The following is a 57,671-nucleotide window of genomic DNA, read 5'->3' on the forward strand; positions in this document are numbered from 1 at the left end:
ATCAATTTAACAAGCCCCAGCAAAAAGCCGGGGCTAATACTTCAATTATTTTAGGACATTTTCAAAAACGCTTGACACTTAAAATTCACATATTTTACTGAATCAAACTATCATCATCAAAATAATTAATTTTCATAGAAGCCTTTACATCCCTCAGAGTCTCAGCTGCCTTTGCCTCAGCCACCTTACTGCCCTCTCTTAAAATATCATAGACATCCGGAATACGCTGCTCCCACATTTTACGGCGCTCTCGAATCGGGCCAAGCTCAGCCTGAAGAACGTTGTTCAGGAACTTCTTAACCTTAACATCTCCAAGTCCGCCTCTCTTATAATGGTCTTTCAGCTCGTCCAGGTTCTGATAATCCGGAAGAAATTCCGGGAAGTATTCTGGTTTGCAGAAAGCATCCAGATAAATAAATACCGGATTGCCATCAACATTTCCCGGATCCTGAACACGAAGATGATTCGGATCCGTGAACATGGACATAACCTTCTTCTTAACCTCATCTGCCTCATCGGAAAGATAAATGCAGTTTCCAAGAGATTTACTCATTTTTGCCTTACCGTCAATACCTGGCAGACGCAGGCACGCCTTGTTGGAAGGAAGTACGATCTCCGGCTCTGTAAGTGTCTCACCATATACTGTGTTAAACTTGTGTACGATCTCTTTGCACTGCTCCAGCATAGGAAGCTGATCCTCTCCAACCGGAACTGCTGTTGCACGGAAGGCTGTAATATCAGCAGCCTGGCTGATCGGATAGCAGAAGAATCCAACCGGAATGCTGGCTTCGAAATTACGCATCTGGATCTCAGATTTCACAGTAGGGTTACGCTGAACACGGGCTACTGTAACCAGATTCATATAATAGAAAGTAAGCTCTGTAAGCTCCGGAACCATAGACTGGATGAAAATTGTGGATTTCTCCGGATCAATCCCACAAGCCAGATAATCAAGTGCTACCTGGATAATATTCTGACGAACCTTCTCCGGGTGCTCTGCGTTATCAGTAAGCGCCTGGGCATCCGCGATCATAATATAAATCTCGTCATAATTTCCGGAATTCTGAAGCTTTACACGCTCAGATAAAGAGCCTACATAATGTCCCACATGAAGACGGCCTGTAGGGCGGTCTCCTGTTAAAATTACTTTTTTCATAGTTTGCTACTCCTTATATTCACCGCCATGCCGATCCTTTTTTTAACCAACACAGTTGTACTTATTTATAATCATTTCAGCAAACACTCCCCATTTTTTACATGAATATGCAAAACGCCCAAAGCACATAGACTAACTTTAGTTACTGTTCACTGGTAACATTCCGCGAGGTGTTTTTTGTGAACGGAGTGAACAGTAACTAACTTTATTCATACCAAACTTTATTCATACCATTTGTAATGTTGCTTCAGTTATTAACTGCAAGGCGGGGAAATGCTTCTATTTTTCAATTACAGACTTGCGCGAATTACTTTCGGTCTGCATCCGGCAGTCTCCAGCGCTTTCACGATCTGATTCTTATGGTCTGTACCAAACGCCTCCAGAGTGATCTTCAGTTCTACAGCTGCATTACGGTTTGTGCTTACAAACTGGTTATGATCCAGCTTGATAACATTTCCCTGATTCTCTGCAATAATAGAAGCCACACGTACCAGTTCACCAGGCTTATCCGGGATAAGAACAGATACGGTAAAGATTCTGTCACGCTGGATCAAGCCATGCTGTACTACAGAAGACATGGTAATCACATCCATATTTCCACCACTTAAAATGGACACAACCTTTTTATTCTTGAAATCAAGATGACGAAGCGCAGCCACTGTCAGAAGTCCTGAATTCTCAACGATCATCTTGTGATTCTCTACCATATCCAGGAATGCAACGATCAGCTCATCATCCTCAACCGTGATGATTTCATCCAGATTCTCCTGGATATATGGGAAAATATGAGAGCCCGGAGTCTGAACTGCAGTACCATCTGCAATGGTGTTTACATGGGGCAGTGTAACAACCTCCCCTTTCTCAAGAGAAGCCTTCATACAGGCTGCACCTGCTGGCTCTACACCGATTACTTTAATATGAGGATTAAGAAGCTTGGCAAGTGTGGATACACCTGTTGCAAGTCCGCCTCCACCGATTGGCACCAGAATATAATCTACAAGAGGAAGCTCCTGAATGATCTCCATAGCAATGGTTCCCTGGCCGGTAGCAACTGCAGGATCATCAAAAGGATGAATAAAGGTATAGCCCTTTTCTTCAGCAAGCTCCAGAGCATATGCACAGGCCTCATCATAAACATCACCATGAAGAATAACCTCTGCGCCATACCCTTTTGTACGCTCTACTTTAATAAGCGGTGTAGTGGTCGGCATTACGATCACGGCCTTCACACCGTATTTGTGTGCCGCATATGCCACACCCTGTGCATGATTTCCAGCGGAAGCTGTGATCAGGCCTTTGCCCCTCTCCTCGTCGGAAAGAGTACTGATCTTATAATAAGCTCCACGCACCTTATATGCACCTGTTCTCTGCATGTTCTCTGGTTTGAAGAAGACCTTGTTTCCAGTGAGTTCAGAGAAATAACTGCTCTTCACCAGCTTGGTCTCCTGGGTTACCTGCTTAACTATTTCTGCCGCTTCTTCAAAACTCTCTAATGTAAGCATTTTTATTTTTCCTCCTGTAGTCTGTGGGGTTAGTTTTCATCCGGATGAATGTCAAACAACGCATCCACAAAAGAATTTGCATCGAATTTCTGTAAATCGTCAATGCTCTCACCAACGCCGATATATTTCACCGGAATATCAAGCTCAGACTGGATTGCCACCGCAATACCACCCTTGGCTGTACCATCAAGCTTGGTAAGAATGATACCGGTTACATTTGCCACCTCTGCAAACTGTCTTGCCTGCACAAGTGCGTTCTGTCCTGTCGTTCCATCCAGAACCACCAGAGTTTCCAGATACGCTTCCGGATATTCCTTCTCCAGAATGCGGTAAATCTTGCGAAGCTCTTCCATAAGATTCTTCTTATTATGAAGTCTTCCTGCGGTATCACAGATCAGAACGTCTGCATTGCGGGCCTTGGCTGCTGCCACTGCATCATAGACAACTGATGCCGGGTCTGCTCCATCCTGACCGCCAATGATCTCCACTCCTGCCCGGTTCGCCCACTGGGTCAGCTGTTCCCCTGCCGCTGCACGGAAAGTATCCGCAGCACCAAGAATAACCTTTTTGCCCTGGTCCTTCAGCTTGCCGGCAAGTTTTCCAACGGAAGTTGTTTTTCCAACACCATTGACACCGATCACAAGAATAACGGATTTACGGTTTTCAAACTCGTACTCTGTGCTGTCCACCGTCATCTGCTCCTTGATGGTATCAATAAGAAGCTGCTTGCACTCCTTGGGATCCCTGATATTCCGGATCTCCACCTGGTCTTTTAATTTGTCCAGAATGGCTGTGGTAGCATTGATTCCAATGTCACCCATGATTAGGATTTCTTCCAGTTCCTCATAAAAATCATCATCTATTGTTGAATAGCCGGTGAAAAGAGAATCGAATCCTGCCACAATGTTGTCTCTTGTTTTTGTCAGGCCACTGACAAGTCTTTTAAAAAAGCCCTTCTTTTCCTCTGCCATTTCCTCTCCTCCTTTTACTGCGTAAGCTGGTTTTCCACAAGATCAACGGAAACCAGCGTGGAGACGCCTTTCTCCTGCATGGTAATACCATAAAGTCTGTCTGCGGCATTCATAGTACCACGCCTGTGTGTTATTATAATAAATTGCGTGTTCTTCGTCAACTTCTGAAGATAGCCTGCGAAACGACCTACATTCGAATCGTCAAGTGCCGCCTCGATCTCATCAAGAAGACAGAATGGCGACGGCTTCAGATTCTGGATTGCAAACAAAAGTGCGATTGCAGTAAGTGCCTTCTCACCACCGGAAAGCTGCATCATATTCTGAAGCTTTTTGCCTGGCGGCTGGGAAATAATACGAATTCCTGCTTCCAGAATGTCCACGTCTTCCTCAAGCTCCAGAGTGCCCTTACCGCCTCCAAACAATTCCTTGAAAGCCTTGTCAAACTCTCTCTGGATATCCTGGAATTTCTCCGTAAACTGTTTACGCATTCCCTCATCCAGTTCCTGGATAATGTTCTCCAGCTGTGCTTCTGCGGTTTTCAGATCCTCATACTGTCCGGAAAGGAAAGCATGACGCTCTGAAATCTCCTTATATTCCTCAATTGCATTTACATTAACGTTACCAAGCTTACGGATTTCATCCTTCACCTGGGCAATTTCTTTCTTCATGGCTTTCAGATCGTTCAGCTCTTCTTTTTTGTACTGAAGGGCATTGTTCGGGGTGATCTCATACTCATTCCACATATAGGAAATCTGAGATTCCCTGTGCTCTTCCAGCTTCTCGATCTGGCTTTTCAGACGGTAACACTCTTTGTCCAGAAGTGAAATCCTGCCGGACAGCTGATCCCGCTTCTCAAAAAATGCCTTGTGGCTGGCATTTTTTTCATCCTTCACACTCTGCCAGCTCTCCATCTGAGCCTTCGCCTTGGTTTCATCCTCTTCCAAAGTCCGGATCACTGCCTCCAGGTTCTCTACAGACTGGCGCTTTCTCTCATTCTCTTCGCCGCCAAGCTCCAGCGTTTCATAAATATCTGCTTCCTCCTGGCGAAGAGCTTCCATCTCATGGGTCAGACGGCCCAGAGTCTCTGCTGCGAAGCTTTCTTTCTGCTGGGCTGTACTTGCTTCCAGGCGAAGAGCCTCCAGTTTCCTGGAAACCTCCTGCTCCTCAGCCCTCCAGTTCTCTAATTCTTCCTGTTTATTCTGGATAAAAGTCTCCAGTTCTTTCTCATCCTGCTCAGAAGCCTTCAATTCTTCGGCAATCTTGCTGTGATCAGCCTCTGCCTCCTCGATCTGACGGCGGATTTCCATCTGCTCTCTCTGAATCTCTCCGTAGCCAGCCTGGATTTCCTTTGTCTTGGCCTCTACCTGGTTAATGTTCATCTTCGCCGTGTTCTGGGCAACATACTGCTGACGCAGTTTTTCCTGCAGATCTGCAATGGTGTCACGCATAACATTACGCTTGCTTCGATTATCATTAATAGCAGTCTGCATGTCATCCATATCTTTTCGAAGAGCCTTCACACTGGATTCCAGTTCATCGATCTCACGGCGGCGGCCAAGAAGGTTGCTGTTATTCTTAAAAGAACCACCTGACATAGAACCGCCCGGGCTGAAGGATTCCCCCTCCACAGTTACCATACGAAGACTGTGCCGGTACTTTCGCGCAATGGCAATGGCATTGTCAATGTGATCCACCACAAGCACACGACCCAGAAGATAAGTAGCAAGTCCGGCATACTCCGGACCTGTAGTTACCAGTTCACTGGCAAGCCCGATCACTCCCGGCTCCTGCAGCGCATCCCTCTGGGTAAAACCACTTCTGGTATTGATACTGTTAAGTGGAAGGAACGTAGCACGGCCGAAACGGTTTTTCTTCAGAAATTCGATCATATGCTTGGCAGTCTGTTCATTGTCTGTGACAATGTTCTGAATACTTCCGCCAAGAGCCGTCTCAATGGCGATCTCATACTCCTTATTTACCTGGATCAGATCTGCTACAACACCCTTAATTCCCGGTACTCGGTCCTTCTGTTCCATTACACGGCGGATACTGTTTCCGTATCCGTCATAGCGCTCTGTAATATTTTTCAAAGATTCCAGCCTGGAAGCCTCACGGTGATATGCGCTCTGGCCAATTTCCATCTGGCCGTTCTGTTTCTTTAATTCATCTGTAATTTTATGTACTTCATTATCCAGGCGCTGACACTCTGCATTCATGTCCTGGATAAGTGTGGTAATTCCCTGAAACTTCTCCTTTGCCCTCTCCAGCTCACTCTGCTGCTGGGCTTCCTCTGTTTTCAAATGAAGCTGTCTCTGACTGATTCCCGCTTTACGGATATCGATCTGCTCCATCATGGTATCGAAACGCTGGGCTTTTCCTTTGGTAGTGGCACGGGTATTGAGAAGCTCGATAATCTCGTTCTTGCCATTCTCCACTGCCTGGGAGCACTCTTCGATCTGTGCCTGAATATTGGAAATCCGGTCCTCTTCTGCCTCCTGGCGCTTCCTTGCTTCCAGAAGAGCTGCATGGAGCTGGGATTTCTCCGTTTCCTGCCTCTCCAGAGATTCCTGACGTTCCTTCAGATCCGCCTCAATGGTCTGCAGACGGCTCTTGTAATGCTCTTCGCTCTGCACTCCGGACAAAATCTGTTCCCGAAGTACCTTGGTCTCGCCATCCAGCTGCTGCCTGCGGATTGCCTTATTCTGCGTCTCTTCACGCAGCTGATCCATCTGGGAATTCAACTGTTCCAGTTCCTCTTCCAGACGGTCATATTCCACTTTCGTCTGCTCGTAGGCCTTCTGATTCTCCTCCAGCTCCTCAGCAGCCCTGGTATTCTTGGTATCCAGCTCTTTTAATTCACGGCTAGTCTCCTCGTTTTCCAGAAGGAAACTGTTCACATCCAGTTCCCGCAAAGTGTCTCTTTTGGCAAGATAAATTCTGGCTGTCTCGGACTGGCGCTCCAAAGGGCCCAATTGTCTGGTAAGCTCACTTAAAATATCGGTAACACGCACCAGGTTCGCCTGCTCGTCCTGCAGCTTCTTAATGGTAGTTGCCTTTCTTCGCTTAAACTTTACGATTCCGGCAGCTTCGTCAAAAAGCTCACGGCGCTCTTCCGGCTTACCACTTAAGATCTTATCGATCTGTCCCTGCCCGATGATGGAATAGCCCTCTTTACCAATACCGGTATCGTAAAACATCTCATTAATATCCTTCAGACGACAGGCACTTCCATTAATAAGATATTCACTTTCACCGGAGCGGTAAAGTCTTCGGGTAACCGTAACCTCATTAAAATCAACCGGAAGCTTGTGATCGCTGTTATCCAGAGTAATGGCAACAGAAGCAAAGCTAAGGGGCTTTCTGGTCTCCGTGCCGGAAAAAATAACATCCTGCATGTTTCCGCCTCGAAGCTGCTTGGCGCTCTGTTCTCCAAGGACCCAGCGGACCGCATCACCTACGTTGCTTTTTCCACTGCCGTTGGGGCCAACGATTCCCGTAATTCCATTATGAAATTCGAAATTGATTTTCTGTGCAAAGGACTTAAACCCGTGCACTTCAATATTTTTTAAATACATATATTCGAACCCTTGTTATTATTTTCTCATCTTCCGGATTGCCTGGTAAGCAGCTTCCTGTTCGGCAGCTTTCTTGGTATGTCCTACTCCGGTACCCATCACATGACCGCTGACAAGCACATCCACGGTAAAGCTTTTATTGTGATCCGGGCCTTCTTCTTTTATCAGATGGTACTCCACAAGATGGGTTCCCTTCTCCTGTACGATTTCCTGCAGGATGGTCTTGCTATCATAAAAGAGCTGTTTGTTCTCAAGATCGTTCAGAATGAATTTCAGAACAAACTCCTTTGCGCTAGCAAAACCACCGTCCAGATAGATAGCTCCAAGCAGAGCCTCTGTTGCATCAGAAACAATAGAGTCACGGTTTCTTCCACCGGTCATGTCCTCACCTTTTCCAAGGAGCAGATACTGCGGCAGTCCGAAATCTCTTGCACAATAAGCAAGACTGGGCTCGCAAACCAGGCTGGCTCTCTTCTTGGTCAATTCGCCCTCTGGAATCTGGGTGAATTTCTTATAAAGAAAATCACTGCTGATCAGCTCCAGAACTGCATCTCCAAGAAACTCCAGGCGCTCGTTGCAGCCTGCCTTACCAAGCTTCTTCTCGTTGGCATAAGAACTATGTGTCAGTGCAAGGATCAGAAGGTTTCTGTTCCTGAACTCATAACCGATCCGGTTCTCCAATGCTTTTAACTTTTTTTCCATGATAAACTTCCTTCCCTCTGACTAGCTGGCAGACCCCCGGCAGGTCTTTGCCGAAGAGTCTGCTGCAATGCATGGATGATCATGCTTTTTCTGGTGTCTCTTCCACCATATGGGCAGCGATTTTCTCATTGATCTTCTGCTGTCTGAACTGAACACACTGAAAAATAGCGTGGCGGATCTCAACCGCCCTGGCACTGCCGTGTGTCTTCACAACCAGTCCCTTAAGACCCAGAAGAGGAGCTCCGCCGTACTCACTTGCATCAAATGCCTTCATGGTTTCTTTGACGGCCGGTTTCACCAGAAGAGCTCCAACCTTGCTGCGGGTGTCTTTCATAAGGCCGGTTTTAAGCATCTTCATAAAGGTACTTCCAAGTCCTTCATAAAGCTTCAGGATCACGTTCCCGACAAAAGCCTCGCAGACAATCACATCTGCATAACCAGCCGGAATATCCCTTGCTTCAATACTTCCAATAAAATTGATCCCCGGGCATTCCTTCAAAAGAGGGAACGTCTCCTTCACAAGGGCATTTCCCTTCTCCTCCTCTGCACCAATGTTTACAATGGCAACACGAGGGTTCTTGATTCCAACCACGTCTTCCATATAGATGGAACCCATCTTCGCAAACTGTACCAGATGCTCTGGTCTGGCATCTACGTTCGCACCGCAGTCAATAAGAAGTGACACACCATTCTGGGTAGGAATCAAGGGTGCCAGCGGCGGACGCTGTACTCCTTTGCTTCTTCCTACGATCACCTGACCACCTACTAAAATGGCGCCTGAGCTTCCAGAGGAAACAAATGCTTCTGCTTCCTGCTTCTTCACAAGATTCAGTCCTACCACAATGGAAGAATCTTTCTTCTTACGGATTGCCAGAACCGGAGGCTCTGCTGTCTCGATCACCTCTGTGGTATTCACGATCCGGATTCTTTCCTTGGGGTAATTCTGAAATTTACTCAGCTCATTCTCAATTACATCCTGCCTGCCGGTAAGGATCACATCAATGTCTTCCCTCTCTGTAACAGCCTCTACGGCTGCTTTCACTGGTTCTGCCGGAGCGTTGTCTCCGCCCATGGCATCTACTACAACTCTAACTGTCTCTGCCATATTTTTCTCCTCTTCGGATATTCTTCAATACTGTAATCTGGTAATGTGAAAACATCCATTATAAACGGGATACGCAAAACACAGCCCTGTTCAATAGCTCTGCCATACCAGAGCATGTTTGAAAAAGGCTACAAGGTACACTATCCCGAATAATACTATTCTACTTTATCTGCCCCCTCTTAGTCAATAGGGAATCAAAGAAAGGTTTCGGACCCAAAGACTGTGGTTGACGAAACTTCCAATCTCCGCTATACTCTCACTGGGAGCAGATAGGTGCCGGTGTGCCTCCTGGTCTTCAAAACCAGTGTGGGGCGCTAATCCCGTCCCGGATGGGTTCGATTCCCATATGTTCCCGCCAAAAAAGCATACCCAGCTTTCCATTCTTACTCTTCTCATGGAGACTACGTTTTCGAAATAACCATACCACTCACTTGTCTGTGAATCCGATTGCGCAGGTCTAAAAGCCTCGACGCAGCCGATCTGCCTGCTGCAAGTTTCGTTTTAACACTCTTCCTCCATTTTCCATAACTGTAATCCGCTCTCTGTCAAACCTCTCCAGCAGTATGATCGCACATTTACGGGATATTCCCAGACGGTCACGAAATTCTCCAGTCTGGATCATACCCTTTTCTTCATATAACAGATACGCCATATCCAGAGCTTTCTGCCGCATTTCCCAGTGCATATAATGCTTCTCGTCAAACCGTACAAGAACACCGTCCCGCACCATGGCAAAGAACACTTCTGAAAAATCCCGCTCACCGGAAAATACTTTCTTCACTTCATCTGTCAGCGGAGGCATAAAGCCCGATTTCAGATATAATTCCTGCAGCTGCAAAAAGACAGAATTCCCACATATTTCTTCTGTTATTTTTCCTGAAGCATGTGCTTTTTTTCTTTCCTTTCCGGTACATGCACAATGAACAACAGCATCTGCATTCTGTCTTTTTTTCCTTTTTACCCCATTGGGATTCAGCACAACTCCACCGCCGATGGTTTCTACTGGCGAATAAAATCTTATAACAAAATGATCCCCTGCTTTCATTGCCGTCATCTGCTCCATCCGAAGCTGGACTACGGCCTCTTCACCGGGCTTCAGCACTACTCTGTCAAACAGAATTATTTTACACACCAGTTCTGCTGCCCCATGATAAAGATGAACACGGGTACCGCTTTTTAAAGTACGCTGTCCTGACTTCAACAGCTGCAGCCGTACATCTGCTATCATGGTACCTTCCATACTTCCTGCTGCTGCCAGAATTTCTCCCCGGGAGATCTGCTCTTTTCCAATCCCCGGAAGGTTCACTGCCACCCGCTGTCCCGGAACAGCTTCGGATACTTCCTGACCATGCACCTGAATCCCTCGAATTTTTACCCTTTCAGTTCTGGGATAAAGCATGGCGTCATAATTCAAGCCTAAACTGCCATCAAGCAGCGTCCCGGTCACTACAGTTCCAAAACCCTTTAGAGAAAACACACGATCTATGGGCAGGCGAAACGCAGATGCTTTTGTCCCCATTCTGCCTGTGCAGCTGTCACCTTCTTTTTGGGAAGGCTTCTGATTTCCCGTGTTTTTTCCGGCTGTGCACAGTTTCCACAACACCCTGCGCAGTTCCTCAATCCCACGCCCATCCACAGCACTGGTCACTACCACATCCGCATTTTCCAGAAACGTTCCCTCTGCAAATTCCCTGATTTCCTGGTCAAGTCCCTTTTTCCATTCCAGGTCACCTTTGGTGAGCACAAGCACACCCTTTTGAATACCAAGCAGGGAAAGTATTGCCAGATGTTCCCTGGTCTGAGGCATAACTCCCTCATCTACTGCGATCACTACCATGGCAATATCAATTCCGCCAGCTCCAGCCAGCATATTCTTTATAAACCTTTCATGGCCTGGCACGTCAATAATCCCAGCTTCCCTGCCATCCGGAAATTTCAGAAACGCAAAACCATTTTCAATTGTAATCCCCCGCCTTTTTTCCTCTGCCAGGCGATCCGTATCCGTGCCTGTCAGCGCCTTGACCAGCCAGGTTTTACCATGATCAATATGTCCGGCAGTACCTATGATCCTGTGCCTTTTTTCTTCCATATCTTTTTCACGCCCCATTTTGTTCGAACACTCCCACTATTTCATTTCCAAATAAACAGCGCGAAGAAGCCACTTCTCCGCGCCATGTTTATGTTTATAACAATATTGTCTTTTTTCTGTTGTTTAGAAATATAATTCAGCTATTTAATAACATTATTCTACAGTAACAGATTTCGCCAGGTTTCTCGGCTTGTCCACATCCAGGCCCTTCGCTACGCTGACATAATATCCCATCAACTGCAGCGGAACAATTGCAAGGCTGGTTGTGAAATACTTCTCCGTCTTGGGAACATATACGGAGAAATCAGCGGTATCCTCAATACTGTAATTGCCATAGCTGGTCAGTCCCATCAGATAAGCACCACGGCTCTTTACCTCAACCATATTGCTCAGTGTCTTCTCAAAAAGATCCTTCTGGGTCATCACACCGATCACCAGAGTACCATCCTCTACAAGGCTGATTGTTCCGTGCTTCAGCTCCCCTGCTGCGTAAGCCTCAGAATGAATGTAACTGATCTCCTTCATCTTCAGGCTTCCTTCCATGCTGATAGCATAGTCAATTCCGCGTCCGATGAAGAAAATATCATGGGCATTTGCATACTTGCTTGCAAACCACTGGATACGCTCTTTATCATCCAGAACACGGCTGATCTTGTCCGGCAGGGTCTCCATCTCAGCAAGCAGACGGGTCACTTTTCCCTCCTCAAGCTTTCCCTGGACAAAAGCACTCTGGATAGCCAGCAGATACATGGCGATCAGCTGGGTGCTGTAAGCCTTGGTGGTGGCAACAGAAATCTCAGGTCCTGCATAAGTATATAACGTATAATCGCTCTCTCTTGCAATGCTGGAGCCTACAACATTGACTACACTAAGTACCGGAACATTTCTATCCTTGGCAAGACGAAGGGCAGCCAGGCTGTCTGCAGTCTCTCCAGACTGGGAAATAATAACCACCATGGAATCCTCCACAAGGATCGGATCACGGTAACGGAACTCAGAAGCCACATCCACCTCAACCGGGATCTTCGCCATGGATTCGATCACATATTTGCCAACCATACCAACATGGTAAGCAGAACCGCAGGCGATGATATAGATTCTCTTAAGAGAAGCCAGCTTCTCATCTGTAAGCCCTGTCTCAGAAAAATCAATGTGTCCCTCTTTTACATAAGCGCCAATGGTGTCCTGAACAGCCTTCGGCTGCTCATGGATCTCTTTCAGCATAAAGTGCTCATAGCCGCCCTTCTCAGCAGCAGCTGCATCCCACTGGATCTCCACAACGTCTTTCTCAATCTCTTCACGGTCGATATTGTAGAAATGGATCTCATCACGGGAAAGCTCCGCAATTTCAAGATTGCCGATATAATAAACTCTTCTGGTCTGATCCAGGATCGCAGGAACATCAGAAGCGATAAGGCTTCCGTTCTCGCTCTTTCCAATGATCAGCGGACTGTCCTTGCGGGCTGCAAACAGTTTGCCCGGATAGTCCTTGAAAATAACACCAAATGCATAAGAACCGCGGATACGGAGCATTGCTCTGGAGATTGCTTCCAACGGGGTTCCGGTTTTCTTATAGTAGTAATCTACCAGCTTCACAGCCACTTCTGTATCTGTCTGTGAATAGAACGTATAACCGGAACGAAGAAGCTTCGCCTTCAGCTCCTGATAATTCTCGATAATTCCATTATGAACAAGTACTACGGACTTATCATCTGTACAATGAGGATGGGCATTTGTCTCAGAAGGCTCTCCATGAGTCGCCCAGCGGGTATGACCGATACCGCAGGTACCCGGTACGGCTGAACCGCCGTCTGTCTTCTCGATCAAAGTTTTCAAACGCCCTTTCGCCTTTACGATTGCGATCTTATCAGTTGCCTCGTTTCGAACTGCGATACCTGCTGAATCATAGCCTCTGTATTCCAGCTTGGAAAGGCCTGTCAGCAAAATCGGTGCCGCCTGTTCATCTCCTACATAACCAACAATTCCACACATAAAATTTCCTCCTCAGTCTCAGTCTTAATCATTCTCCTCGTTTTTCTCCTGGCCAGCTGTCTTCTGCCATGCCTCAACCCCTTCTGTATTTTCCTTCTGGAAAAGGATTTTGAAGGTAAGCATCAAAAGCTTCAGATCCAGCTTCAGAGAATAGGTCTCAATATAGGTGAGATCCAGTTTCAGCTTATCATAAGGTGTCGTGTTGTATTTACCATAAACCTGGGCATAACCGGTAAGTCCGGCCTTCACTTTCAGGCGGTAATCAAATTCAGGGATCCTCTCGCTATACAGTGCAGCAATTTCCGGCCGCTCCGGTCTTGGGCCTACCAGAGACATATCACCTTTCAGGATATTAAAAATCTGTGGCAGCTCATCGAAATGGATCCGGCGGATAAGCTTCCCGACCGGTGTGATCCTGTCATCCTCTTTCTTCGCCAGCTGGGCACCCTTCACTTCAGAGTCCATTTTCATGCTTCTGAATTTCAGGATCATAAAGATCTGCTTATCCTTCGTAAGACGCGGCTGCTTATAAAAAACAGGACCGCCATCATAAAGCTTAATAGCAAGTGCGATCAGAATCATAAACGGAGATGCGATCACCAGCCCTGCCAGGGAAAATATAATATCCACAATTCTTTTGAAAAACAGCTGCTCTGCTGTCAGACGCAGGTTTCTGGAAAGAAGAAGCGTGGTATCAAATAAATGAATATCGTCTGCATTCCGGAGCATAATATCAGAAAGCTTCGGAATAGAATAACAGCGGATATCCTTCTCAAAGCAGTATTTCAGGAGAAGATTTCGTTCGTGGGACGGGATATCCCCGATCACAACTGCTTTATATCCGTTGATCTTCTCCTTGATCACGTCAAGGCCAAGGGAAAGGGATGCCATCTCTTTAATGGCATATTTATCCTCTCTGGTCTCAAACTTATTCCTTAAATCTCCCGGATTACGTCCGCCATAAATCATCAGCATCTGTCTGGGCGGATACAGTCTGGTGTACACATAACGCATACCAACCACCCATATGACAACGATCACCAGGTCAATCCCCATCATAGCCAGCATAGGTGTCAGATGCTCTCCCAGACGCCAGCGGCCGATCAGGCACAACTGTAAATAGGTAATAAAATTCACGCAGCACACAGACAGGATCTGGGAATAGATTACTTCAAATACCCGCAGATAACCCACCTTAAAACCACCGTAAATTTTATAAAAGAAGTATATCATCAGCACATACAGGCCAATGACTACCTGATTGCCTCTGTCAAAGCGTCTGCCGATGACCTCCTTGTGGGCATAAAATTTATACCAGATATAGGCGAAAAGCAATGTTTCAATAGCTATGATCACCGCAGACGCCAAAAACATGATCAGTCTCTTATATCGTTCGCGATTTTCCATTTTTTCCTCCAGTAAATTTCCTCTGAAATCTATACGTTGTATAAGTATAGCACAAAAAATCCCAGAGGAAAACGATTTTTTTCGTCACCTTATTTTGCCCAAAAATGACAGAGCAGGTTGATATCCAGACCAAACCGTGATAAAATCAGTACATATTGTGGTAAAGCAATATAGTATTTATACAATATGATATTTTATAATGTGAAGTAAATAACAGATTCTGAGTTTTGTCAATATGTAATTTTCAGAGTGATGGTTTACAGGTACTGTTCACTGGTAATGTTCTGCAAGATATTTTGGGGAGCATTACCAGTGAACAGCTGCGAAGTATACCTCGGTCTGCAGAAAGGAATCAATGCGTCATAATCAAATTTCCAGACAGAATAAAAATAAAAAAATAAAATATCTCGCCATAGGACTTGCCGCCGGCGTTCTTGGCATAGGCTCAGCTGCAGGTGTTCTCACTTCTGCCAACAGCCATGCTGTGACCCGGAGCGCATCCTCTTCCACACAGGATACTGACCAGATTACTTATAAAGGTGTTACCTATGTTCCGAAAGGGAATCTTGAGACTTACCTTTTCGCCGGAATTGATTCTCCGGATAAGGTAACCGAGATCAAGGAATACGACGGCACCGGTCAGTGTGATGTGCTGCTTGTGCTTGTCCGCGACAGAAGCACAGACACCTGCAAGTTTCTCACCATCGACCGGAACACCATGACTCCGGTGAAGAGCCTTGCAGATGACGGCTCTTACATAGATACCACAGAATGCCAGATTTCCCTGGCACACGCCATGAGCCTGGATCATGAGACCCGTGCAGAGAATACTGTGGATGCAGTTTCCACGCTCCTTGGCGGTCACAAGATTGACGGCTTTGCAATGGTAAACATGAGCGCCATTGAAGTGGTAAATGATATGGTTGGCGGTGTCACCGTCACCATCGAGGATGATTTCCCGGACAGTGACACACTGATCAAGGGACAGACCGTAACTCTGCACGGTAAGGACGCTGAGCGCTTCATCCGTGAGCGCAAGACCGTTGCCGACGGACTGAACGAGAACCGGATGAGCCGTCAGGCCCAGTACGAGGAAGCTTTCAAGCCTGTTTTCCAGGCGAAATGCAGTGAAGATAAGACGTTCCCGCTGGATCTTTATCATGCACTTGAGGACTACATGACTACCAACATCAGTGCCAAGAAGTTTTCCCGTCTTGCCCTTCTTCTTTCCGATGAGAAAGAGGAGGAGAAAGTATCCATAGAAGGAACTGCCGACTTCGACGAGGATGGCTGGCAGACTTTCACTCCTGATCCGAACAGCCTTCAGGAAGCGATCCTTTCGCTTTTTTATAAGGAAAAGAAATAATTTTCCTGTTAGAAAATAAATCGTAGAAGAGAAGATTCTAAACAGCTACAATAAACAAAATTAAGGAGACCCGACATGAACGAAGAACTCACAAACGACGAGGTGGAAATCGACCTTGTGGATCTAGGCAACGTCTTGTTAGACAAATGGCGTTATCTGCTGATCAGTCTTATTGCAGGCGCTGTACTTCTGGGTGCGTATTCCCTTTTCTTTATCGCACCTACCTATGAATCCACAGCCAAGCTTTACGTAGTATCTGCCTCAGACGATTCTGTAGTCAATTTAAGTGACCTGAATCTTGGTACTTCCCTGACTGCAGACTATGAACAGCTGATGCTCAGCTATCCGGTACTAAACCGTGTTATTGACCGTCTGAATCTGGATTCTACATCCGATGAACTGGCTAAAGCTTTTTCACTGAACAACCCAAGCGATACCCGTATTCTGGAGATCACCGCTACTTCTACCGATCCGCAGATGGCTATGGATCTGGCTGAAACTATGGCTGAGGAAGCCATTGATTATCTCCCGGATACCATGAGCACACTTGCTCCGAATCTGGCACAGCCTGCCAAACTTCCTGAGAGTAAAGTGGCTCCAAGCTATACCAAGTTCACCATAATCGGTGCCCTGCTTGGACTTCTCATCTGTGCAGCATTCTTTATTGTAAAATATCTGATGGATGACACCATTCATACTGCAGATGATATGGAAAAATATTTTGGGCTGGTACCTCTTACCACTATCCCTGACAGCGATCAGGTAATCGATCTGGATGAGGAGCAGCACCGCAGACGCGGCAGAAAGAGAGGTCGTACGAAATAATGAACCAGCTTAATGTAAACCTTCCGGAGCTGCCCTATGCAGTTTCCGAAGCGATGAACCGACTTCGTATTAATATTAAATTCTGCGGTAAAAATACCCGCAAGATCCTTTTGACCAGCTGCCAGCCTAATGAAGGTAAGAGTACCATTTCCTCCTACCTGTGGAAAATGCTTGCAGAAGCAGGATTTCCTACTGTTCTGGTAGACGTTGACCTTCGTAAATCCGTTATGAAAACACGTTTTCAGATGGACTACGACGATGACACTACTATGGGACTGAACCACTATCTTTCCGGTATGGCAGAATATGAGGACGTTATATACAGTACCAATATTCCAAACGGCTATATGGTTCCGTGTACACAGCTCCTTGAGAATCCTTCCGCTCTTCTGGAAGATGTTCGTTTCAAAGAGCTTCTGAATACCCTTTCAGAGAATTATCGTTTTGTTATTATAGATTCCCCGCCGCTTGGCAGTGTATCAGATGGAGCGCTTATCGCTTCTCTGTGCGACGGCGCAGTTCTGGTTGTACGTGCTGGTACCACACCGCGTACTCTGATCAAGCAGTCTCTTTATGAGATCCAGCAGTCTGGCTGCAAGCTCCTCGGTACAGTTCTGAACCGTGCCGATGTAAAGGGACGTGCTTATGGCAAGTATGGCTATGGAAAATACGGTTATGGTTATGGATACGGCTATGGTTATGAGCCTAAGGATAAAAAAAACAGCTCTGACTCCGCTGCTGCAGATAAGAATTCTACCGGAAAATAACCGTTTGTACTATTTTTACCGGCTGTGAACTTTATTCACAGTAATCCAACTTCCGGATAAACGGGTCTGCGTGGGGAGACCGTTTATTAAATACATTAAATTAAGAAATAGAGGGTGTTACCAATGAAATCATTCAAAAAAGTAGCTGTGACTATCCTGGCTGCAGTAATGATGCTTCTCATCAGCACTACTGTTTTTGCAGCAGATTCACCTGTAAAAACATCTTTCAATGCTTCTCTTACCAAGAAAACTGTAACTTACACTGGTAAGAAACAGCAGCCAAAGGTTGTAGTTAAGAATGAAGCTGGAAAAACAATCAAAGCTAAATACTACACAGTAAAAGTTAAAACATGTAAGAATGCCGGAACATACAAAGTTACCATCATCGGTAAAGGAAAATATGCCGGATATACACAGACTCTTACTTACAAGATCAAAGCTAAAACTCAGAAGGTAACCTTAAAGTCTGCTGATAAATATACTGTAAAGGCTTCTGCAGTTAAGAAGAGCAGCAAGACTCTTAAGAAAGCTATCAAAGTAACTAAGAAAACTGGTAAAGTTTCTTACACAACAAACAACTCCAAGATCAAAGTTAACAAAAACGGTAAGATCGTAGTTGCTAAGGGAACCAAGAAAGGTACCTATCAGGTAAAAGTTACTGTTAAAGCTAAAAACTACAAGACAGTAAACAAATACATCACCGTTACAGTTAAATAATTCTGGTGTATAATAAAAAACAGCTCTCTGACCACGCAGGGAGCTGTTTTTTTATTGTTACTGATTTTCGCCTCACATATTATTCTCAGCTCAGGCGGCTGACCTTCTGGCGATACTCTTCCAGGTTGTCTTCGTCAATATAGCCGATACTCAACAAATATAAATTAAGCGCTTGTGTAAAATCCACCGCAGTTTCGGCACCGTTTAAAGCAAAATCCAGATCTATAATCTTCTTCTCCTCTTCCTCCGTGCAGTCTACAATCTGAAATTGAACAGAGCATTGCTCTATGTCATAATTCATCGCAAGCAATATTTCCTTATCACCCTTGCAAACAGACAATTCAATTTCACGTTCCACCACCTGTTTCAAATCCAGTCCATAATTTAATATACCGCTATTTTTTACATATTTGATATCATCGGCCTGTAAAATCAGCTGAAGTACGTCCTGTATTGTTTCCATCATTTTCTCTCACATCTTTTCTTTATTTCCACAGCTGTTTGCTGCTTCAAATTTCTATTCTCATAATAGCACGGAAACAGGAGCTTCACAAGTTTTATCTGTCTGTTTTTATCTAAAAATTTCGAGATTTTTTGCTCTGTATTTGTCACATTCCAGATATACTGTGCAGGTACTGCATGCAACTATACATTTCAACTCCATGGATTGGTGTAATTACCCTGTCCTTAAAGCGCTTCGGAATAGAAAAACGAAACTCGCCCACAAGAGCCGGGCAGTGGTAATTTTACCAAATCATACTCCCCGCCAGGGATATTTTCTGCCCACGCATCGCTACAAATAAGCAGCCGCTTCCAAATAAAGTCCAGTATAAATAGAAAAAAAACAAAATTCTCTATATACGCCACTACCGCCCAACGAGTACTGGGCGGTAGCAAAGTAATTAATTGATTTCGTACTCTTCGAAGTTTTTTGATGAAAGGCAAAATCGTCAAGAGCGCACTTTAGGTCGTCGATATGGCTCAATTTCTCCATATCTTTGGAATACTTGTGAGGTATATAGTAATGAATCCGTTACAACAACCATAGCTGGCGACCACCCTATGTCTACAGTATCATCAATAACTATATCGTCAGAAATATCCTTATATTCCGCCAGTATAAGATCAATTGCATTTTGTTCATCGTTTTCTTTCTTTACCTGAACATTCATGTATTTCAAGAGTGTTATTATTAGTTTCAAATCATCTTTCTTTATAACCGGAGCTCCTATTTTACATTGCAACAGATCTTTTTCAAACATATTCATGTTACCAGAAACATGCTTTTCATTTCCGTTACCATACTTTCGGGGACAATTAAATTGAAAAGTTCTTTTATTCCTTCTCCGAGATAAGTTTATAAGCGGTCTCTTACTACTTAAAAACTCTGGAATTGTATATAGAAAATCCACATTGCCAATTGCATTCTCTAAAAAAAATATTCCGTACGCACTTATACTTTTATAAGCAAAATTAAAATTAAGTATATTAGAAGGAACAGGATATTTTTTAGAAATAGCCTGTACGAGAGGTCTATCTTTTAATAATTCCCATTGAAATACATTTAATACAATACTCGGATGATGTCGAAAAATATTCTTTTCATATTTAGCCTGCAATGTGCAAATTCTTAATTCTTTTTTACTTCTATCATATGTAAAAATTTGTAAATCCCCTAATTCAACTCTTTTAGACTGTCCATGTAAAATATTTGAATTATAACTCACATAATATTGAGCATGAATCTGTTTCACAAATGTGCACTTTATCGCCGTCTGATTGAGATACCTTGCCATTAATCTGAAAAGATATATTTCATTCACTTTTTGACCTTTGGGTCTATTTTTCAGCATAGCATTAAATGTATTTTTCATCATAGTTTCTCCTCGCTATGTTTACTTGAAATCCTCTAACTCCGATAATGATAAAATACTGTAAATCCAGGAATTTTAATATTTCTGAAATTTCTCAATCACACACTCATGCAGTTTCGTCTTCTTATCGTAATTAATACCTGCCAGCAGCAAATCCCCATGATAATCTTTTAGCACCTCACTATACTGCTGTCTCTTAATCTGGGCAATTGCTCCGGAAGCATTTTTATTCCATTTAAGTTCAATTATGGCTGCAGGTTTGTCCAGATGAAGCTTTCTGGGAAGAAAGCAAATATCTGCAAACCCTTTCCCGCTTGGCAGTTCTCGAATAACTGTATAGTACTCTCTTGCAAAATAAAATGCCAGATTGATCGTACAGCTCAAAGAATTCTCATCATTATACTGTAAGATAGATACTTCCTGATGCACTTTATCGATTCCCTTTGCCACTGTATCACTGTCCATTCTCCACAAAGCTTCCAGCAGCTTTCTAGAATTTTCTACAGAGTCAATAACCTCAGGCCACTCCATAGTGCTGATTGCATTTATATATTCCTGAGATACTTCTTTATTGGGAATATAGACAGTTTTATCCGGCCAATGATAGCTCAAATAGCCAAGGTGGACCAGAAGGGTCAATACATCATCTTTTCCCTGAAAAGTCGCCATATCATTCGAAAAAGTTCCCGTGTTAATCTGTACCTTATCGCCTCCAAGCATTTTTATGACAGAATCTTTTAGGCCATCATAATTCAATCTAATATAAGTTTTAAGTGCTTCATAGGTTTCTGTCTGATTCCAGTAATTATCAAACACCCCACTGAGCATTGCATCCACTACAGATTTCGGGCTATACATGGAATAAATCTTTTTCTGATTCTCTTCTACTGTTATCAGTTCGTAGCCATCATACCAGGCCTTTGTTTCCTCAAAGCTTCTCTTGTACCGGGCACACAACATTTTTACTTCATCTTCTGTAAAACCAAAGAATTCAGCCATCTCACGGGGATTTGTCATAGAATACTCTGTGAACATATTCAAAGCGGAATGAGAACCATATTTTTTTATGGGCAAAATTCCTGTCATATATGCCAGCGCAACATAATCCTGATCCTTCAGCCACACTCTCAAAAAATCAAGATACTTCTTCTGTGCCTCTCTATCCTTCTTGTATTCCCGGAAAAGACAATCCCACTCATCGATCAAAATCACAAAAGGGCATTTTGTTTTTGCAAAAATATCCTTCATCACCTGTATCAAATCTTCAGAATCCCGAAAGTGCAGATTTCCATAAGCATCTAACAAATCAAACAGTAAATACCGCTTCAATCGTCCCAGCATCTCATCTACACTGTTGGTAACGCTCAGGAATTCCTGCATATTGATTTTGATAACATCATATTGGTTTAAATGGTCTCTATATGTGATTGCTCTGCTGATCCGCAAACCGCCAAACAAATCATCGCTATTTTCTTCTTTCTCATAATATGAAGCAAGCATATTAGCCGCCATAGACTTTCCAAATCGTCTCGGGCGGCTGACACATACATATCTCTGCTCTGTACAGATCAATTCATTTGTTCTGGCTATCAATTCACTCTTATCCACATAAATCTTGGACCTCAGACTATTGCGAAAAGAAGCACTTCCAGGATTCAGATAACTTCCCATATTACACACACTCCTGATAAAAAGTTCCACAGTATCAATTGCTTTTGCTTGAAATAATGATACCATGGAACTGCAAAAAAATCTATAAAATATGTGCTTTTAAACCATTAGCGTATACGTCTCGTTTTTATATCTTTTTAATCAATTCCATACTCTTCCAAAAGTTTCTGGCGAAAAGCAGAATCGTCAAGGGCACGCTTTAGGTCGTCGATGCGGTTATCGCACAACAGGAATTTGGTAAGTTTCTGTTCACGCTCCAAAGCCTCTTTTCCTTCCGCCAGCCCAGCAGCACGTCCCTCTGCCAATCCAGCGATTCGCCCCTTTTCCTCAATCCCTTGAATCGCTTTACAAACATTCACCTTTTCTTCCTCAACTTCTTTTTCAATCTTCATTCCAGTCATCTCCTCCATTACACGAACAGCCTTCCTGTCCATAGTTTCAAATGCAGTATTCTCCTCCACAAGCTGGCTCAGCTTCTCCGTATCTTTTGAATACTTAATAAACTGCATTACCTCACGAAAATTAGAAGTAAAAAGCTCCAACTCCTCTTCACTCATCTCCCCTGGTGCAATCAGATTAATCCGATAGTCAGGAACCAATGACAATATGCTTTCGTCCTGTACAATTAACATCTCATGCAGCGACCTGGGTGCATCCCAACTATCAGCCCCGAAATACACTACTACTGTTATAATTGGAAGCAGCCTGTCTTCTCTGTAAAAGCCTGAAAGAAACTCTGCGGAATCTGGTTTCTTCTCTTTAGGATCTTTCTCCTTCCGCGCTTTTTTATGAGAAGCCTCTACTTTCTGCACCTGCGCTGCATATTCCAGCGAATCGTAAACCATATTTTTCACTGGCATTGCATAATGAACATTGGACTGGTTCTCCACTCCCAGAAGCAGATACACCGCATTTTCATCTTCCATAGCACACAGGATTTTAAACACATCTCTGTATTTCTGATATGGCACCTCCGCCCCGTCAGCTCCATATGGAATAATTACATTCGCCGTATCCAGTTCCTTCAAATTCTTAGGGTCAATGACCTTTTCTCCTTTGTAAATCATATGGTTGAACACGTCCGCAAAAACTTCTGTGTCCTCCATGTACTCTTTTGTGATGATATCCTTTCTTCCCATGGATTTCACCACCTTCTATGATTTGTTTTTCAGAAGAGCTTATGTAGGTTTGAAACTCTTATGATGTATATAGGATAGCATACTGTTTCCTTTTCTGGAAGGAAAATATATTGGAAAAGTATGAAATTTATTTAATAAGTTTTTTAGAAAACTTTTAGGAATTTCACTCTGCATTTATGGGGACAGACCCCTTTTGTTCTGATCACGGTTTCCTTTTTGCGTATCTGGGGGAACTGCAAGCAGGGCTTTCATATCTTTATCCTGAATGATCTGTTTTTCTTTTTTTGCTTCCTTTATAAAGGGTACATGAGATGCAGATAACGCTATCGACTGAAGAAAAATATCCATATTAGCCGCATACCACAAATAAGCCCGCAGTGTTGCAAGAGAAATGGTCTCCTCATCCATTTTCTTCCCGTTTCCGTTGATCAGCTTGATCGCATACTCACAATGTAATAATCTCTTCTAACGGCGTCTTCTGGAATGCCAATATATCCAGCTGTTATACTACAAAGATCTCGAAAATCCTCTTCATTCTCATGCAGTCTCATATATTTCCTCCATGGTTGGAATTGCATAAACAGACATTGATGATAAAAATTGTTTTAATGAGTTATTAACATTTAGATACTCCAAAAAGGATTCCAAAAAAGCAATTGTTGCCTTTTTATATTTCATATGCTCCAGGACATAGACCGCAGCTTTATCAGAATAAGACTGTGCAAACTTCTCCATATAAGTAATCAGCGCTTTTTTGTTTACATCTTCTATCTTAGAATAATTTTGAAGAATCTCCAGAGTTTCAATTACTGCTACGCGCTCTTCATTCAGATCACAAGAGATATTTTTTACAACCACATTCTGAATTGTTTTCCTTTTCCCTGGCACATGATTTGAAAAAACTTCCGTCTGCTTACTTATTTGTGTAGTAAGTCCTTTCTCGTTATACAGTTTATAGCCTACAACCAATCCCTTCTGATTCCCAATGTAATGAGTAACAATATCCTGCTCTCTGATCGGAACAATTCCAAATCTGGATTTCTTCGGCTTATAATATAACCCTTTAGTCAAATGGACAAGTGAACCACTTTGGCAGAAGCGTTCAAGTGTTTTATAAAATGCTGCTTCTGTCATGTCATCTGCCAAGAAAGTATATATACGGCTTGCTTCAATTACAGTATTCTCTTTAATATTGCAAAGAAACAATTCTATCCGCTCTCTACTATTCATCACTCCTGCTCCTTCTAATTATTTTATTTAAATAATAAACAGACATAGATCGAATGTCAAGTAGATTTTGTTTTTACTCGACATTCAGATGCTGCAAACTTATAACAATTTAATCGCTAAATATTCTATACGAAATTATTATATTATAACTTATCTTATACACACCACCACCGCCCGGCACACGCCAGGCGGCAACATCCACGGCATCCAGCCCTTATCCGGCCACATACCCATTTTCTTTAATTACATTCACAACCATATCCACATACTTCTGGCAGATTTCTTCACTCTCCGCTTCCACCATAACACGTACAACCGGCTCTGTTCCGGACTCACGGACGAGAATTCTTCCGGTATCGCCCAGTTCCTCAGTAACCTTCTTCACAGCTGCCTGCACATCTGCGTCATCTTGCGCTGCCTTCTTGTCGGTCACTCTCACATTGGTGAGCACCTGGGGATAAACGGTGAAGCCTTCTGAAAGTTCGCTGAGCTTTTTCTTTCTAGCCATCATAACTTCCATAATCTTCAGACTGGTAAGGATTCCGTCCCCAGTGCTGGCGTATTTGCTGAAAATAATATGTCCGCTCTGCTCACCGCCGATACGGCAGCCGTTTTTCATCATGTACTCATATACATATTTGTCTCCCACGGCTGTTTTCGCGTAGTCGATTCCAAGCTCATCAAAGGCCTTGTACAGACCGAAGTTGGACATGACGGTGGTGACAACGGTGTTAGTCAGCAGCTTGCCGCGCTCTTTCATGTACTTTCCGTAGATGTAGAGAATGTGGTCGCCAGTAATCACATTGCCCTTCTCGTCCACGCAGAGACAGCGGTCTGCATCGCCGTCATAGGCAAAACCAACGTCCATTCCGTTCTCCACCACGTATTTCTGCAGTCCCCCGATATGGGTAGAACCGGCATTGTTGTTGATGTTGGTGCCATCCGGCTGGGCATTGATCACGTAGGTTTTGGCACCGAGAGCGTCAAAAACAGCCTTGGCAATGTTCCAGGAGCTTCCGTTGGCACAGTCCAGCGCCACCTTCACGCCGCGGAAGGAATAGACACCCAGAGAGATCAGATAACCTATGTAACGGTTTCTTCCGGAAACATAGTCTACTGTACAGCCGATTTTTTCCTTCTTTGCAAAAGGAATCTCCTCCCATTTCTGCCCGAAGACTTCCAGATTTCCATCCAGATAGGCTTCCACAAGGGAAATGGTCTCCTCGTCCATCTTCTCCCCGTTTCCGTTGATCAACTTGATTCCATTGTCAAAATATGGATTGTGGCTTGCGGAGATCATAATACCGCAGTCAAATTCATCCACTCTTGCCACATAAGCCACAGAAGGTGTGGTCGTGACATGGAGAAGATATGCATCCGCACCGGAAGCCACCAGTCCGCCAACCAGTGTATACTCGAACATATAGCTGGAACGGCGGGTATCCTTTCCTATTATGATACGCGCCGGCGTGTCGTCACCGTTCCGGCGTTTCAGTTCTCCGTAATACCAGCCGAGAAAACGGCCTACTTTATATGCATGATCTGCTGTCAGGTTTTCGTTTGCCTCTCCACGGAAGCCATCTGTACCAAAATATTTTCCCATTTTTATAACCTCATCCTGTTGTTTTTCCCCCGAAAAACATCTGCCGTTTCTGCTCACCGCACTCATAAGACTGCTGCAAATTTACTCTACTGTAACGCTCTTTGCTAGATTTCTCGGCTTATCCACGTCAAGTCCCTTTGCCACGCTGACGTAATATCCCATAAGCTGTAACGGAATCACCGCAAGGCTTGTGGCAAAGCACTCCTCTATCTTTGGAACATAAACGGTAAAGGAAGCAGTATCTTCAATATTATAATTTCCATAGGTAGTCAGCCCCATGAGATAAGCTCCGCGGCTTTTGCACTCTACCATATTGGAAATAGTTTTCTCATAAAGCTCAGACTGGGTGAGCACTCCGATCACAAGAGTGCCATCCTCAATGAGACTGATAGTGCCATGCTTCAGCTCTCCTGCAGCATAAGCCTCAGAATGGATGTAACTGATCTCTTTCATTTTCAGGCTGCCTTCCAGGCTGATGGCATAATCAAGTCCACGTCCGATGAAAAACACATCCCTGGCATTGGCCTGTTTGGCAGCAAACCACTGGATCCGCTCCTTGTCGTCCAGGATCTTCTGGATTTGCTCAGGAAGACACTGAAGCTGGGAGATAAGATCCTGATAGCGTCCCTGGGAAATACATCCCCGCACCAGTGCAAACTGAACGGCAAGGCAATAGCCGGCGATCAGCTGGGTGCTGTAGGCTTTCGTTGTGGCAACTGCAATCTCCGGACCGGCAAGGGTATAAAATACATTATCTGCTTCCCGGGCAATGGAGCTTCCCACCACATTGACAATTCCAAGGGTTTTCAGTCCCTTCTTTTTCGCAAGACGGAGGGCTGCAAGGCTGTCTGCAGTCTCGCCGGACTGGCTGATCACAATTACCAGACCGTTGGGATCCAGAGGCATGCTGCGGTAACGGAACTCAGATGCCAGATCCACACGTACCGGCAGCTGCGCCAGATCCTCCAGCACATACTGGCATGCCACGCCTACATGATAAGCAGAACCACATGCCACAATATATATCTGGGAAAAAGACTGAAGCTCTTCCTCAGTAAGTCCCACAGAAGACAGGTCGATAGCACCATCCTTTAATACGGAATTCAACGTATCCTGAACGGCTTTCGGCTGCTCATGGATCTCCTTCAGCATGAAATGCTCGTAGCCTGCTTTTTCAGCAGCTTCTGCATCCCATTTGATCTGAGTTGGCTTTTTCTCAATCTCATCTCCGTCCAGATTGTAAAAGGTAACTGCCCCATTTGCCAGACGTGCCATCTCCAGATTTCCGATATAATAAACATTGCGGGTATATTTCAAAATCGCCGGAACATCAGAAGCCACATAGCAGTCTCCGTTCTCCACGCCGATGATCATAGGACTGTCCTTGCGGGCAACGTAAATCTCTCCCGGATAATCCTGGAACATAACCGCCAGGGCATAGGAACCGCGGATACGGACCATGGCATGGTTGATGGCATCCACCGGAGTATGCTCGTATTTCTTGTAATAGTAATCGATGAGCTTCACTGCCACTTCGGTGTCTGTGGAAGAATAAAACTCATAGTCTTTACGAAGGAGCTTATTCTTCAGTTCCTGGTAATTCTCAATGATACCATTGTGAACACCGACCACATTTCCATCCTCAGAGGTATGTGGATGGGCGTTGGTCTCAGAAGGCTCCCCATGGGTAGCCCAACGGGTGTGACCGATACCACAGGTACCAGCCAGAGCATGACCATGATCGGTTTTCTCTGATAAAGCTTTCAGGCGACCTTTCGCCTTTACGATTTTCGTTTTGTTCTCACCGTCCCGAACGGCAAGACCAGCTGAGTCATAGCCACGGTATTCCAGTTTCGATAAACCATCCAACAGGATGGGCGCGGCCTGGGAATGGCCGGTGTAGGATACGATACCACACATAAAATTTGTTCTCTCCTCTATAACTGTTTAGTCAATTCCATACTCTTCCAAGAGTTTTTGGCGAAAAGCGGGATCTTCAAGGGCACGCTTTAGGTCGTCAATGCGGTTGTCATTCAACAGAGCTTTGGTAAGTCGCTGTTCATGTTCTGCACCGATCTGGATTCCTTCAACTCGTCCCTTTTCCTGTAAATCCCGAAGTCCCTTACAAACATTCACCGTTTCTTCCTCTTCTTTTCTTTCTATCTTCATTCCAGTTATCTCCTCCATTACACGGACAGCTACCAACACTAAACTTTTCTCCTTTGTAAATCATATGGTTGAACACATCCGCAAAAACCTCTGTGTCTTCCATGTACTCTTTTGTGATGATATCCTTTTTTCCCATGGATTTCACCACCTTCTATTATTTGTTTTTCAGAAGAGCTTATGTAGATTTGAAACTCTTATGATGTATATAGGATAGCATGCTGTTTCCTTTTCTGGAAGAAAAATATATTGGAAAAGTATGAAATTTATTTAATAAGTTTTTTAGAAAACTTTTAGGAATTTCACTCTGCCTTTATGGGGACAGACCCCTTTTATTTAGCATGGTTGATGGCATCAACCGGAGTATGCTCATATTTCTTATAATAGTAATCGATGAGCTTCACTGCCACTTCCGTGTCTGTGGAGGAATAGAACGTATAGCCCTTTCGATCCAGCTTATTCTTCAATTCCTGGTAATTCTCAATGATACCGTTATGAACCCCAACCACATTTCCATCATCAGAAGTATGTGGATGGGCGTTGGTCTCAGACGGCTCCCCATGAGTCGCCCAACGGGTATGACCGATACCACAGTTTCCAACCAGAGCATGACCGTGATCTGTTTTCTCTGATAATGCTTTCAGACGACCTTTCGCCTTTACGATTTTTGTCTTGTTCTCCCCATCACGAACTGCAAGACCGGCTGAATCATAGCCGCGGTATTCCAGTTTCGATAAACCATCCAGAAGAATGGGCGCGGCCTGGGAATGGCCGGTGTAGGATATGATTCCACACATATATGTTGTTCTCCTTAATTATATTGTCAATGGAAAATAGCTATTTTCCTAATGTACCTTCAATTTTATAAATCCAAAATACTGCGGCAAGACCTCATTTCTTACTTACCGCAGTATTTTTCCCAAACACTTTTATTATGCCACTTTTCCCAACAAAATTAGATCATATCCCAAGTAAGGATAGTATCTTCCTCTAAATCTTGCACTACTTTACGTCCAACAACAATCTCAACATATTCAGGTGAAATTCCCGTTCCCGGACGTTTAGGCATTAAATCTTCTGCTTTAATCGTTTCTCCAGCTTTCATATTTCTTGTCAAAACAAGTGATCTACGCGCTTCCCTTCTCGGAATAGCCTCACACTCAAGCACCGTTTTCTCTTCAGAACCAAGTACAGTGTCAATCCATTTAAAGTTACTAATTGCCTTTTTAAAATCTTCTGGATCTCCTGCATGATAATGATCGTTTCCTGGAAGTGTCTTATCCAATGTGAAATGTTTTTCAATTACTTCTGCACCGAGCATATACGCAACTGCTAAAGTCATCATTGTATCATCCGGAGCGACATGATCACTAAAACCAACTCTTACATCTGGAAAATCTTTTTTAAGAGTCTTAATTATTCTTAAATTGGCATCTTTTGGATCTGTTGGATATGAAAGAACACAATGAAAAATAACAATATCCTTACATCCAGCTTCCTTCAACACTCTTATTGCCACATCGACTTCGGACAAATAAGCAGCACCAACAGACATATATACTGGTTTTCCTTTCGAACCAATATGACGAATAAATGGAAGATTTGAAAGGTCTGAAGAAGAAATCTTATAGAAATCGACCATATCTTCAAGATAATCCGCTGATGCATAATCAAAAGGTGTTGATGTAAAATCCATACCCTTAGCGTGCGTGTAGTCACAGAGTTCTCTATACTCAGCTTCTCCAAAACTGTCGTGCTTTAAGAACAACTCATACTGAGTTTTTGTTGGTTCTTTAGTTGTATCCCAATAAGCAGGTGAATTTTTTGAAACAATTGTACCGGCTTTATATGATTGGAATTTTGCACAATCAATACCAACTTCTGCTGCCTTATCAATATAAAGTTTTGCGGCAGCAAGTGGTGAAATTCCCAAGACTTTAGCGGTATCATAAAAATTAACTCCCATCTCAGCAATTACATATGGTTTATTCATTATAGCCATCTCCTTTATTATTAAATATATTATTAATTTTAATTTCTAAATTATCTATAAATTGAACTCTTACATTACTTTCAATTATTTTAAATATATTGCAACGTAGAATACCTATAAACAAAGCCAAAGAAAACACTAACACTCCTATCAGAATATCGTATATAGGAAACAATTTCTTACTTAATAGCATTTTAATTGGAAAAGCAACGCTCCAAAGCCACTCATAAACAAAATGATTCATATGAAATAAATAAATATCAAACGATCCTTTAGCACATGAATTAATATATTTGTTTGACCTTGACGGATGCTCTAATACAAAAATCGTCACACCAATCGCCGCCATTATCATAGGTAAACTTTCACCATTCATCCAAAACGTTGAATAATGAATTATTGTACTGTTTTCTAAAAATGCTCCTAGTAATATGATTGCCAATGAACTAAAAATCAGCCATGAGAAACCAATGATAATAAATCCAATAGACAACCCTTTCGAATTTTTTATATACCCCTTTTTATAAAAACCTATGATAAAATAAATAAGAACAAATAATAAAACATGACTTTCATCATAATACGGTTTTGCCTTTGGCAAAAAAGTTACTGGTAATGTAACTAATATCAATAATACAAATATTAAATATTTATACTGCTTTTCTATCAACCTATTAATCAAATTATTTATAAACGGAGAAAGTAATATAATAGCGACATATGCCGTAACATACCAATACGCTTTATAGCTTATAGGAAATACAACTTCTAAAATATCACCAACTCCGACAGCTTTAAAATGCAATATAGTATTTAAAAGAAAAAATGTGAGCCCATAAAAAAAAGTATGCTTCCAAACACTTATTACTTTCTGTACTTTAAACTTGCTATCTATAAGAAAATAAGCACTAATTGCCATAAAACAATTTGCTCCAAATTTTCCACCTATATAAAACAAATTTGCAATAATCAAATTAATCGAAGCAGGTTGCTCTAACGCCCCCCCCCATATAATACGGAATGATGAAGTATAATTACAAACATACATATCATTCTCAATAACTCAATATTTGAATTTCTATTAAATTGTTTAGATTCCATTTATTAATCCCATTACCCTTCTACGTCCTCCACGAAGATCATGGCTCAAAAGCATATTATGAAAATGTAGTCTACTTTCCTTTGACATAGAAAGATACATTTTCAAATTACTTTCAATTATTTCATCAGCCGGATTTAATCCAATATAAGTAAATCCATTTTCATTGCAGACAAATCCATGCTTTTCTTCTCTCTGATTTTGAGCCATTGAAATAGATGGAATACCCAAAATAGCAAGTTCATATCCAGTTCTTCCTCTTGATGTGACCCCAATATCACAACTACTCATAAGTTCCGGCATATTTGAAACATCGTAAAGAACTTCAATATTGTCATATTTATTAAATTCTAACAAAGCATCAACATTATGTTTAGCTCTTCCAAGAACAACTATGAAATGATAATTCTTATATTCTGGTTTGATTATCATATTTAAAATTCTGTCCGAATAATTCTGTGGGTCCGCTCCGCCAAAAGAAATAAACACTCGCTTTACACTATCCTTAATTTCAATCGGTTCATAAAACATAAAGGTTTTTCCGGATATGTAATACTTTTCTCCTGCATAAACTTGCGAAAATTCGGTTTCATGAAAAAGTGCATTAAATACAAGATCCGCCTTAATAATACCTTCTCCATCATCTTCAAAATTAATAATTTTCGCGTTTGGAAGAACTGTTCTAAGCCCAATCATATAATCAATCGTTGTAGTAAGAATATCATTAATAAATATTGTATAATTGTTTTTCTTACATTTTTCAAACAATTCCGCAATTCCATTAACAGGTATTAAATTATGAGTTGTTTTCCCAAATACTTTCGGATTGGTCTGATTAATGTCATAATATATATCTGGTTTTACATAAAATTCATCTGCAATCTCTAGAGCTCGATAAATATGACCAATTCCACGTTTGTTATTTCCATTTACATAAATTGCAACTCTCTGACGTTCTAGCGTTGCCGCTACACTTCTAAGATCCTCAAATGTATCAACATCCTGAGACTCATCTTCCGGAACCTCATAAACATCAACATTGACACCTATTCTTGTTTTCGGTGTAACTACTGATGCTTTTGAAATGACAAATGCTCCCGTCTCCATATAACAAGGTGGTAAATATTGTCTATTCAATCGTTCTTTATAGTTAGGAATCTTCTTTCCATCTTTCTCTCCCCAGGATAAATGAGGTGAGTTAATTGCTGAGATAACTGTATCCAATCCATTATTAACCGTATACTCAATTGCATGATCCAGTGTAATTACACGGAGAGTTGGAGAAGTTGGTTGCATAGTCACAATATAATCCCAATGTTCATTAATAGGAACTGCATCAGCAACAACTGCATCTAAGGTAACAGCATCACCACACAACGAAGCATCTCTCCATTTTATCTTTGCACCCATCTGTTCCGCAATGATTTTCACCTCTGGCGAATCTGTCGATACAATTACATCTGTAATCATCTTAGATTTAAGCGCATTTTTGATTGAATAGTAAATCAATGGATGACCGCCAATAATTCTTATATTTTTATTTGGGATACCTTTTGATCCAGCCCTTGCCGGAATAACTGCTAAAATTTTCATCTTCGCCTCCATATTAAAAAATACTTTTATTTTTAACTATATTCCAAACCAAATACACACCAACTATAGCCGCTATTCCCCATCTTATAATCAACAAATTCTGTACTATATAAAATAATATAACGGCCATTAATATAATTCCAATAGGTTTAATAAAAAACAATATACCATAAGGATACTGTAATTCATCCTGCATTTTTCTCGCACAAAGCTGATGGAACACAAACAACAAAACATATGAAATCAAAGTTGCAATTGCCGCCCCGCATAACTCATACTTTGGTATCAATAATGCATTTAAAACAATATTTACAACCGCCGCCGCAGTTGTTCCAATAGCAATCCATTTTGTCTTTCTAAGATAAAGTTCAAAGTTTACACCAAATGAATAAAGAAACGTAAAAAATATCGAAAGAACTATTAATGGAATTAAATTAATTCCACCCCAATAATTTTTGTCCGCAAATAATCTTACAAATTCCGGAGATACAAACATAAATCCCAAACATAAACATAGAAACAATTTACAATACCTGTTTGATCTGACTTTTATCATTTCATAATTGCCATCTTTTGTATAACTATAATAAATTGGAACCCATGTATTATTTAATGCTGTATATATAGAATTCAGTATATGAACAAAAGTAACAATAAAACTATATATTCCAACTAAGCCATCATCTATTAATTGTTTTTGAATCATTATTTTATCTGTTTGCCCCAATACAATTTGTGAAACCCCATGAAAAACTAATGGTATACATATTGGTAAACAAAACATCCAATATTTTTTTAAATTTCTAAACGCATTTCCTTTTCCAAAAATTGTAAACAACACATAAATTGCACAAATAATATATGGAACAGATATACTTAATATTCGTACTACATATGGTTCAAGGCCAATGGTACTTTGATTTTTTACACCGAAATAGGATAAACCAATCATCGATATAGAAATTATCAATGCCATCAAACAACTATATTGTGACTTTCTTAAATAAACATATTTAATATTTGCAAAGTTAAAAGCAAAGGAACCAAAACTATAACACAGCATTAAAACAATCAAAGACGGTGATAATTCTGAAAATGCTGAAAATGGATCTATAAAAATTATTGATATTATTAAAACCAAAATAAAGAAACAAACTGCCAAAAGCATTATGCTTGACAAGTAATTATTTCTTTCTTTTTCATCAATATGGACAAACGCTGTTCCAATGCTTCCTTGTATATTAAGACCAACTATTATAGCAAAGAATAACGCATATGCCTGAAATATAGAAACCTTCCCATAATCTGAAGTTGATAAAAATCTTGTAAAAATCATTATCAATACAAAGTTGGTTCCATTTAATATTAACTGAGATAATATATTAAATATCGCCTGGAAATTATCTTTTTTCATTTAACCCAACTCCATCAATCCTATTTTTAATAATGTTTTCTATTTCTTCAAATTGATTACTTTCTATCCTCTGATGTTCCTCCAAAACAGGAATATTCTGTTTTAATAAGTCCATAATTTGTTTATCACTCATAGGTAAAAAAGTATTGTTATTTTTACTGTTATAAATACTATCATCATAAATAGCACCAATTTTATTCCAATATTTATGAATTGGCCTAAAAGTCTCTGTTTTTATTAGAAAAATACTTTTAATATTAGGAAACGAATTAGCAATATTTACTCCAGCGGAAGAATTAAAAGAAAAAAGAACACTTGTATTTAATCCTTTTAACAAACATTCTATAGGGAGTTGCGAAAGAGTATTTGAAAAAACTTTTACATTTCTAAATTTTTTCGCTAGATTTTCATATTTATCACATGCATCTCTCGGATGTGGTTTAATTAAAATTGTTTTATTCTCCTCAACAAGTGAAAACAACTCTTCTAAACATTTCTCTTCATCTGGAAGCATCTTCCCATATTCATCAAATGGTTGACCTAAATATATGATATCTGCTCTCTGATAACTAAATGAAGTTCCTAAATACCTTTTCAAAAAATCTTCTGTAGAACTAAATAATAAATTCTTATTTTGTGCAAACACATTTTGCCCCCTAGATTTCTCTAAGGTTTCATATAAATTTTTATTTCCCACTATCGCATAATTAATATTCGGATTATCTCCAATTGCTTTATACTGCATCGGTGATCCTAAAATTGAAGTAAAGAAATATCTAATTTGCTGTTTTATTGTTAATTTATTATTATTTGAGTGTGAATAAATTCCTATGCCTTCTTCAATGATTGCTACTTTATTATTTCGAATTTTCTTTACCTCACGCACCAACTTATTAGTAATAGGTTCATTATCATTGAAAACAAATAATATAGTATGTGAACTCCTAACAATTTGTTTTAGAGATGTAAGGAAAAAAAATCTTCCCCCATAAACTAATCTCTGAATAACTCGGTTAAAAACAGTTTTATTCATATTTGGAAGCATAATGAGATCAACTTCCTGTGGGGGTGTATAATTGTCTCTCTCTAAACCAACACATATAATATGAACATTTTTATCTGGATAATGTTCTTTTATATATTTGGAATATGAATCAGATACATATAATTGATATGTTGTTAATGCGACAAATATTATATTCTTCAATTTCATCTCCCCATCATCCTTTGTTTACTAACTTTCTTAATATTCTCTGGAGTATCAGCATAATACAATCTAATCATTACAAATGCAATAACCACTTGAAATAAATATCCTGACGTTAAAAATGGTTGCACCCATCCAATAAGTAATGCCAAAAAAACAACCATTAACAAATATGCTTTATTTACGCTTTTACACCTAAAAATAAATAAAATTCCAATTATAATATAAACAATATAAAATATCAGCCCTATTTTTCCATAACAAAGAAGTACTTCTCGAAATACATTATGTGCTGGTTTCATTTGACTTAATACAATTGTATTACCATTACCAATTAATTTTTCCAGATTTGAATATCTCTCATATTGTCGCTGCGTAAACATTGCTAACCCACTTCTAGAAGCATCATTCAAATTAGTAAATACACTTAACCCTCTGGCTATTAAAGAATCGGATGCAACACTATTCAATACAAATAGGCCAATGAGTGCTACCAATATTATAAGTAAAAGATACCGTATTTTTTTATTCAAATCTTTCTCCAGAATTACTGTAAATCCAAAAGAAATAGCCGTTGTCAACATTAATGTTCGTGATCCAGAAAATATCATCAACAGTACTAAAGTTATAAAGAACCATTTTCTATACCCTTTATATATTTTTCCTGGAAAAAATTTGAAAATATATGGAAAAAGGATTACATTAATAGCACCTAGATAATTCTGCGAACCACCTAAAATGTTTAACGCCTCAATTTTAGTAATAAGAGATATTATCGTTATCCAATCTACAATAAGTAATATTGGTAAAATTTCTATAATAACATCTCTTTTAAAAATAAAATCTTTTAGCAAAAGTATCATAATAGGCATTGCAAATAATGTTTTTGTTATTCCATACAATCTAATAATACTTGCAACATCCAAGTTCAATAAAAAACACTGTATAATAACATATCCAACTATAAAAAATAAAATAAGTATTTCCGGTACACTCTCTTTTTTTATTGTTGTAAATCTCTTTCTTTTTCCTAAATAGCAACAATATATAAGCGAAATCCAACCAACAGCTTCCCAAATTACTCCAGAAAACAATGTTGATAATATAAACATCCATAATGCTAATTTCGCTTTTGACATTGTACACCCCATTATCTTTACATTCCTCTACTTTGTTTTTTCAAGAAAATATTTTATTGCATCACTATCCTCATTTAATTCAAATTTACGCGCACAATAGAATTTCCCTTTTTCAATTTTGTCATCCATTTCTGGTGTAATATTTAATGGATGATTCATTGTTGCAAATGTTTTACCGAAATTTACAAACATCAACTCATCTTCCACCTTATCCGCGTATGGCGAATTCATTATTATTGTTTGAAAAAACATCAAATCTGATGCCAAACTATTTTCCCAAAAATCAACATAATCTGGATTACGCTCTAAATAATCAATGATATATAATAATACATTCATAGGTGCTATAAACCAGGTTCTTCCCTCATAAAATCTAACCGATTGTTTAAGTTGTTTCCTATTTTTATTAATTACCAGTCCTAAACTACATAAAATCTGCATAATAATCCGAATAAAACGATACGGATGCAAGTCATCTCGTATCATAAGTTTATGTGGCCAACAAATTCTATATCGTGCAGATTCACGATTATCATCTTTAATCTCACCAACAATATGTAAAAATACTGTTTCCGAATTATTTTCTAAATACTCATATAATCCTTTTTTTACTAACAAATCCTGTCCTGAGCCAAAATACATATGAGTGTACTTTCTTCCAGAATTTTTTACCATCCTCATAAGCTCAACTGCAGCTTTCACTATTTCAAAGCTTCCCCAGCGAACATCATATTTACTATATTTAAATACATTTGGTGAAGAAATAATTTTGTTGAACAAATCTGGATTTTTTTTATCAACATGCACATATACATCACAAGCCCCATATTGAAGTAACTGATTAATAAACATATTTACCTGTTCTGGGTTCTTATGTGCAACTAGTAAATACGCAATTTTAACATTAGTCATATCTACATCCTCTCAATAATATCCGTTTTTATGAAGTCTAAACCATGAGAAGCATTACAACTATTTGAATACAACCCATCATTATTAGCAAAATATCTCCATCTCATGCCAAGCTGCTTGGGTGCCTGAAAATCTTTATTAACATTGTCCCCAATATAAACAATCTGTTCGAAAGGAATTCTCCAGCGATTCTGTATTATACGGAAAGAAATATCGTTTGGCTTTCTAAACTGGATTCCACCAAGTTCATCAGTAATTATGATATCATCAACCATCTTATCAAGTCCCAATGCTTTTAATTTTGCACGTTGACCTTCTGGCCTTCCATCTGTAATAATGCCAACTTTTATACCTTTAGCCTTCAATTCTAAAATTTCATTTTTCATAGTTTCGTATAAAGTTATAGAAGGCATATGATTTCTATATATATCAAGACATTTTTCCTTCTTATCTATCTCCCTAATCTCTTCAAGATATGCATCAATAGCAGGCATTCCTATTTCAAAATATTCCCACATTTTATCAACGGCGTCCTCTCTTCCAAGAAATTCTGCAATTTTCTTATACCCGCTTCTTACATATTCTTTTTCGCTATATAAAGTATCATCAAGATCAAATATTACGCCCTTGATTGGCTGTGTGTCGTCTCCTTCAGAAATACAAACGCTTTGATCAAATCGGCTATAAATTGCACCATTACAGCTAGCGTTCTCATGGTACTCTTCTTTCTCTCCACTAATTAACTTCAACAACGCTTCTGCACTTCTGGCACCTGATTTCATACTGAGAGGCGCACCGCCACCGTAACGTGGGTTAATCTCAATATAATAGTTGTCTCCTGTGTTCTCATCTTGAATAAGCTGAACAGTCATCGGTCCACATGGCTTAAAAAACTTACAAAGAGTTTTTGCCTCTTCGATCATTACTTTATCCATACAAATCATTGTTTTCAAAACTTCTCCAGCTCTAACTTGAACACGTTCACGTGGAGTAATAAATATTGGATTTCCCTCAAAATCACAAAAAATATCAATTGTAAATTCTCTCCCAGAGACAAACGGCTGAATAATATATTCGCTAATCTGCCCCGCATAAACAGCAAGTTCTTCTCCATTCTCCACTTTAAAAGCATTAATAGAACTACTACCATCTTTGGGTTTGATAAAACAAGGATATGGACCTGGATAATTTTTGTAATTATTATAAGTTCTAGGAGCTTTCAATCCACATGATTCAAAAAACTCACCTGTATTATTCTTATCCCGACAAATTAGAATCTTATCAGACTTACTAATTAAAACTTTTGTTCCTACTTTGTCAAATTTTTCTGTGTTCTTTGAAAGTATCAAAAGATCCGTATCAATAGTAGGTATAAGAACATCAATTTTATCAGCTACACATATATCAATTAATTGCTGAATATACTCCTTATCATGCATAGAACAAACTTTTCTTGTATAATCACAATACACTAAAGCAGGTGCTGTTCCAGCCATATCTGCACCATACAATTTTAAATTAATATTTAAATTTAATGCCGCCTGACGAAAAGCTTGCATTAATTCCACACGCCTTCCAACACCTGTTACCAAAATATGAATTTCTTTCATTTTCAATTTTCCTCAACTGGAGCTTTCCATTTAGCACTTATACCTTTTGGAGTCCCCATAAACTCTTCCATAGTCGCAGAAGTTTCTGAACTAATCCCTTCATGTTTCAATACAGATTTAACAGTATCAATAATTATCTTTATATCTTCAACTAAAGTAATATGCGTCGTATACCACACATCCATTGCAAACTTATCTTCCCAAGAAACCGCATTCCGCCCATGTGCCTGAGCATATCCCGTAAGCCCTGGTCTTACATCATGACGATGCCGCTGTTCTTCGTTATATCTATCAAGATATCTTACAAGCAATGGACGCGGTCCGATAATTGCCATATCGCCTTTCAAAATATTGATAAGTTCTGGCAACTCATCTAATGAGGAAGCCCGTAAAAACTTACCATATTTATTCAGTCGTAATTCGTCAGGAAGAAATTTTCCTTCTTTATCCTTTTTATTGTTCATTGTTCTAAACTTAATTAATTTAAATATCTTTTCATCTTTTCCGGGGCGTTCTTGTGTAAAAAATGGGTTTCCTCCCATAAAAATAGTCCCCAATATTATAAGGATCAAAAAAATTGGCGAAAAAACAACCAGCGCACATAAGCTTAAAATAAAGTCAATTCCTCGTTTAAAATATTTTGCGTACACTTTTGATGCTCCATTTTACATTTTATTTATTCAAAGCAAGCACGAATTACAGCAATAATCTTGTCCTGCTGCTCTGCCGTCATCTTATTATCACTTGGCAGACAAAGGCCTCTTGCAAAAATGTCCATTCCAATATCAATTGGTTTTCCATCTACTTTGCTCAACATCCCACCCGCAATATACGCATTCGTCCTTGCACGGCCTTTTCCTTCTCTGGTTACAAATCCATTCATTCTGTAAATTGGCTGCATATGCATTGGTTTCCAGATTGGACGTCCCTCTGCATTAATACTGCTGATTGCATCTAAAATTTCTGTTGGACAGCTTTTACCTTTCTCAGATGTATAGAGAACATCACATTCTCCTCTGACTTGCTTGCACATAGCATTCTCATCAATAATCATACAAGATAACCAGAAATTAGGCTCACTATTGTCAGAATCATAAGGATTCATTTTCACTGGAAGTCCCTTGAATCCCTCTTTATATCTTTCATAAATCGCTTTCTTCTGTGCAATATGCTCATCTAAATGTGGAAACTGGTTTCTTACAACTCCTGCAATCACATTGCTCATTCTGTAGTTATAGCCAAGTTCCTCATGCTGATACCAAGGTGCATTCTCTCTAGCCTGTGTAGACCACTTACGCACCTTATTCGCTGCATCTTCACAATCTGTAAGAATCATTCCACCAGAAGAACCTGTAATAATTTTATTTCCATTAAATGAAATTGCATTATATGTACCAAATGTTCCAGTCTGTACCCCTTTATAAGTTGCTCCCAGAGATTCTGCTGCATCTTCAATGATTGTTGCGCCATGTTTCTCACAGATTGCTTTAATCTGATCAATCTTTCCTGGGGTTCCATAAAGATGCGCTACAACAACTACTTTTACATCTGGATAAATCTCAAATGCTTTTTCCAAGGCAACAGGATCCATATTCCAAGTATCATACTCTGTATCAATAAATACAGGTACACCACCTTCATATACAACAGGATTTACAGTAGCATCAAATGTCATATCGGAACAAAATACTTTATCTCCTGGCTTTACACCAGCAAGTTTTACTGCCATATGAAGTGCAGCAGTTCCTGCAGATAATGCTACCGCATATTTACATCCAACTTTCTCACATGCAAGGCGTTCTACTTCATTGATGTTTGCTCCAACAGTAGACATCCAGTTGGTTTCATATGCTTCCATAACGTATTTCATACTATCTGAATACATTGTTGGGCTGCTGAGCCATACCTTTGATTCAAAAGGCTGAAAATTATTTTCGCTGCTAAACATGATAACTTCCTCTTTTCCTGTTATTTATTCCCTGCTGCCTTTTCAAACAGCTTCTTATATGTATCTCCATGCAACTTCAAATCATCTTTCGCCGCATGATAAGTCGGTACAATCTCCTCCACATAACTCCTGATATCCGGATCATTTCCATAAGCCACAACAGCCAGTTTCTCAAGCTGATGTAAGAACTCATCTGTATCAAACGGAATCGGTTTTCCAATATGGATCAGATCATTGTCTGTCTTAGTCAGGCCTTCCTCTGCCATCAGCTTCTCTTCATAAAGCTTTTCACCAGGTCTCAGGCCAGTGTACTCAACTTTGATATCCACGTCCGGTGTCAGTCCTGACATCTTGATCAGGTTTCTTGCCAGTGTGTCAATCTTCACAGGAGCTCCCATATCCAGTACAAAGATCTCTCCGCCCTTGGCATATGTACCGGCCTGAAGTACCAGGCTTACTGCTTCCGGGATGGTCATAAAGTAACGGATAATATCTGGATGAGTGACAGTCACAGGGCCGCCTTTTGCAATCTGTTTCTTAAACAGCGGAATAACAGATCCGTTACTTCCAAGTACATTTCCGAAACGGACTGCTACAAACTCAGTTCTATGTTTTCTCTCACTGTTTTCTCCTGCATACTCACTGGCAGCTGCCACTTCAGCAAGTGCTTCTTCTCTGTCTTCATAGTGGCTTCCCAGCAATGGAAGCAGATCTTCTCTTCCGGTTCTGCTGATCTTGTCCATGGTCTGGATGACCATTTCGCAGAGACGCTTGCTGGCTCCCATAATGTTGGTTGGATTCACAGCTTTATCTGTACTGATCAGTACGAAACGCTGACAGCCATTTTTCAGAGCTGCATGAGCAGTTTTATAGGTTCCCATTACATTGTTCTTGATTGCCTCACATAGGCTTGTCTCCATAAGTGGTACATGCTTATGTGCAGCTGCATGATAAACAATGTCTGGCTTGTATGTTTCAAATACATCATTAATCTTTCTGGTATCGCGCACGGAACCGATCAGTACCACCAGATCCAGATGTGGATATTTGGAACGAAGCTCCTGTTCAATGTCGTATGCATTGTTCTCATAGACATCGAAGATCACCAGTCGTTTCGGCGCGTGGGCTGCGATCTGACGACAAAGCTCACTTCCGATGGAACCGCCGCCACCAGTTACCAGAATGGTTTTTCCGCTGATGTAGCGGAAAATCTCATCCATATTTACTTTGATCGGTTCTCTTCCAAGAAGGTCTTCCACTGCCACATCTTTCATTTTGCTGAGGGACACCTCTCCGGTGACGAACTGATACACACCTGGAAGAATCTTCATTTCACATTTGGTTTCTTTGCAGATGTTCAGGATATCTCTTCGCTCTGCTGCACTTGCGCTTGGAATTGCCAGAAGGATCTGGTCGATTTTGTATTTCTTTGCACTTGCGAGAATGTCATCACGACCGCCTACAATGGGCACACTCTCCATATAACGTCCCCATTTGTTCGGGTTATCGTCAATAATACAGCAGACCTTTCCTTTCGGCTCTTTGGCACGTTCCACGTCGCGGAGAATGATCTGTCCTGCCTGGCCGGCACCGATCAGCATAATGTGATGCAACGGACCTTCCTCTTCCTTCTGTTTCCGTGTTCTTTCCAGAAGAACAAATCGATATGAAAAACGGATTCCTGTAATCAGGCAAAATTGAATAATGGTTCCGAAGAGATAATAGGACATTGGCATTCTCTGAATGGCAAATGTGATTCCAATTATCTGGAACAGGAATGTAATTACAGTAGATAAGCAAATTCTTAACAGCTCACTATAGCTTGCGAAGCGCCATACGCTGTTATAGAGGCGCAATGCCCAAAAGACAAAAACAGAGAATACTGTATACCATGGTGCAAATTTCAGATAGGCAGACAAATATTCTCCGGGTATTGCGGAGTATGTACAATCAAAGCGGAACCACAGTCCGAGAAAGTATGCGGCGTTTACGGCGATCACATCATAAATAATCAGGTAAAGTGCGATTACCTGCCAATGCTCTAACTTTCTTTTTTCGCGTTCGTTTTTTTGTTTTTTCGTTGTCATTTCTTAATCATATGGACGGAGTTACCCCCCCCCAGTCCTTTCCTCCCATTTTTTCATAACTTTGACCACTTACCAGATAGCTTCCTGTCTAGTGCTTTGGCGACTCCCAGGATATCTTGGGGAAGTCCGGAACCCGCACCGGCGGTGGTCTGCCGAAAAGCCTGCGTCACTGGCGCAGCCTCTTTGCCCGGTTGCCCGGTTTTATAGATAAGAGCGTTCGTAACGCTGCTTATTATCATTTTTCTCTTTGTTGTCAATAATTATTTTGTTCTACTTCCGCGAAAAAAACTGTCCTGGCATTTCCTGCCAAGATTTCTGGCGTCATTCAGGAAGCGGTTTCCCTGATGACCATTTTCACAGAGGAATTCATTTCCCTTCCGGCGAACCTTGCCGCCACAGATGGCACATTTGTCTTTCAGGCCGTCTGTTCTGGTTTCCAGTACCAGAATGCCTTCCGCCCAGGCTTTGTACTGCAGGTTGGTCCGGATCTTGCTGCTTAAGTGAAGCGGGGAAAAATTGCCGCTTTTTACCATTGCCATCCGGGTGAAGTTCTGGTCGTAATCGGGGAGGACAATGATTCCTGCCTGATTCTCTTTGCAGAAGTTCAGGATCTCACGGCTGACCTGGTGGGCGTAGTGCTCGGACAGGTTCTTCAGGTGCATGTAGTACTTCCGGTTGGGCTGGGGACTATTGTCTCCCACTGTATTTGGTCTGGATTTCTGTATTCTGGTCTCCAGCAGCTTGCAGCGGTGGCGGTACGCATCTCCGCCCCGGCAGTTGTGTACAGCCAGCTGTTTCCCCTGCTCATCCAGAATGCAGCACACTGCGAAGGTGTCTGTGTTTGTAAAGCGGACACTGCACAGGTTCGTGCCTTCTGCCATTCGTTCTTTGGCAGTACGGGCGTCGCTGTTCTCCTGTTTCACTGGGATATTCAGAAGGTAGCGCCTGCCCTCTTTTACCAGGGTGGGCGACATTAGCTGGCCATCTTGGGGAAGGGGGCGTCCTTTCAGGTTGCAGTCTGTCCAGATCCATTTCTCACCGTTCCACAGCTTCAGGCAAATGGATCTGTCGGTGAGGTCGGAATACATTCCTTTGAAAAAAGTAACCTTGGCTTCCAGCTTCTCAGGGAATCCGGACTGAAGCTCCTGTGTGCTTTTCACTGTGGCTGATGCTTTGTTGATGGCGGCGCGTCTCAGGTAGACAGGTACTTTCCCCATTGGTAATGGGTTGGTGGGCTGTCTGCCGTCCCGACCGGTCAGGGTCAGGAGCTCCAGGCTGCGCTGTATGTCGAAGAGGCTGCTGTTCCACAGTTCTTCATGCTGTCTCAAAAGGTGGTAGTAAAACTCCACCACGTTCTGAAAATATTCTTCTGTTCTGTCCAGCCATATAGGCTCCGGACAAACCAGGCGCATGCGCCAGGTTCGGATGCTGTATCCTGTTTTCATAAATTTTGTCTGTGATTTCTGCTGGTTTCTTTCGTAATATTTCAGTAATGCGTATTTGCGCTGTAAACAAGCAGAAAATCAGTACAATTTGGACTACCGACCACGAATAAAGACCCCTGATTTTTGAAATTGAGATTTTTCTGCATCCGGTTACCCTTTCCAGACAGCAAAAAAAGACAGTCACACCAGAGGTCTCTCAAAAGAGAGTTCTCTGGCATAACTGCCTTTTCTGAAATTGTTCATTCTGTTATATTGCCTGCTCCATCATCTGATTCATATACTGCCGTTTCGTTTCCGCCTGAATATGCACATACAGATCCAGTGTGGTTCGCACGGAAGTATGTCCAAGTATTTCGGACAGGGACTTGGTATCGAAGCCATGCTCCACCCAGCGACAGGAGAACTGATGCCGGAGAGCATGGATTTTAATGGGGGGGATTCCACATGTTTTCAGCAGTGCTGCATATCTGCGCTGGATGACCCGCGGCTCCATGCATCTGGCAGTTCCAGACAAAATATATGCGGAGCCATCTTTGCGAAAACGTTTCGCATAAAACAGCAGCTTGTCTGGCAATGGAATTTCCCTGTTGGAATGTTCTGTCTTCGGCGGACCGATATACAGAATGGTTTTTGGGATTTTTCCAGTGTCCGGATTGGCGGTCTGATCCAGATTTTTGATGCGGATCACAGTACGCTGTATGCGGATTTTGTGCTGGGTGAAATCCACATCTTCCCAGCGCAGGCCACTGAGTTCGCCTACACGGATGCCAGTATGCATGCAAAGCAGCAGACCGAAATGGAAATCGCTGATATTGTCAATAAGAAATTTCTCCAGCTGGTTATAGTTTGCAAGCTTCATAATCTGCACCTCCTGGCTGGTGCCAGCCAAATGGGGGTAGCGGATTGGTTCACAGGTATAGACGCCTCCCTTTGCTGCAAAGTTCAAAATGCTGCGGAGTACGCTTAAAATTACATGAATGGTTCCTGCAGACAATGCCAGCTCTTTTTTCTTATGAATAAGCTGCGTGATCTGAGAATTGCTGATTTTCCGTATCTGGGTGCTGCCAAGCTCCGGAAGAAGCTGATTCTTCAGGATTGCTTCATAATTGGAAAAAGTACTGTCCTTGATGGTATAGCGGATTTCTTGCTTCCAATGCTCAGCGGCTGTTTCGAAGGTAGCCTGGTAATTCAAAATGCCAGGATTTCGCACCAGATGTCCATAGCCTGGCACTTCTGCAATTTTTTTGTTTCGTTTGTCCTTTACTTCGCCATATGTTTTGCCATAGAGGGAACCGTAGTGGATTTTTCCCTCCGGATCACGGTATTTGATATAACGGGCTTCCCAGCGCCCGTCCTTGCGTTTGCGTATGTTTTCACCTTTTCTGCACATAGCTGCCTCCTTATTCTATAAGTATGTACCAATTATTTGACCACGCAATTATTTTATATCGAAAAAATCCCTTTGAAAAACTAATGGGAAAAAGGTGAATTTGGAATAAATTATGGTATAATTCAACAAAAAGAGTCTATAGTCGCTATAATTGGTTGACTTTCCCAGTTATTCGCGATAGAATGTAAAACGACGATGGGAAAGAAAGCAGAAAAATTGCCTGGATGACCGTCGCATTACTGAAATAATGCGACTTGGAGGTCATCTTTTTTTATTGTTTCCGGTTGGGTGGTGGGTTATTCAAATTTGCTTTTAAACCACACATTAACATAGTTAGGGCCGGGAACGATCAGGTAAGTGATGTCCCGGCCAGTTTTTATTTATTTTATACCAAATTCTTTCATGAGTTTTTTCTGATATTCTTCATCTTCTGTAGCTTTTATACAATCTTCAATGCGATTGGAAGAAAGTAATTTTTTATTCAGCGTATTTAAGGCTATACGCTCCTTTTCACGTCCATCTTTCTCTATCATCTGTCCCAGTCTCGTCATAACCATCGCCTCCTTAATCTCATCAAGCTCTATTCCATCCAGAAATTTATCTGCCAGAGTATACAACATAGCCATCACTTTATCCGCCATATCATTATGCTCTTCTTTCGCTATTAGAATTCCTTCTTTAATCTTATCCTTACGGCTCATCTGGCCACCCATAAGTGGTGTCATACTAAGCTGTGCGATGCCATCTTCTGTAAAATCCAAGAATGTAAACTCAGATTCACCCGCCTTTCCTTCTTCTATATCCCCATTTTATCACAATGTAATATAAAAATCATCTTAAAAGTTTATAAATTTATCAAAAAAAGAAGCAAACCACGTTATATAATGATTTGCTTCTTTCTATATTTAGATTCCTCTCACCAGAGGAATCTCATTCTCTTTACTGCTGTGTAGTAGTATCAGCTGTGCCTTCGGTTGTAGTTCCATCTGCTGCAGTGGTATCTGTCGCAGACTGTGTCTCGGCTGCTACTGTACCTGGCTCGGTCACAGCTTCTGTGGAAGTGCTGTCAGTGCTTGTGCTTCCACTAACCGGTGCATCAGCCTCCTCCTGCGTTACCACCTCGCCGTTACGGACTTTTTCCATAAGGCTCTTCGCCTTATTTACTGTGTCGTAATCCGGAACCATAACGTATGCCTTCTGGCTCATGGAATATGGTTTCTCAGTAGCACCAGTTCCATTTACACTATAGGAAACGATTGTCCAGTCGCCGCCGTTCGTAAGCTGCTGCTGAAGGATCTGTGCAATCTCTTCATATGTGATGTTAGTACCGAAGCATCCATCCAGACTGGAAAGAATGGAGGAATAGCTGGTAAGGATTTCCGGAGAAAGTGCCTTCTTCACAACACCACGGATAACCTCCATCTGGTTCTTACCACGCTGGCGGTCACCCTCCTGGAATGCGTAACGCTCTCTTGCAAAGATAAGCGCCTGCTCACCATTCACATAATTCTCACCCTTGTTAAAATGATAACCCAGAATATTCTTGGAATCAAAATCATAATCTGAATTAACGGTAATTCCGCCAAGTGCATCGATTACCTTCACAAATCCACCGAAGTTAATTCGGAAGTAATAATTAATGTCAATATCATACAGCATTCCCAGAGTATCCATACACACATCGATTCCATAAATACCGGCATGTGTCAGCTTATCCGGTGCACCTCCGGAAATAGAAAGCGGTACAAAGTAATCACGAGGTGTGGAAACCAGCAGGATCTCATGTGTATCTGTATTCACAGTGGCAATAATATTTACATCGCTTCGGCTCTTAGCTGTCATCTCACCTCTGGTATCAATACCGCTGAGATAGATGGTGTAAACCTTACCGCCATTAGCAGTGGTGATCGGCTCTACAGGGGTGGACTCTTCTGCAGACTGAATTGTGGATTCAACATCTACCGTTCCAACCTCTTTTATCTTGGTGCTGAAATCTGTGTATCCGTCCATATCCTCGTATACACTAAGATATCCGCTGTTCAGCAGCATGGCATTTACTTCACCGTTCAGGATTCCGTCAGCAAGCTCTGTCAGACCTGCGTATTCCTTAGTCTGTACTTCTGTACCAAACTGGCTGTTCAGATGTGCTACAGCACCATCTGTATTCTCACGGTCAAGTGAGGAAAGGATACCATAAGTATATCCGGCAGTTGCCTCTACAGAATCAGCGGCGTCATCGTTCTTTACATAAACAGCCATCTGTGTGATCTCAGTAGTCTCACCGGAAATATTGCTGATGGCGGATCTTGTCTTATTAATATAGAAACCGCCGAATGCCAAAATGGCAATCATGATCACTGCCAAAACAGTTCCGCCAATAAAGCGGCCTGTGTATCTGGTATGCCATACCAGCAGCCAGATTATCGCTGCGATCACCGCAAGTACAATGCCGATGATCAGCATATAAATGGTGGGAACCATCTTGGTCATTGCCAGAAGTCCCATAAAAACAACAGAAAGCATAATGACGATGATGGTGATCACCGCGCCTGGTATCCAGTCGTTTCTTCTTCTCCTTCTACTCATCTTTTAGCTCCTTTTTTATTTCTTTTGTCATTAAGGGCTGCTGCTTACTTTATAGCCAGCCCCATCAAAAGCATATCTTATATTTTATACGCTGACAACTGGAAAATCAAGTTAAATAGTGTTATAATACGAAAGATTTATAAAATTTTTTTATGAAAACGTTATAACTTCCAGGACGCGGACAGGAATATGACGAAATCAACCGTATCCGGCAGGATAAATATTCGCCAGATGGTTGCAGACCACAATGGGCGGCATGTTATGCAAATATCTTTTAAATGCAATATTCTGCCAATTTAAGGAGGAATTACAATATGACAAAACAAGAGTTTCAGGAACTGACACAGAATATTGTTCTTCTGGACGGCGCTACAGGTTCCAACCTGATGGCAGCCGGTATGCCGAAGGGTGTATGCACAGAGGAATGGGTGCTGGCGCATAAGGATGTGATCCAGAATCTTCAGAGAGCTTATGTTGAAGCGGGAAGCAATATTATCTACGCTCCTACTTTTGGCGGCAACCGTGTAAGCCTTACCATGCATGGTCTGCAGGACCGTATGGAGGAGATCAACCGCACTCTGGTTTCCTATTCGAGAGAAGTCGCTGATGCGGCAGACCATAAGGTTTACGTTGCTGCAGATATTACCACCAGTGGTAAAATGATGGCTCCTGCCGGGGAGATGACCTATGAGACAGCTTTCGAAATGTATCAGGAGCAGATTGGAATTCTGAAGGATTCTGGCGTGGATCTGATCGTTGCTGAGACCATGATCAATATTGAAGAGACTCTGGCAGCTGTGGATGCTGCTTCTACAGTTTGCGAGCTGCCGATTATGTGTACCATGACGGTAGATGCAGACGGAAGTATTTTCAGCGGTGGAAATGCTATCGAGGCTGCTGTTTCCCTGGAGGCTGCAGGTGCAGATGCTGTGGGCGTGAATTGCTCTGTTGGTCCGGATCAGCTGGTTTCTGTTATCCGCAATATTAAAGAAAATGTCTCCATCCCGGTCATTGCCAAGCCGAATGCCGGTATGCCGTTCATTGATGATAAGGGAAACGCCGTTTATTCCATGAAAGCGCCGGATTTTTCCAGACATGTGAAAGCTCTGATTGATGCAGGTGCCGGTATTGTAGGGGGCTGCTGCGGTACTACACCGGAATATATCAGGGAAGTGGCGAAGATGATCGGACGATAAAATACATAAGCCACTGTAGAACGTCACAACTTAGTTGACGCTCGGTAGTGGCTTTTCTTCTTTATCTCCGAAATTACTCTGATGTTTCTCCGATGTTTTCTCCGATGTTCCCTTCGGAGTATTTTACACTCACTTCACCTTAATCGCCTTCTTCGGGCACATTTCCTGACAGCAGAAGCAGCGGATACATTTCTTATAGTCATAAACTGGCGGCTGTTTTTTTCCATTTCGGAAATCTACTGCTTTGCCTGGAACAGGACAGCTGTTTACGCAAATTCCGCAGCGTACACATTTATCCGCTTCAATATAGGGTTTCTTCTGAAATATATTTAAAGCTTTTGCAAGCTTTGTCCAGATATTGCTGCGGACTTTGGTACGATCCACGTTAAAGTGTGGATTCCCGTATTGTTCCACTAATTCCTTCATGGAAATCATACTGCACTGCGGTCTCATTCCCCAGGCAGGTTTCTCTGCAGCATTTTCTCTGCTCCTGTCATTCTTGATTCTGCCCTCACTTCCGTGTTCGATTCTGTCCTTGATTCTCTCCTCTCTTCTGCCATTTTTCAGCCAGGTGCTCTCATCTTCTTCCATCCCGGAAGCCAGAATAACTTCAATATTCTCTTCCATATAATTCCCCAGTCCCATCTTCTCCCCATGATAATTGGTGGGTACCATTTCCGGCTTCAGGTAGACCAGTCTTGCAAATACGCTGTCAAGTGCCACTGGATCCATAGACATAAGAATCATGTTCATGGCCACCGGATCTCCGGAACCTGGTCCATTTCCCTCCATTGCAGTAATTCCATCCATAATGTAGAGTCTGGGCTTCACATACTGGTTCAGATCAATGAGCATGCGGGCAAAGCTGTCCGCACTTGGATATTTTGTGTGACCAATTGCTTTGTTTTTTCCATAGATGAAGCCGTAACTATTCTTCACAGCACCTGTAATGCGCTCCAGGGCATGGGTTTTCATCTTGGAAAGGGATATGACGCAATCTGCTTCTAATAATTCCTTCGGGAGAATAAACTCTTTTGCCTGAGTTCCCTCCGGATTATCCACATGCACACCCTTGGTATAGTCAATAGCCGGAATCTGGTATTTCTCCAGACAGGTGTCCATTCCGGTGCCCTGGATGACCTGCCTGGTGGTGCCATGGCCACAGGAATCTGCCAGTACGATATTTTCATATTCCTCTTCTCGCAGGATCCGGGCAAAAGCGCCCACTACTACAGGATGGGTAATCACCGCTTTTTCTACTTCTGCTTTTTTCAGAAGATTGGGCTTCAGAAGGATTTTTTCTTCTTTATTTATAAAAGATTCCAGACCACCAAGCTGATCCAGACCGATTTTCAGGAGGGTATATATTTTTTCCTCATCATAATCGTCGCAGCGCAATACGATTACTTTACTTTTCTTATCCATGAATTTACCTTTTTTGCAAATCTGGCGTATTCAAAACATTACTCCGGATCTGGCACCTTCTTTTTATTCTCTCAATCTTCCACACGGGCTGCCCGGAGCGCCTTTCTCACCGGCAAAATACATGCAGGTACCACAGACAGTGCATCCACGCCCATCCTGAGAAAGGTTTCTGTCAGCCTGGTGTCTGCTGCCAACTCTCCGCAAAGGCAGACCTTGCAGTTCTGGGCATGCCCCGCTTCCACGATCATCCGGATCATTTTTAAAATAGCCGGATGATGATCATTATACTTCTTCTGAAGCAGTGGATTCTGACGGTCCATTGCCAAAGTGTACTGGGTCAGGTCATTGGTTCCGATTCCAAGGAAATTTACCCTCTTCGCCAGTTCTTCCCCGATCATCACAGCAGCCGGGGTTTCCATCATAATACCTGTCTGAATCTCTTTAAACGGTATTCCCACGGCCCGCAATTCATTTTTCACCTCTGCCACCAGCACTTCGATTTCATCCATTTCCTCTTCCCCGCAGATCATAGGGTACATCATTCCCAGATTGCCGTACCAGCTGGCACGGTAAATGGCGCGTATCTGCGTTTTAAAAAGATTTTTCCGATCCAGACAAAGACGAATCCCACGGTTTCCCATAAGCGGATTGGTTTCTTTCGGAATTTCCAGGTAAGAAGCCTGTTTATCCGCGCCAAGATCCGCAGTACGAATGATAACCAGACGGTCACCCATTGTCTGGGCTGTTTTTTTATACGCCTGAAAAAGCTCCTCTTCTCCAGGATAGTTTTCCCTGCCAAGATACTGAAACTCGCTCCGAAGAAGACCAATTCCACGTGCACCGTAATAGAGCGCACTGTTCAGGTCGTCCAGGTTACCGATATTTGCATATATTCCCACTTTTCGTCCGTCTTTCGTCACATCTTCTGCATCCTTTAGCTGCAAAAGAGCTTCCCGCTCCACCAGATCAGCTTTGCGGCGGATTTCATATTCTTTGCATACTTCTCCATCTGGTTCCAGATAAAAAGTACCGGTATAGCCGTCTATAATGGCAATGCTGTCTTCCCACTCTTCTTCTGACTGCGGAATTCCGATACCGGTCACGCAGGGAATGTCCATGTTTTTCGCAAGGATTGCCGCATGGGAAGTGGCAGAGCCGCTACGGGTAACAATCCCCAGAAGCTTCACCTTATCCATCTCCATCAATTCTGCTGGTGACAGGGTTTCTGCTGCCAGAATCACCGGCTCCTCGCCAAGGTCGATCCGGTTTTCATCCTCTCCCAGAATTTCAAGAAGCAGATTGGATACACGGCTGACATTGTAGATTCTATCCTTTATGGAAGGATCATTCAGGCTGGAAAAGGTGCTTTCAAGTTCATCTCTGGTGGTCTGCACCGCATAGGCGGCTGTTACCTTTTCTCCGGTAATCATGCTTTCCACCGCCCGAAGGAAGCTGCCCGAGCCAAGAAGCTGGGCCTGCTCCAGAATTTTCGTGTCTGACATTCTGTCATATTCTTCTTTTAAAGTCTGCATCACATGTCTTCTTGCCACATCGAAGCTTCTCAGTTCCCTTTTCACATCATCTGCCTGATGCTGGCGGATCTGATATTCTCCCTTCCGGTAAAATCGAATTTTCCCAATGGCAATTCCGGCAAATGCAGAAGAACCTTTATATATTTCCATCTTGTGTCTCCTCGTTATTTGTCACTTAGTCAGGTATTGTGAATCGCCACAAGCTACATAAATGCAGGTCGAAATTTTATAATCTTCAACAGGATAGTATACTTATAAATACTCTTGTGATGCCTTAATATACTCACTTAATGTCAATGGAAGCCCATGTCTTTTTATGACATCTGCACAATATTTTTTATAAATAGACTTTAATCCCTTGCTATTTGAACTGTCATTCTGTTGTGCGTAATACACAAATGCCTGAAGTATAATAATGTCAAATGTTATAATATCTATATTCTTCAGATCTTCCAATTCTCTTGCCACATTATCAACCATAATTTCTTTTGAGCAAAAATAATTTATATTGTAATATGCAGCATATGCCAAACTATAAACCTCTCCTCTGTCTTTAGAACGCCCTCTTTCATAGTTAACTAATTCATGCTTCGATATATTATTAAAAATTGTTGTGTATTTAGGGTCTTTTCCATATAATCCATCTTCTTTGACTATCGTAATGTTTTTTCCTATATAACTATCAACAAAATTACGAGATTCTTCGTCTAATTCTTTGTATACCTCTTCATGAATATAAATATCCGTAAAACTTTCAAATAAAGGTTTTATATATAATCGCTTTATATTTTCAAATGAACAATTTTTATCTGAAGTTCTTTCCGATATTCCAACCATAAAAATATTGGCATCAAAAATGATTGGCTTGTTAAGCAAATCATGCAAAGCTGTCTTTTTTAACGGTGTATACATATAAACTCACCCCCGCTTCGCATTTATAATAGAAAATAATTCTTCATCATCCTCTTCTTCATCATCAGAAATTTCATCTTGTTCAACTAACTCATTGATAAGATCCATATCTAACGAGAGAATTTTTGCATCCTCGATAATGTCTTCTTTTGATGCATTACCAGTAATAAATGATGTTTCCATATCCTGATACGTTTTACTATACGGAATAATAAAATTATTCACTGTACCATATAACATAGAAACAGGTTCACTAAATATTTGAATTTCTTGAAGTACTTTTTTAATAAACCCATAGTTTTCAATATATTTTTCTACATTTTCAGTAAAATGTTCCTCTTCGAGTCTATAAATAACTGCTTTAAGTGGCATTTGATATTTTACTGTCATCACAATAATAAACGAAGCAATCTGATTAAAATTCAATGATTTAAAATCTGTTGCTCGCAGACTTCTGCAATAATCCCTGACTTCACGATTTAAAGCCTCCTCTGGAAATAATATCTCAGCTGCAAATCTGCATGCTTTCTTTTCATTTACATCCTTAAGCATACTAAAATCGCAAATGTATGGTTTCTCCTTAAACACCTGATAGTCCTTAATATAATGATAGAATTCATGTGCTGCTGCAAAAGCCTGATTTACCAATGGCTTATTACTATTCAATATAATGTATGCTCTTTCTTTTCCCATTGTTGGAATATACAACATACCATCAATTTTGTCTGATTCAAATGAAACCAGTTCGAATCTAATATCACTGCTCTGTTTTTGAATCCAGTTAAACACTCCTATTCCCATTGGAGCAGAAGCATAATCAACTCTTTTTTCCCTGGCTAGTTTTTTTATTGCGTCAATCTCGTCTAAAGAAAGCGAAGTTGTATTAAAATCATATTCTTTTTGATAATATTTTTCAAATAATTCATTGTTATCAATCGACGACATAACTACCTCTCTTTGCAAGCATTTCATATTTTTCCTTGATTCTGATACGTTCAGCCATTTCCTCAATTTTTAGCTTATCAGATTCCTCAAGACTACCCATAAGATATACAAGCGCATCTGTTGTAGATTCAACAAAATAATCATCAGCCTTTTCTCCTGTTAAACTACAAATTTTGCTTAACAAATCAATGGTAGGCACCTGTTTACCATTTTCCAATAATGAAAGAGTAGGTCTTTTAATATCAAGTTTTTGAGCAAAAACCTCCTGAGACTCTTTTCCTCTAAGAGCGACTAAGTCTTTACAAAATTTTTCTAAATTAAATTCCTTCATATCAAACCTCCCAAAAACTGCATGTTAATTATCTTAACAAAATCATCTATAACTGTCAATGAATTCGTTAGTGTTTTTAACATCATTATACGTCATATTATGCTATGTTGACAATATTTTTAACATCATATTTGAAAATAATTCAAAACTGAATCTATTTCACAGTTACAAATCCAGAGTAAAAGAGCCTGCAAAGAAAATCCCCCAATGTTTCCAGGGGGCATTCTCTTATGCAGACTCTTTTTTAATTCTTACCGTAATAACAGTAATTCACTCACTTAATCGCAGGCAGCCTTAAACTCAGTCCAGTTCTTATTATACTGTTCCTCAGCTTCCTGACTTACATTCTTAATACTCTCTCCACTTGTTACACTGTCCGGAACCACCAGGTTCTCGTCTACCAGCTCGTCTGCAGCCTTGTTGGTGCAGTAGTAACCGATATAATTGAAGCACTGCGCCGCAACCTCCGGTCTTAAAATGTAATCTACAAACTGGTAAGCTGCCTCTGCATTGGGAGCCTCGCTTGGAATAAACATTCCCATAACACCGAAGCCAAGACCTTCCTCCGGATAAACCACTTTCAGATCCGGGTTCTCTGCCAGAGCTGCAGTTACCTGGGATGTGTAAAGGAACGCTACAGAAGCCTCTCCGTTGAGCAGAGCATTCTGGGTGTTGTCATCCTGGATCATACGCACATTGGGTGCCAGCTCTACCAGCTTTTCACCAGCTTCTGCAATGGTATCTACGTCTTCTTCATTCATACTCTTACCCATGGTGAGAAGAGTAATGCCGTTGATCACACGGTAGTTGCCGATCAGCGCTATGCTGTCCTCCAGAGACGGATCCCACAGATCAGAATAGCCCTTAATGTCAAGATCAACCTCCTCCGGATCGTATACGATCAGTGGAATACCTGCGCCATATGGCACGGTGTACTCGTCCTTCTCATCATAGAACTGTCCCTGGTAAAGAGGATTGATGTTTCCCCAGTTGGAGATTTTGTCTTTGTCAAGCTTGGTGGCAAGACCTTCTTCCACGATTTTCTCAAGGATGTAGTCATCTGCGATTACCACATCATAGTCTCCGCCTTTTGCCATGGAAACCTTCTCCAGCATGGTTTCGTCAGTGTCAAAGTTGGAATATACAATCTTACATCCGGTCTCTTCCTCAAAGCCGTCCAGGACCTCCTGTGGGAACATTCCCTCCCAGGTATAAAGGACAAGCTCGGAGTCAGCTGCGTATACAGGTGACAGGCTGCCACAGATTGCTGCTGCAGCAAGAATTACCGCAAATACCTTTTTCTTCATAATCATTCTCCTCTTCTTCAAAAACATAGCCGGCTTCTGCCAGCCACGTTTCCGTTTTTATAAATTTCCATGTTTACTCTGCCTTGATCTTCGTCCACAGCTCCGCATATTTCTGCTTGATCTTCGGTTCCTGATAACGGAAGATCTCGCTGTTCGGATTTTCAAAATCCGGGATATAGGAGGAAACGCCCTCATACTCTCCGGTGATCATAGTTTCGTAAACACTCTTTACAGGAGAAGTATAACCTACTTCTTCCGTATTGGAAAGAGCAGATTCTTCATTTAGCATAAAATTAATAAACTGATGGGCAAGCTCTGTCTCATTGCAGTCCCTTGTGATAACCATTGCATCATACCAGTTGTTGGTTCCCTGACTCGGTGTGAAGTAATCCATATTCGGATTTTCGCTTATAATATAAGAACCATCTCCGGAATAAACAACTGCCATAGCCTTGTTTCCGGAAATCATATTGTCAATGACGTCATCACCTGCGTAAATCGGGTCCATGGTATTTCTCTGGTCAACCAGCCACTGGTAAGCTTCCTGGATCTGATTCTCATCTGTAGTATTCATGGAATATCCAAGAGCCTTCAGTGCTATCATAAAGGAATCCCGCTCAGAATCATACATGTAAATATTTCCTTTATATTTGGTATCCCTGAGAAGATCCCAGCCCTCCTGAAGATCTGCCGGATCAACCACAGTCGTATCATAAAGAATACCAACCGTTCCCCAGAAATACGGGCAGGAATAACGATTTCCCGGATCATAGCTTTTATTCATGACCTCATCCATCAGGCTGCCCTTATTCGGGATCAGATCCCAGTCAATATATTGTAAATAATCCTCTTTAATCAGACGCTCGATCATATAATCAGAAGGGATCAGCACGTCATAGGACTCACCGCCGGAAAGCTTGGTGTACATCATTTCGTTGGATTCGAAGGTTTCGTAAACTACAGTACAATTATATTCCTGCTCAAACTGTGTCAGAAGATCCAGATCCATATATTCTCCTGCATTATAAACCTTCAGGACATGGTTCTCCGCTGCACTGCCTCCGCACTTGATCAGTCCGAAGCCAAGGGCGAAAACCAACAGAAGGGCGATCACGCGCTGAATCTTTTTTGCATGCTTGCTGGCATGCTTTTCCAGGAGCTTTGGAAGCACGTTGGCAAAAACCATGACAAGCACAATGACCAGGATTACAATTGTGGACAGGGCGTTGATGGTAGGGTTGATTCGTTTGGTCATATTATAGACCACAATGGAAATATTCTTTACACCGTTTCCGGATACAAAGTACGAAATTACGAAATCGTCAAAGGACATGGTAAATGCCAGCAGCGCACCGGCGAAAATGCCGTCCTTGATCATGGGCACGATTACCTTGGTCAACGCCTGGAACGGGGTTGCTCCAAGATCCATGGCTGCATTTGCCAGGTTCGGGTCAAGGCTTCGCACCTTGGGATAAACACTGGTGATCACATATGGCGTGCAAAAGGAAATGTGCGCCAGAAGCATGGTAAAGTACCCTTTCCGGAAGCCCAGTGAAGAAAACAGAAGCATCAATCCGATTGCGGTAACAATATCCGGGTTCAAGATGGGCAGGTTGTTGATATTTAAAAGTGTTTCCTTTAACACCTTCCTGGACTTGGAAAGACCAATTGCAGTGATGGTTCCCAGCACTGTGGAGATCACAGTTGCCAGGATGGCGATAGTCACAGACACGTAAACCGCTT

At 41.5% G+C, this 57,671-nt stretch carries 46 protein-coding genes, 1 tRNA gene and 1 pseudogene (1 of these 48 running past the window's edge); 6 read left to right on the plus strand and 42 right to left on the minus strand.

The window, feature by feature from the left end:
- Window positions 1-94: 94 nt before the first annotated feature.
- The 6 genes from trpS to plsX all read right to left on the minus strand — a co-directional run bounded on the left by trpS (window position 95) and on the right by plsX (window position 9,011).
- Window positions 95-1,156, minus strand: coding sequence for a tryptophan--tRNA ligase (gene trpS / locus AB5706_RS17170; protein ID WP_173771378.1), 1,062 nt, complete (start codon window positions 1,154-1,156; stop codon window positions 95-97).
- 290 nt (window positions 1,157-1,446) lie between these two features.
- Window positions 1,447-2,658 carry a threonine ammonia-lyase gene (gene ilvA, locus AB5706_RS17175; RefSeq protein ID WP_118578861.1) on the minus strand — a complete coding sequence of 404 codons (1,212 nt, stop codon included), beginning with the start codon at window positions 2,656-2,658 and terminating at the stop codon, window positions 1,447-1,449.
- 29 nt (window positions 2,659-2,687) lie between these two features.
- On the minus strand, window positions 2,688-3,629 hold the full coding sequence (gene ftsY / locus AB5706_RS17180) for a signal recognition particle-docking protein FtsY (RefSeq protein ID WP_118578863.1): 942 nt from the start codon (window positions 3,627-3,629) through the stop codon (window positions 2,688-2,690).
- Window positions 3,630-3,643: 14 nt separating this feature from the next.
- Entirely contained in the window at window positions 3,644-7,204 is a 3,561-nt protein-coding gene (smc, locus tag AB5706_RS17185; RefSeq protein WP_173771376.1) for a chromosome segregation protein SMC, read from the minus strand.
- Between the two features lie 18 nt (window positions 7,205-7,222).
- Window positions 7,223-7,906 (minus strand): ribonuclease III, encoded by a 684-nt coding sequence (rnc, locus tag AB5706_RS17190; protein ID WP_118578867.1) that lies wholly within the window; start codon window positions 7,904-7,906, stop codon window positions 7,223-7,225.
- Window positions 7,907-7,985: 79 nt separating this feature from the next.
- On the minus strand, window positions 7,986-9,011 hold the full coding sequence (plsX, locus tag AB5706_RS17195) for a phosphate acyltransferase PlsX (protein ID WP_173771374.1): 1,026 nt from the start codon (window positions 9,009-9,011) through the stop codon (window positions 7,986-7,988).
- A 261-nt stretch (window positions 9,012-9,272) separates the two neighbouring features.
- On the opposite strand from plsX, the gene AB5706_RS17200 reads away from it, so the two are divergent.
- Window positions 9,273-9,369, plus strand: a tRNA-Sec gene (locus tag AB5706_RS17200).
- A gap of 99 nt (window positions 9,370-9,468) precedes the next feature.
- Here AB5706_RS17200 and selB read toward each other — a convergent pair.
- From selB to AB5706_RS17215, 3 genes are all read right to left on the minus strand, one after another.
- Entirely contained in the window at window positions 9,469-11,118 is a 1,650-nt protein-coding gene (selB, locus tag AB5706_RS17205; protein WP_368366211.1) for a selenocysteine-specific translation elongation factor, read from the minus strand.
- A gap of 135 nt (window positions 11,119-11,253) precedes the next feature.
- Window positions 11,254-13,092 (minus strand): glutamine--fructose-6-phosphate transaminase (isomerizing), encoded by a 1,839-nt coding sequence (gene glmS / locus AB5706_RS17210; RefSeq protein WP_173717721.1) that lies wholly within the window; start codon window positions 13,090-13,092, stop codon window positions 11,254-11,256.
- A gap of 24 nt (window positions 13,093-13,116) precedes the next feature.
- Window positions 13,117-14,499: a sugar transferase gene (locus tag AB5706_RS17215; protein ID WP_173717720.1), complete on the minus strand. Its 1,383-nt coding sequence runs from the start codon at window positions 14,497-14,499 to the stop codon at window positions 13,117-13,119.
- A 355-nt stretch (window positions 14,500-14,854) separates the two neighbouring features.
- Between AB5706_RS17215 and AB5706_RS17220 the strand changes: the two genes are divergently transcribed.
- From AB5706_RS17220 to AB5706_RS17235, 4 genes are all read left to right on the plus strand, one after another.
- Window positions 14,855-15,865, plus strand: coding sequence for an LCP family protein (locus AB5706_RS17220; RefSeq protein WP_173717719.1), 1,011 nt, complete (start codon window positions 14,855-14,857; stop codon window positions 15,863-15,865).
- A gap of 75 nt (window positions 15,866-15,940) precedes the next feature.
- Window positions 15,941-16,690 (plus strand): YveK family protein, encoded by a 750-nt coding sequence (locus AB5706_RS17225; RefSeq protein ID WP_173717718.1) that lies wholly within the window; start codon window positions 15,941-15,943, stop codon window positions 16,688-16,690.
- Entirely contained in the window at window positions 16,690-17,457 is a 768-nt protein-coding gene (locus tag AB5706_RS17230) for a CpsD/CapB family tyrosine-protein kinase (protein WP_173717717.1), read from the plus strand. Before AB5706_RS17225 ends, AB5706_RS17230 begins: the two co-directional genes overlap by 1 nt.
- Window positions 17,458-17,580: 123 nt before the next feature.
- A complete protein-coding gene (locus AB5706_RS17235) occupies window positions 17,581-18,174 on the plus strand; it encodes a hypothetical protein (protein WP_173717716.1) in 594 nt (197 codons plus the stop codon).
- Window positions 18,175-18,259: 85 nt separating this feature from the next.
- On the opposite strand, the gene AB5706_RS17240 is transcribed toward AB5706_RS17235, so the two are convergent.
- From AB5706_RS17240 to AB5706_RS17365, 26 genes and pseudogenes are all read right to left on the minus strand, one after another.
- Window positions 18,260-18,640 (minus strand): hypothetical protein, encoded by a 381-nt coding sequence (locus AB5706_RS17240; protein ID WP_173717715.1) that lies wholly within the window; start codon window positions 18,638-18,640, stop codon window positions 18,260-18,262.
- Window positions 18,641-19,124: 484 nt separating this feature from the next.
- Window positions 19,125-20,051: a hypothetical protein gene (locus AB5706_RS17245; RefSeq protein ID WP_148463704.1), complete on the minus strand. Its 927-nt coding sequence runs from the start codon at window positions 20,049-20,051 to the stop codon at window positions 19,125-19,127.
- Between the two features lie 72 nt (window positions 20,052-20,123).
- Window positions 20,124-21,719: an AAA family ATPase gene (locus AB5706_RS17250; RefSeq protein ID WP_148463703.1), complete on the minus strand. Its 1,596-nt coding sequence runs from the start codon at window positions 21,717-21,719 to the stop codon at window positions 20,124-20,126.
- Between the two features lie 137 nt (window positions 21,720-21,856).
- On the minus strand, window positions 21,857-22,858 hold the full coding sequence (locus tag AB5706_RS17255; protein WP_148463702.1) for an Rpn family recombination-promoting nuclease/putative transposase: 1,002 nt from the start codon (window positions 22,856-22,858) through the stop codon (window positions 21,857-21,859).
- Between the two features lie 174 nt (window positions 22,859-23,032).
- Window positions 23,033-23,266: a hypothetical protein gene (locus AB5706_RS17260; RefSeq protein ID WP_173736695.1), complete on the minus strand. Its 234-nt coding sequence runs from the start codon at window positions 23,264-23,266 to the stop codon at window positions 23,033-23,035.
- Between the two features lie 129 nt (window positions 23,267-23,395).
- Window positions 23,396-24,088 (minus strand): hypothetical protein, encoded by a 693-nt coding sequence (locus AB5706_RS17265; RefSeq protein WP_148463701.1) that lies wholly within the window; start codon window positions 24,086-24,088, stop codon window positions 23,396-23,398.
- A gap of 214 nt (window positions 24,089-24,302) precedes the next feature.
- Window positions 24,303-25,691 carry a phosphoglucosamine mutase gene (gene glmM, locus AB5706_RS17270; protein ID WP_148463700.1) on the minus strand — a complete coding sequence of 463 codons (1,389 nt, stop codon included), beginning with the start codon at window positions 25,689-25,691 and terminating at the stop codon, window positions 24,303-24,305.
- 81 nt (window positions 25,692-25,772) lie between these two features.
- Window positions 25,773-27,611 carry a glutamine--fructose-6-phosphate transaminase (isomerizing) gene (gene glmS / locus AB5706_RS17275; RefSeq protein WP_368357225.1) on the minus strand — a complete coding sequence of 613 codons (1,839 nt, stop codon included), beginning with the start codon at window positions 27,609-27,611 and terminating at the stop codon, window positions 25,773-25,775.
- A 27-nt stretch (window positions 27,612-27,638) separates the two neighbouring features.
- Window positions 27,639-27,860, minus strand: a complete 222-nt coding sequence (locus AB5706_RS17280; RefSeq protein WP_368357224.1) for a hypothetical protein — start codon at window positions 27,858-27,860, stop codon at window positions 27,639-27,641.
- On the minus strand, window positions 27,814-27,996 hold the full coding sequence (locus AB5706_RS17285) for a hypothetical protein (RefSeq protein ID WP_368366212.1): 183 nt from the start codon (window positions 27,994-27,996) through the stop codon (window positions 27,814-27,816). The genes AB5706_RS17280 and AB5706_RS17285 overlap by 47 nt, the downstream gene beginning before the upstream one ends.
- 199 nt (window positions 27,997-28,195) lie before the next feature.
- Window positions 28,196-28,654, minus strand: a pseudogene (locus AB5706_RS17290) (glutamine--fructose-6-phosphate transaminase (isomerizing)); the annotation flags it as partial.
- 158 nt (window positions 28,655-28,812) lie between these two features.
- Complete coding sequence (locus AB5706_RS17295) at window positions 28,813-29,850, minus strand: N-acetylneuraminate synthase family protein (protein ID WP_368357222.1); 1,038 nt, start codon at window positions 29,848-29,850, stop codon at window positions 28,813-28,815.
- A complete protein-coding gene (locus AB5706_RS17300) occupies window positions 29,843-30,898 on the minus strand; it encodes an acyltransferase family protein (RefSeq protein WP_368366213.1) in 1,056 nt (351 codons plus the stop codon). Before AB5706_RS17300 ends, AB5706_RS17295 begins: the two co-directional genes overlap by 8 nt.
- A gap of 42 nt (window positions 30,899-30,940) precedes the next feature.
- A complete protein-coding gene (locus AB5706_RS17305; protein ID WP_368357220.1) occupies window positions 30,941-32,542 on the minus strand; it encodes a cytidylyltransferase domain-containing protein in 1,602 nt (533 codons plus the stop codon).
- Window positions 32,543-32,555: 13 nt separating this feature from the next.
- Window positions 32,556-33,956, minus strand: a complete 1,401-nt coding sequence (locus AB5706_RS17310) for a lipopolysaccharide biosynthesis protein (RefSeq protein WP_368357219.1) — start codon at window positions 33,954-33,956, stop codon at window positions 32,556-32,558.
- Window positions 33,943-35,169, minus strand: a complete 1,227-nt coding sequence (locus AB5706_RS17315; protein ID WP_368357218.1) for a polysialyltransferase family glycosyltransferase — start codon at window positions 35,167-35,169, stop codon at window positions 33,943-33,945. Before AB5706_RS17315 ends, AB5706_RS17310 begins: the two co-directional genes overlap by 14 nt.
- Window positions 35,166-36,302, minus strand: a complete 1,137-nt coding sequence (locus AB5706_RS17320; protein WP_368366214.1) for a hypothetical protein — start codon at window positions 36,300-36,302, stop codon at window positions 35,166-35,168. Before AB5706_RS17320 ends, AB5706_RS17315 begins: the two co-directional genes overlap by 4 nt.
- Window positions 36,303-36,329: 27 nt before the next feature.
- The gene (locus AB5706_RS17325) at window positions 36,330-37,214 is read right to left on the minus strand and encodes a beta-1,6-N-acetylglucosaminyltransferase (protein ID WP_368357216.1); all 885 of its coding nucleotides are present in this window, start codon (window positions 37,212-37,214) and stop codon (window positions 36,330-36,332) included.
- A gap of 2 nt (window positions 37,215-37,216) precedes the next feature.
- Entirely contained in the window at window positions 37,217-38,824 is a 1,608-nt protein-coding gene (locus AB5706_RS17330) for an HAD-IA family hydrolase (protein WP_368357215.1), read from the minus strand.
- A 2-nt stretch (window positions 38,825-38,826) separates the two neighbouring features.
- Complete coding sequence (locus AB5706_RS17335; RefSeq protein WP_368366215.1) at window positions 38,827-39,474, minus strand: sugar transferase; 648 nt, start codon at window positions 39,472-39,474, stop codon at window positions 38,827-38,829.
- Window positions 39,475-39,500: 26 nt separating this feature from the next.
- Complete coding sequence (locus AB5706_RS17340) at window positions 39,501-40,772, minus strand: DegT/DnrJ/EryC1/StrS family aminotransferase (RefSeq protein ID WP_368366216.1); 1,272 nt, start codon at window positions 40,770-40,772, stop codon at window positions 39,501-39,503.
- A gap of 20 nt (window positions 40,773-40,792) precedes the next feature.
- On the minus strand, window positions 40,793-42,859 hold the full coding sequence (locus AB5706_RS17345) for a polysaccharide biosynthesis protein (RefSeq protein WP_368366217.1): 2,067 nt from the start codon (window positions 42,857-42,859) through the stop codon (window positions 40,793-40,795).
- 260 nt (window positions 42,860-43,119) lie between these two features.
- A complete protein-coding gene (locus AB5706_RS17350) occupies window positions 43,120-44,304 on the minus strand; it encodes a transposase (protein WP_195983344.1) in 1,185 nt (394 codons plus the stop codon).
- A 247-nt stretch (window positions 44,305-44,551) separates the two neighbouring features.
- Window positions 44,552-45,694: a tyrosine-type recombinase/integrase gene (locus AB5706_RS17355; RefSeq protein ID WP_347161142.1), complete on the minus strand. Its 1,143-nt coding sequence runs from the start codon at window positions 45,692-45,694 to the stop codon at window positions 44,552-44,554.
- Between the two features lie 380 nt (window positions 45,695-46,074).
- The gene (locus AB5706_RS17360) at window positions 46,075-46,455 is read right to left on the minus strand and encodes a hypothetical protein (RefSeq protein ID WP_347161143.1); all 381 of its coding nucleotides are present in this window, start codon (window positions 46,453-46,455) and stop codon (window positions 46,075-46,077) included.
- Window positions 46,456-46,633: 178 nt separating this feature from the next.
- Complete coding sequence (locus AB5706_RS17365) at window positions 46,634-48,280, minus strand: LCP family glycopolymer transferase (protein WP_347161144.1); 1,647 nt, start codon at window positions 48,278-48,280, stop codon at window positions 46,634-46,636.
- 314 nt (window positions 48,281-48,594) lie between these two features.
- On the opposite strand from AB5706_RS17365, the gene AB5706_RS17370 reads away from it, so the two are divergent.
- A complete protein-coding gene (locus AB5706_RS17370) occupies window positions 48,595-49,476 on the plus strand; it encodes a homocysteine S-methyltransferase family protein (RefSeq protein WP_368357208.1) in 882 nt (293 codons plus the stop codon).
- A gap of 129 nt (window positions 49,477-49,605) precedes the next feature.
- On the opposite strand, the gene AB5706_RS17375 is transcribed toward AB5706_RS17370, so the two are convergent.
- The 7 genes from AB5706_RS17375 to AB5706_RS17405 all read right to left on the minus strand — a co-directional run.
- Window positions 49,606-50,901, minus strand: coding sequence for a DUF362 domain-containing protein (locus AB5706_RS17375; RefSeq protein ID WP_368366218.1), 1,296 nt, complete (start codon window positions 50,899-50,901; stop codon window positions 49,606-49,608).
- A 71-nt stretch (window positions 50,902-50,972) separates the two neighbouring features.
- The gene (gene ptsP / locus AB5706_RS17380) at window positions 50,973-52,583 is read right to left on the minus strand and encodes a phosphoenolpyruvate--protein phosphotransferase (RefSeq protein ID WP_368366219.1); all 1,611 of its coding nucleotides are present in this window, start codon (window positions 52,581-52,583) and stop codon (window positions 50,973-50,975) included.
- 102 nt (window positions 52,584-52,685) lie between these two features.
- On the minus strand, window positions 52,686-53,345 hold the full coding sequence (locus tag AB5706_RS17385; protein WP_368366220.1) for a hypothetical protein: 660 nt from the start codon (window positions 53,343-53,345) through the stop codon (window positions 52,686-52,688).
- 6 nt (window positions 53,346-53,351) lie between these two features.
- Window positions 53,352-54,290: an ImmA/IrrE family metallo-endopeptidase gene (locus AB5706_RS17390; protein ID WP_368366222.1), complete on the minus strand. Its 939-nt coding sequence runs from the start codon at window positions 54,288-54,290 to the stop codon at window positions 53,352-53,354.
- The gene (locus AB5706_RS17395) at window positions 54,277-54,621 is read right to left on the minus strand and encodes a helix-turn-helix transcriptional regulator (protein WP_294671091.1); all 345 of its coding nucleotides are present in this window, start codon (window positions 54,619-54,621) and stop codon (window positions 54,277-54,279) included. The genes AB5706_RS17390 and AB5706_RS17395 overlap by 14 nt, the downstream gene beginning before the upstream one ends.
- Window positions 54,622-54,899: 278 nt before the next feature.
- Window positions 54,900-55,928 (minus strand): polyamine ABC transporter substrate-binding protein, encoded by a 1,029-nt coding sequence (locus tag AB5706_RS17400; protein ID WP_173736489.1) that lies wholly within the window; start codon window positions 55,926-55,928, stop codon window positions 54,900-54,902.
- 73 nt (window positions 55,929-56,001) lie between these two features.
- Window positions 56,002-57,671, minus strand: the 3' portion of a protein-coding gene (locus AB5706_RS17405; protein ID WP_368366223.1) for an extracellular solute-binding protein. The gene runs 178 nt beyond the window's last position; 1,670 of the gene's 1,848 nt are visible here — the last part of the coding sequence; its start codon lies off the right edge, out of view; the stop codon is at window positions 56,002-56,004.

The organism is Ruminococcus sp. RTP21484sp1_RTP21277st1_D2_RTP21277_210401 (genome assembly GCF_040924225.1).
In the GTDB taxonomy this organism is placed as follows: Bacteria; Bacillota; Clostridia; order Lachnospirales; family Lachnospiraceae; genus Blautia_A; species Blautia_A faecis.

Bases quoted from the DNA above. Each gene is read 5' to 3' on its own strand.
- trpS (WP_173771378.1), bottom strand. From the start codon at position 1,156: ATGAAAAAAGTAATTTTAACAGGAGACCGCCCTACAGGCCGTCTTCAT.
- ilvA (WP_118578861.1), bottom strand. From the start codon at position 2,658: ATGCTTACATTAGAGAGTTTTGAAGAAGCGGCAGAAATAGTTAAGCAG.
- ftsY (WP_118578863.1), bottom strand. From the start codon at position 3,629: ATGGCAGAGGAAAAGAAGGGCTTTTTTAAAAGACTTGTCAGTGGCCTG.
- smc (WP_173771376.1), bottom strand. From the start codon at position 7,204: ATGTATTTAAAAAATATTGAAGTGCACGGGTTTAAGTCCTTTGCACAG.
- rnc (WP_118578867.1), bottom strand. From the start codon at position 7,906: ATGGAAAAAAAGTTAAAAGCATTGGAGAACCGGATCGGTTATGAGTTC.
- plsX (WP_173771374.1), bottom strand. From the start codon at position 9,011: ATGGCAGAGACAGTTAGAGTTGTAGTAGATGCCATGGGCGGAGACAAC.
- selB (WP_368366211.1), bottom strand. From the start codon at position 11,118: ATGGGGCGTGAAAAAGATATGGAAGAAAAAAGGCACAGGATCATAGGT.
- glmS (WP_173717721.1), bottom strand. From the start codon at position 13,092: ATGTGTGGAATTGTTGGTTATGTAGGAGATGAACAGGCGGCACCGATT.
- AB5706_RS17215 (WP_173717720.1), bottom strand. From the start codon at position 14,499: ATGGAAAATCGCGAACGATATAAGAGACTGATCATGTTTTTGGCGTCT.
- AB5706_RS17220 (WP_173717719.1), top strand. From the start codon at position 14,855: ATGCGTCATAATCAAATTTCCAGACAGAATAAAAATAAAAAAATAAAA.
- AB5706_RS17225 (WP_173717718.1), top strand. From the start codon at position 15,941: ATGAACGAAGAACTCACAAACGACGAGGTGGAAATCGACCTTGTGGAT.
- AB5706_RS17230 (WP_173717717.1), top strand. From the start codon at position 16,690: ATGAACCAGCTTAATGTAAACCTTCCGGAGCTGCCCTATGCAGTTTCC.
- AB5706_RS17235 (WP_173717716.1), top strand. From the start codon at position 17,581: ATGAAATCATTCAAAAAAGTAGCTGTGACTATCCTGGCTGCAGTAATG.
- AB5706_RS17240 (WP_173717715.1), bottom strand. From the start codon at position 18,640: ATGATGGAAACAATACAGGACGTACTTCAGCTGATTTTACAGGCCGAT.
- AB5706_RS17245 (WP_148463704.1), bottom strand. From the start codon at position 20,051: ATGATGAAAAATACATTTAATGCTATGCTGAAAAATAGACCCAAAGGT.
- AB5706_RS17250 (WP_148463703.1), bottom strand. From the start codon at position 21,719: ATGGGAAGTTATCTGAATCCTGGAAGTGCTTCTTTTCGCAATAGTCTG.
- AB5706_RS17255 (WP_148463702.1), bottom strand. From the start codon at position 22,858: ATGGGAAGAAAGGATATCATCACAAAAGAGTACATGGAGGACACAGAA.
- AB5706_RS17260 (WP_173736695.1), bottom strand. From the start codon at position 23,266: ATGGATGAGGAGACCATTTCTCTTGCAACACTGCGGGCTTATTTGTGG.
- AB5706_RS17265 (WP_148463701.1), bottom strand. From the start codon at position 24,088: ATGAATAGTAGAGAGCGGATAGAATTGTTTCTTTGCAATATTAAAGAG.
- glmM (WP_148463700.1), bottom strand. From the start codon at position 25,691: ATGGGAAAATATTTTGGTACAGATGGCTTCCGTGGAGAGGCAAACGAA.
- glmS (WP_368357225.1), bottom strand. From the start codon at position 27,611: ATGTGTGGTATCGTATCCTACACCGGCCATTCCCAGGCCGCGCCCATC.
- AB5706_RS17280 (WP_368357224.1), bottom strand. From the start codon at position 27,860: ATGAAGATAGAAAGAAAAGAAGAGGAAGAAACGGTGAATGTTTGTAAG.
- AB5706_RS17285 (WP_368366212.1), bottom strand. From the start codon at position 27,996: ATGGGAAAAAAGGATATCATCACAAAAGAGTACATGGAAGACACAGAG.
- AB5706_RS17295 (WP_368357222.1), bottom strand. From the start codon at position 29,850: ATGAATAAACCATATGTAATTGCTGAGATGGGAGTTAATTTTTATGAT.
- AB5706_RS17300 (WP_368366213.1), bottom strand. From the start codon at position 30,898: ATGTATGTTTGTAATTATACTTCATCATTCCGTATTATATGGGGGGGG.
- AB5706_RS17305 (WP_368357220.1), bottom strand. From the start codon at position 32,542: ATGAAAATTTTAGCAGTTATTCCGGCAAGGGCTGGATCAAAAGGTATC.
- AB5706_RS17310 (WP_368357219.1), bottom strand. From the start codon at position 33,956: ATGAAAAAAGATAATTTCCAGGCGATATTTAATATATTATCTCAGTTA.
- AB5706_RS17315 (WP_368357218.1), bottom strand. From the start codon at position 35,169: ATGAAATTGAAGAATATAATATTTGTCGCATTAACAACATATCAATTA.
- AB5706_RS17320 (WP_368366214.1), bottom strand. From the start codon at position 36,302: ATGTCAAAAGCGAAATTAGCATTATGGATGTTTATATTATCAACATTG.
- AB5706_RS17325 (WP_368357216.1), bottom strand. From the start codon at position 37,214: ATGACTAATGTTAAAATTGCGTATTTACTAGTTGCACATAAGAACCCA.
- AB5706_RS17330 (WP_368357215.1), bottom strand. From the start codon at position 38,824: ATGAAAGAAATTCATATTTTGGTAACAGGTGTTGGAAGGCGTGTGGAA.
- AB5706_RS17340 (WP_368366216.1), bottom strand. From the start codon at position 40,772: ATGTTTAGCAGCGAAAATAATTTTCAGCCTTTTGAATCAAAGGTATGG.
- AB5706_RS17345 (WP_368366217.1), bottom strand. From the start codon at position 42,859: ATGACAACGAAAAAACAAAAAAACGAACGCGAAAAAAGAAAGTTAGAG.
- AB5706_RS17350 (WP_195983344.1), bottom strand. From the start codon at position 44,304: ATGAAAACAGGATACAGCATCCGAACCTGGCGCATGCGCCTGGTTTGT.
- AB5706_RS17355 (WP_347161142.1), bottom strand. From the start codon at position 45,694: ATGTGCAGAAAAGGTGAAAACATACGCAAACGCAAGGACGGGCGCTGG.
- AB5706_RS17365 (WP_347161144.1), bottom strand. From the start codon at position 48,280: ATGAGTAGAAGGAGAAGAAGAAACGACTGGATACCAGGCGCGGTGATC.
- AB5706_RS17370 (WP_368357208.1), top strand. From the start codon at position 48,595: ATGACAAAACAAGAGTTTCAGGAACTGACACAGAATATTGTTCTTCTG.
- AB5706_RS17375 (WP_368366218.1), bottom strand. From the start codon at position 50,901: ATGGATAAGAAAAGTAAAGTAATCGTATTGCGCTGCGACGATTATGAT.
- ptsP (WP_368366219.1), bottom strand. From the start codon at position 52,583: ATGGAAATATATAAAGGTTCTTCTGCATTTGCCGGAATTGCCATTGGG.
- AB5706_RS17385 (WP_368366220.1), bottom strand. From the start codon at position 53,345: ATGTATACACCGTTAAAAAAGACAGCTTTGCATGATTTGCTTAACAAG.
- AB5706_RS17390 (WP_368366222.1), bottom strand. From the start codon at position 54,290: ATGTCGTCGATTGATAACAATGAATTATTTGAAAAATATTATCAAAAA.
- AB5706_RS17395 (WP_294671091.1), bottom strand. From the start codon at position 54,621: ATGAAGGAATTTAATTTAGAAAAATTTTGTAAAGACTTAGTCGCTCTT.
- AB5706_RS17400 (WP_173736489.1), bottom strand. From the start codon at position 55,928: ATGAAGAAAAAGGTATTTGCGGTAATTCTTGCTGCAGCAGCAATCTGT.